The following is a 57358-nucleotide window of genomic DNA, read 5'->3' on the forward strand; positions in this document are numbered from 1 at the left end:
ATGGTGTGCGGCGGCGGCCCGCACCCATCCTGCGTCCCTTTGCGGGCCGGGTCGACGAGCCGGACCTGGTGGCTCTGCGTGAGCTGGTGCCCAGCGCGACCGCTCCGCTGAAGCTCGCCGCCGCTTACCTTCAGCAGCATCCCGAGCATGCCAACCGTTCCCTCGTGCTCGGCACGATGCTGCCACAGGCCGTGTCCGCGATCGTCCGTGACAACGGCGAGATCCTCCTCGCCATGCAGACCGGTGTCGCAAGCGACGACGCGGGCACCGACATCGCCCGGGCGTTGCTCGAGGCTCTTGACGCCGCTCCCGGAACGCCCGTCATCCCACGGCCCGCCCCGGCGGGAAGTGCGCGTGGTGATGAAGGCCGTGCCGGTCCGACCCTGACGGACCTGCTGGATCCCGCACCGTTGGACATCACCGTCCACTCCGGGTTCACCTGGTGGCTCCCGCCGTCCGAGGACGGTAGCGGCCCAGCCCAGGACGTCGCGGCCCTGCTGGAGCGGGCGAACGCGGCCGTGGTCCCGACGGCCCGGCTGACCTCGGTGGACGCGGCCTACTGGTGCCGTTCGGGCGAGCGGGCGCATCTGCGCTGGGTCCAGCCGTACGACGAGGAACCGTTGCTCGACGCCCTTGCCCGTCTCGCGCTGGCTGCCGGTCTTACTGTGGGTGACGGATCTCGCTTTGTCGGCTCGTTCCGGGTGGACGGCCTGGTCGTCCCGGTGTGGGATCTGGCGCCGGACGCCGACGCGGCAAGCTGTGAGAAAGCGGCTGTGGCACTGCGTGACCGACTGGAGAGCGCAGTCGCCGACCGTACCCCGCTCACCCCTGCGGAGCGCCGGATGCGTGCCGGCGTGGTCGGCCGGACTCTCACCCTGCGCTGATGCCAACCGACCCACCCGAACCCCGAGTGCGGGAAGAGCATGATCGCGCCGCCTTTGGCCCGGTGATCCGGGGATTTGGGCCTCCGGCGGCGCGAAAAGAACATGATCGCGCCGCCTTTGGCCAGCGGGGGGCAGCCGGCGAGACGTTCGACGTGGTCGTCGTCGGTGCCGGTCCGGCGGGAGCCAGCGCCGCCCGCGCGGCGGCCTGGGCTGGCGCCACCGTGTGCCTGCTCGAACGCGCCGAGCTACCCAGGTACAAGACCTGTGGAGGCGGCCTGGTCGGCCTGTCGGTCGATCATGCTGGCATTGACCTGTCCCGGCTGACCCGCACGAGCATCGACCAGCTCACGGTCTCCCTGGACGGCCGGCTGACGTGTACCCGCAGGCGGCCCGGTCGGCCGATGATGTCCATGGTGATGCGCTCGGAGTTCGACCAGGCGCTGGTCGAGTCGGCCCGCGCCGCCGGTGCGGGCGTCCGGACCGGTGTTCACGTCACCGGGATACGCGAACATGATGTCGCGGACGGTCCCGTCGCAGTTGCGGTACGCGGTGGTCCGGACGTCCTCGCGCGGGTCGTCGTCGGCGCTGACGGCACGTCCGGGCGGGTCGGCGCCTACGTCGGGGTCCGCCTCGATCAGGTGGACGTCGGCCTGGAGGGCGAGTTCCCGGTCAGCGTCCCCGTGGCGCGTCGCTGGGCCGGTCGGGCGCTGCTCGACCTGGGCCCGGTACCCGGTTCGTACGCCTGGCTGTTCCCGAAGGGCGACGTCCTGACCGTCGGCGTGATCGGTTCACGGGACGACGGCGGCGCACTGCGCGCCTACTATGCTGACCTGGTGCGCAGGCTCGGCTTGGACGCCGTCACGCCGCTGCACGACTCGGGGCATCTGACGCGCGTGCGGGCCGCGGACTCGCCGCTGCGCCGTGGCCGGGTGCTGGTCGCGGGGGACGCGGCGGGCCTGCTCGACCCGTGGACGCGGGAGGGGATCTCGTTCGCGCTGCGTTCGGGACGTCTGGCCGGGGAGGCGGCCGCGCGCGCCGCCGCCGGCGAGCTGCGTGCGCTGGATGACTATCCCCGGCGTGTGGAGGCGGTCCTGGGGCCCGAGATGGACGCCGGTCGTGAGGTGCAGGCGGTCTTCGTCCGCCGTCCCGGCCTGCTGCATGCGTTCCTGGCCGCCGTGCCGGGTGGCTTCGGCCTGTTCGGGCGGATCATGGAGGGCCGTTCCACGGTGGCCAACCAGTTACGCCGACCCGGCGTCCGTGCGGTGACGGCGGCCCTCACCCGCTGAGCGCCCCGGGCGCGGAAAGATCATTATTGCGCTCTCTTCGGCCTTCCAGGCCGAACTGTTCGGCAACCGCACCGGCGATTTCCAGAAAAGCCTGTCTGGTCGGCTTTCGCATTTCTTCCAGGGCGATGCTTCCACCGACCGCCAGATGCGGGTCGTAAGGTACTCGGACGACCCGCCGGGTGCGGGCGGCGAAATGTTGTTCGAGGGTTTCCAGGCCGACCGACTCGCGGTTCGCTGGGAAGGTCGAGATAACCGTCACCGCATTCCGGACCTGCGCGGCGTATCCGTGCGCCTCCAGCCAGTCCAATGTGGCGCTGGCGGAGGAACCGCCGTCCGCGCTGGAACTGCTGACAATCACCAGGGTGTCGGCGAGTTCCAGGATGGCGGGCATGGTGCTGTGCAGCATTCCGGTGCCGCAGTCGGTCAGTAGGATCGAATAGTACCGCTGCAGGATGTCGTCGACGGCGATGTAGTCGGTGTCCGCGAACGCCCGGGAAATCTCCGGGGCGTTCGCGGACGCGAGCACCTCCAGGCGGCTGCCGGCCTGTGATAGATACTTGCGCACATCCACGTAACGACGCAGCGAGTCGGCGTTGTCGAGCAGGTCCCGGACGGTGTTCTCAGACGTTCGCGGTACCTTGGCGCCGAGCGTCCCACGGTCGGGATTTGCGTCGATTGCCACGATCCGGTCCCCTCGCAGGCTCGCCAGTGTCGAGCCCAGCCCTACGGTGGTGGTCGTCTTGCCGACACCGCCCTTCAGGGACATGACCGCGATCCGGTGGCAGTCATTCAGGGGTGTGCTGATGTGCTCGACCAGCCGGCGATGACGGGCCTCATCGGCAGAGGGTCCCAGCTTGATTGTTCTGCCGGAAACCTTGAAGAGAATCCTGCGCCAGCCCCGGGACGCGATGTCCGGCCGGGTCGGGAGCAGTGCGCTGGTCATGAGACGGCTGGACATGCCACCGATCGGTATCTCGGCGGCCGTTTCATGGGGGTCTCCCGGACCTGCCGGATCGGCTTCTGGACCTCGGGCGCGCGGATCATTGTCGTGCAGCTTTTGGCTGTTTTTTCCTGAAGGGCTTCCGGCTGCGCGAAAATCATTGTCGCGCAGCCTTTGGCCGGTCGACCCCGGCCGGAGGCTGGGCGGTGGTGCCGGATACTCGGTGCTCGGATAGGAACTGTCGGGATACGGAAAGGCTGTTCCGGAAATGCCGGCGAAGGGCATGCCGAGCTGCTGTTCGTTGCGGTAGCCCTCGTCACCCCGGAACGACGGATCCTCGCCGGGCACCGGTGTGAACGGCGCGGTGGACGGGTCCGCTGGCTGCTCGGCTGGTGAAGGCAGCGGCGATGCGGGCGCCGGGTACTGTGTGGAGACCGGTGTATGCGGCAGGTGTGCCTGTTCGCGCTGTCCTTGCTCCTGGTGGTTCTGTTCCCGGTGGCCTTGGCTGGCGTGGCCTTGGCTGGCGTGGTTCTGGCCGGCGTGGTTCTGGCCGGCGTCCGGCGGCTCGAGGGGGCGTCGAGCGTCACCCGGACGCTCCTCGTGCCGGAACGGAACAGCGGGCGTCCGACGATCGGCCGGTGGCGGCGGTGCGCTGATGAAACCGCCAGGGAATATCTCACGGTCGAACAGCGGATTGTAGGCCGATGATTCGGTCCAGGGCCGCCCGTTCATACCCGGTGCGTTCATACCCGGCGCATTCGGGGTCGGTGTGTTGCCGGAACCGGAACCGCCCGTGCCGGCATCCTGTGTCAACCCGCTTACGGACGTGTCAGGTGTGTCCGAAGGCGGTAAGGACGGTGAGGACGGCGGCGGAGGAGATGGCGACGGCACCGGCTGCGGGTTGCCGCCGACGTCCGATGCCCACGGGTTGGTCAGTGGGTTGAAGGATGGGCGGGGCCACGAGCCGGCGGTGTCGTGACCGGAATCCCGGAGCCTGACGTTGTTCGTCGCGACGTTGTTTGCCACGACGTTGTCCGCCTCGGTGTACCTGTCCACCACGGCGAAACCAACGGCGACATCGTCCGGCGCCGGTGTGCCGGGAGAGCGCCAGGACGAGGGCGACGGGTCGTAGGCCGCCTGTGGCCATGAACTGGTGAGCGGGTCGAAACCGCGTCCACCACCGTGTGGTGAGACGGGCGGAGACGCTACCTGCGGAGGTGGAACCGACGGCGGGCCGGCAGGTCCGCCGAGCGGGCCGCCGTTCACGCCGGTGCGGGGTGGCGTGAGGACGTCCACCGGCTGCGGATCCGCCGGACCGTTGACCCGTCGCACGGGTTCCTGCTGGAGCCGCAGGGCATATGAGGTCTCGTTGTTCGACTCGACCGGATCCGGCGGAAGGTAGGAGCGGGACGATGACGGTGACATCGATTGTCACTCCCCCGAATCGGTTCGCGTCCAAAGTGCGCTACGTCCACGTCCCACTACATTGACATACCAGCCGGTTCGATCATCCGATCGGGTCGGACGTACGTCCGACCGACCGCAATCCCGTGGCACGCACGGGGAGGGAGCACGTCCGGTCGATCTCTCACCGCCCGCACCGACCGATATCCGCCGGAGCCGGCTCAGGATCGCATGTCGGTCTGTACCCTGCCGTCACCGGTACCGGTGTTGTCGCTGATGACGGTGTTGTCACCGGTATTCCGGTTAGGTCCGAGAAATAACGGTCCGTCCGTGTTCAGCGCGGCTGCTGTCGCCGCCGCCAGCACCCAGCGGGTCGGCTGGCCCAGCCGGGTGGCGGCCTGCTGGACGTCGTCCCACTCGGGTTGCGCGGTGACGATCCGGCCGTCGGCAAGCATGCCGATCTTCACGGCGACGGTTTCGCCGCCCACGTCCACACTGCGATAGGCACGGTCGAGGGCCCGCTTGCGCACTACCGTCTCGCGCAGGCCGAGAGTGGGGGTGTGCAGGAAGACCAGCCGCCGGACGGCATCGGCATGTGGCTGCTGGACGAGCACCGACAGCGTGTGCGCCGGACGGCCCTTCTTCATCAGCATCGGCGTCAGCCAGGCGTCGCGGGCACCCGCTGCCAGTAGCGTCGCCATGATCTTCGGCCAGGCGCGCGGGTCGAGGTCGTCGACGTTGGTCTCGATGAGTAGCTCGTCGACCGCGGCGGGGAGGTCCGGGGCGAGGGCATCCGGTGCGGGGACGTCCGCGGTGAGGGCATCCGGTGCGGAGAAGTCCGAGGTGGGGATGTCCGAGGTGGGGAGGATCGCGGTGGGGATCTCCGTGGTGTGGGTGCCCGGCGCTTGGGAAACGCGGGAAAAGGGTATGCCAGTGCCGGTCGTCGAGATCGACGCCGACAGGTCCGGGATCGGGGCGGAACCCACGACCAACCGGACGACGTTGGGCCGGCCCGGGGTGTCGCGCCGGCCGGCGCCGACACCGATCGCGTGCACCCGCATCGGCGGGAGCGGACCGAAGGCGTCCGCGTGGGTCGCCACGAGCGCCGCCCCGGTCGGTGTGCACAACTCCACGTCCACCGGTCCCCCGTAACCCGGCAGCCCGGCGGCTCGCAGCAGCTCCAGGACGGCAGGGCCGGGTATCGGCAGGACACCGTGCTCCGTGCGGGCCGACCCGCCACCGAGCGCCACCGCGGACACGACGAGCCGGTCGAGGTCGAGCGCGGCGATCCCGGCACAGACGCCGACCACGTCGGCGAGCGCGTCGAGCGCCCCGACCTCATGGAAGTGCACGTCGTCCGCAGGGATACCGTGGACGATCGCCTCGGCCTCGGCCAGTGCAGCGAAGGTGGCCACGGCCTGTTCGCGGACCGTGTCGGTGAGCGGCGCCTGGGTCAGCAGCCGGCGGACGTCCGGCCAGGTGCGGCGGACGTGTCCGTCCCTCCGTCCACCGACATGACCGCTATGGCTGATATTACTGCCATGCCTGCCGCGCCCGGTATGAGGAGCAGCCTTGGCGCCCTTGTTCCCGCCTTCGCCGTCGGCCTCGCTGATGTCGCTACTGGTGATGACGTGGACGCGGGTGGCTGCCAGACCGGCCCGGGATGTGGCGCTGACGTCCAGCCGGATGGGAAGCCCCAGCGCGTCGACAGCCTCGCCGATGACGTCGGCGGGCCGGCCCACTCCGGCGAGCGCGCCGATCAGGGCGCCGAGCAGCATGTCCCCGCTCGCTCCGCTGGACAGGTCGAGCCACCCGAGCCGTACCTGCCCGGGAACGGGGACGGGCCCGGTCGGTTGGACGGAGCGGGAGTCGGCGGAAGGCGGTCTGGTGTCGGTCATCAGCAGGTCGGACCCGAGGCAGGTCGGGCTCGAGCGGAAAGCTCGAGCCACACGAAGTGGACAGCAGGCGGCAAGAACACAGGCGGCAAGAACAGAAGGACAGAAGGTAGGACGGGAGACAGTACGCGAGAAGGATAGAGCCGTGAGGCCGGCATGTGACGACGGCGGGTTGCGTTCGAGAACCCTGACCCACCGTCACCTTGTGTCTGGACGCCGCCGGTGGCCGACGTCTTGTGCCTTGTTGTGTCTCGGGTCCGCGCTGCCGCGGGCGCGCCGGCGTCCGTGGCCGTCGGCGTCGGCGTCTCCTTGCTGACCTCCCCTGGTTGTCGGCGTCCACGGACATCGACGTTGGTGGGCGCCTGCGCCAGCGGTTGCCGGGCATCGACGAGAGCGCACCGACGAGAGCGCAGACGCGGACGTGGACCGGTGAGTACCCGCCGGTCCGCGCGCCGGAAGCGGGAGCGAAACGCGCGAGAATCCTCGGCGGTGGGTTTTGACCGTCCGAGGGTGGTGAGGGATGACAGTATGACGAACCCAATCCAGGTACAGAAGTTCCTCGGCGGTGTGGACTATCCGGCGGATCGGGAGAAGATCCTCTCCGTCGCCCGGTCACACGGCGTCGACCAGCGCATCATCCAGCTGCTGGAGAAGATCCCGGACCGCGTGTACGAGGGTCCGAACGCGATTTCCAAGGAGATCGGCGTGAATTGAGTGCCGGTCAGGTAACCATGCCTGGCCTGGCGAACGGTGGCATGCGTCGATGAGCGCTGGCTATCGAGAAGATCGGTGCGAGTTTGTCGATGTGTACGCTAATGTGGCCGAAAAGCGTGGACGGCAACAAATTCGTTTGGATCATGGCCAGTGCGGGTGCTTGCGGACGGGATCCGCACTACTTGACCGGCGCGCTAAAGGCCCGAAGGCAGTGTGGCCACCGCGCGCAGGACGTCCTGCGGCGTTATCGAGGCGAGGCCCGGGTCGGTGGTGGCCGCGGCGGGATAGCCCCGCCGCCCGGACCACAATGCGACGTGCTGGCCGCGGCCTGGCGGCGGCCCCCACTGGGCCGGTGACACCGGCCCGAACAGCAGGACGGACGGTGTTCCGTAGGCGGTCGCGAGGTGACCGATCCCGGTGTCGGCCGCGAGCAGGAGTGACCCGGAGGCCACCAGCGCGCACAGTGCGGGCAGGTCGGTCGCCCCGGCGAGCACGGCCGAGGGTGGCAGTCCGGCGTCCCGCGCTACCGCCGCCGCCAGATCCGTCTCGGCCGGACTTCCCGTCACGACCACCCGGTGGCCGGCGGCTGCGAGCGTGCGCGCCACCTGCGCCCACCGCGGCGCCGGCCACCGGCGGACCGGTTTCGCGCCGCCCGGGTGCACGATCGTCGCGCCGGTCACAACCGGGGGAACATCCGGCCGCGCCAGGGTCAGATCATCCGGATCGCACTCGACCCCGTGGGCCTCGAGCAGCCGGCACCACCGCGCGACCTCGTGTTCCTCCGCAACCTCGTGTTCCTCGGGTGCACTCCGGTGTTCCTCCGGGGCATGGTGTTTGTTCCCGGCCCGACGTTCGTCCCTGTCCCAGGACACCTCGCCCGGCAGGTCGAAGGCCCACAGGTCGTCCGGTGCCGTCGCGCGCAGCACCATCGTCGACGCCGGTCCCCGCCCGTGCAGGTTCACCGCCAGCGCCGGCCGGTGGACGGCTACCGGACCCAGCTGTGGCGTGTCAACAACACCGTCGACCGTCCCGGACAGCAACGCCACCGGTTCCAGCCAGCGCGGTGTGGCCAGCAGGATCTGCGCGTCCGGCCGGGCACGGCGCAGGCCGCGCAGGGCGGGCAGGCTGGTCAGCAGGTCGCCGAGGCCGAGCGCGCGCAGCGCGACGACCGTCCCGGCCGGGACACGGTCACCGAGGACATGGTTGGAGCGGGCGCGGCCACCCGGCGTGCGGTAACGGGATGCGCGGTGACGGCGACCGTTACGGGCGGTCATGGCTAAGAGGTCTCCCGTGACGAGGTGGCGACCAGTTCCCTGGCCGCCAGCCGGGCGAGCACGGCCGCCGCCGTCGGGACCGACAGGACCCGGTTCACCTCGGTGTTGTGTGGGATGTCGATGCACAATGTGCCGTCCCTGTCGAACAGTACCGCTGCCGGACCCTGCCTGGGACGGCCGGTGGCGCGCTGGCGGTAGCTCGGGGTGACAGCTGGTTCGCATGGTGGCGTGGCCATGCGTCCGGGTTTCCCCCAGGACGGCAAGGAAAACTATTATTACTCAGAGCGGTGATTTTCTAGGGCGCTGCTCGAAGCGTCGGTCAACGTCGGCCAAGCAACGCGGATCCGTTCCGAGGTCGGCCAGGGATCCGTGATCGAATATCGTCGCATTGCGCACCCGAGGGGCCGGGTGGTCGTGCTGGCAGCCACTTTCGTACTCGATTTCCTGATAGAAACAGATTGTGTGACTGTCCGACCGGTGCTCCGGACTGAAGTTGCACTCTCATGATCGATTTGTGATCGATGCGGTCACAGCGGCCAAGGATTTTCCATTCTTTCCGGCTCGTGTTGTGAGCCGTATTTATGTCGGTAAAACGTGTACGCCGGTAAAAGGGGCCAAGGAAAACGTTGCATGCCCGTCCGGTGCCGCGGCCACCGGGCCGCCGTGGGAGTCGAGTGAGACCACCCGTCGACCCGTCGACCCGTGGATCGGCGGCGAGGATGGCGGTTTCCACCTATGGCTGGCGGGCGTCGGCTCTGATTTCCGCCGTCGAACGACGGGCGACACGGGCCGCGAAGATTCCCGCGCCGAAACCGTTGTCTATGTTGCACACCACGACGCCGGGAGCACATGAAGTGAGCATCCCGAGCAACGCGGTGAGCCCGCCGAAGGACGCGCCGTAACCGACGCTGGTCGGAACGGCCACGACCGGTGTGCTGACAAGCCCGCCGATCACGCTTGGCAGGGCTCCTTCCATACCGGCGACGACGACCAGGCAGTCGGCCCCGGCCAGCCGGTCGCGGACGGCGAGGACGCGGTGCAGACCGGCGACCCCCACGTCCATGATTGTCTCAACGTCTGCCCCGGACGCGCGGGCGGTCAGCGCGGCCTCCGCAGCGATCGGAGCGTCCGATGTCCCGGCGCAGACGACGACGACCCGGCCGCGGGCCGGGGGCAGTGGGCCGATGACAACCGTGGACGCACCTTGTGGCATACCGGCCGCATGATCGGCGGAGACGGCATGGCCGACGCCAGTGGCATGGCCGGTGGCAGCGGCAGCGGTATGACCGGCGGGGGTGGCGTGGGCAGCGGCAGCGGTATGGCCGGCAGCAGCGGTATGGCCGGTGACCGTGGGAGACGCGGCAGAGGCCTCACCGGATGCCCCCGCCGGTGCTTCCGCGGACGTCGTGACCTCGCCCGGCCAGCCGGCCCGCAGCGCCGTGACGGTGGCGGCATCCGCGCGCGTGACCAGTGTCGGGCGGGTGGGGCCGGAGGTCCGCCGTAGCTCGGTGACGATACCGACCGTCTGCACCGGGGTCTTGCCGGCGGCGTAGACGACTTCCGGATCTCCGGTGCGAAGCCCACGATGGGTGTCGACGCGGGCGTATCCGAGGTCGGTCCAGCCGCCGCCGTCGCCGAGGGGGCCCGCGGCCAGGCGGGCCAAGGCGTCGTCCGGCCTGACCGTGCCGGAGGCCACGGCGTCCAGCAGGAGCCGCACATCCTCCGTGTCCATACCGCCGATCTTATGGGGCCTGTCCGCCCGCTCATGCCGGTGGCCACCAATGCCGATGGCCCACCCACGCCGTCACTGTGGGATCAGTCGCAGTCAGGCGGTGGGACGGCTGTCTGGGGCCGGGTCCGCCAATGCGATCCGTCACCGGCCCGTAGGATCGTCGAGGTGAGACGCGTGGACCCGGTAGTGGACCCGGTACCGATGGTAGATCCGGTCGGGATGGGCCTGAGCTCTCTCTCCGGGTACGGCCGAGGCCGTCGTGATGTTGCGGCATCTGTGAGCAGCTCCTTCACGGTGACTGCGCCTGCCCCGGCGGTCACACCCCACCCGAGCGGAAGGTTGTCGGCATGACACCCGGAAGGCCGTCGGCATGACATCAACGACCCGTCTGGTCTATCTGGGGCCGCCCGGCACGTTCTCCGAGGCGGCGCTGCTGACTCTTCCGATCGCCGACGGGGCTGAGCTCGACCCGCTACCGAACGTGGCGGCTGCTTTGGACGCGGTCCGCCAGGGTGACGCCGACGGGGCTCTCGTCCCGTTCGAGAACTCGGTCGAGGGCTCGGTGTCGACCACTCTGGACGAACTGGCCGCCGGTGACCTTCTACAGGTCACCGCCGAGGTTGTGCTCCTGATCCGGTTCGCCCTCCTCGCCCGGCCCGACACCGGGATCGACGCGGTCCGCACGGTTTCCAGCCATCCGCATGCCCAGCCGCAGTGCCGCCGGTGGCTTGCCAAGAACCTGCCCGACGCGCGCTGGGAACCGTCGTTCAGCAACTCCGAGGCAGCCCGCCGTGTCCAGGCCGGGGAGGTCGACGCCGCGCTTGCCGGCGCCTTCGCCGCCCCCCGCTACGGCCTGTCGGTGCTGGCCGACGAGGTTCAGGACGTCGACGGGGCGCAGACCCGTTTCGTGCTGGTCACCCGCCCGGGGCCGCCGCCGCCGCCCACGGGTTCCGATCGCACCACGGTGGTGCTCTTCGAGCGGGACGATCATCCCGGCGCGCTGCTGGAGATGCTGACCGAGTTCGCGGTCCGGGGTGTCAACCTGACCCGGCTGGAGTCCCGGCCGACCGGCGCGGGCTTAGGCCGGTACTCCTTTTCGGTCGACTGTGAGGGGCACGTAACTGAGGCGCGGGTCGGGGAGGCGCTGTCGGCTCTGCATCGCCTCTGCGCCGAGGTCCGCTTCCTGGGCAGTTACCCGAGGGCGGACGGGCGGGCCGGGGTGGTGCGGCCGAGCACATCCGACGATGCCTTCCGTGATGCCGCGGTCTGGCTGTCGGGTCTGCGCGGGCAGGCCCACGCCCTGGTTGCCGGCGGATCCGCGACCTGCCGGGAAGGGCAGCCGGGTAACCCGTAGATCTGGAGTAACGCAACGCGCCTGGATTGTCCTGTACCGGACATCTGGGGCAGGTGACTGTGCGTCACGTCTGGTTGGTTCGGAAGGCGACCGCATGTGTCGTGGTCTGTGCGTGTTCTCTCCCGCTTCTCTGTCGGGTCGCGCCGTTCCCGGCACTTTTTTGTGTTACCTTGAGTTACAGTATCGCTACCAAGAGGGTTCGCTCGGCTGTGCGAACGAGTCGCCTTACCGACAGGACGCCAGGGAGTACGTAGTCATGATTGATACTGGCGAGCTGTTCCCGCCGGTGATTCGGGAGCTCCCGGCGGCCTTGGATCTCGGTCCTGTCGGTCCTGTCGGGTCGGCGGAGCCGGTCCAGCAGGAACCCCGGGCGCGGAAGGAACATGATCCTGCCGCTTACGGCCCGCCGGCCGGTCCGGCCGGTGCATGGTCGGCGGCTGTGCACGCGGAACAACCCGTCCCGCATGTCCCGCATGCCCTGTCTGTTATGCCGATCGCCGCGATTCCAGCCGCCCGCACCCCCCTGGACGATCGTCTGGATTCCTGTGCCGTGCCGGCCTCGGCAGGCCATGCGATCCCAGCAGACCGGGTGGATGTCGAGTTCTCCGAAGACTCCCGTGCGGCCGGGTACCAGGCTGCGGCCGGACATCTTCCCGTGGCCGGGCAGCTTCCCACGGTCGGGTACCCTCCTCCGCTTGGGTCCGTGGCAGCCGTGAGCTCACCGACGTCCGACCGCAGGCAGTTCCACCTTTATGCCGGTGCCGCCATGGTGGGCGCGCTCCTACCCGACGGGCAGTCCATGGACCCAGTCGATGGCCGCGGTACGACGAGCGCACAGGCCGTGGTCGCCCACGCCGAACAGCAGCTGGCCGGACTGCTCGCTACCCACGAGCACACCCCGCCCGCCCACGTGGTTGCCCAGACGGTCCGGCTGCGGCGCTGTCTGGACCAGCTCGCCCAGCGCCCCCTGACCGCCTCCGACGCTCGCCGGCTGCGCATTGTTGCTGGTCGAGCCACTGTCCTGCATGCCGATGCCGCCTTCAAACTGGGCGATCCCGATGCGGCGCGGGCCCTGGCCGCTACCGGTTTTGCCGCCGGGGAGTGGGCCGGTGACGGTCCGTTGCAAGGGTCTGCCCGCGAGATCGGGGCGGTCGCCGAGTTCTACGGTGGTCGCCCGGATGTGGCCCTGCAGCTCGCCCGTGACGGGCTGCGGTATGTCAGTGCGGGTCCGGTGCGGGCCCGGCTGGTCTGCCAGGAGGCCCGCGCGCTGGCTGCGCTCGGTGACGTCCGGGGTGCGGCGCGGGCGCTCGACCTCGCCTACGATCTCGCTGACATGATTCCCGTGGAACAATGGGGATCTCCCGGGCCGGGTTTCGACACTTTTCACCCGGTCGAGGTCGCCTACAATGCGACCACGGCGTTGTGCCTGCTCGGACGATCCCGGGCCGCTGAGGAACACGCACAGCTCGCCATGCCGCAGCTCGATGCGATGAACGCTCCCGGTTTCCGGTCGGTGATTCGCCTTGATCTTGCACTGGCGCTGGCCCGCCAGGGTCGCCTCGAACTCGACCGGGTGTGTGCGCTGGCCACCGAGGCGATTTCGATTTCCTGGGGGCGTACGGTGGCGTCGGCGTCGAACCGGGCCGACCAGCTACTTGCGATAACCCGGACGCACGGCGAGGTCCGGGACGTCCGGGAGCTCGCCGCATACGTCCGGGGATGGCAGCGGGAGGGCGGGCGGCAGCTGGCCGGTTCGGACGAGGCTGGTGTCGGAACAAAGGCTGCCGCAGCAATGTCCACAGGAGCATCATCTGTCGCCGGTTCGCGGGAGGCTGCCGTGGAGATCGAGTGGTGAATCGTGGACGGCGCTGACCCCGCGAGACCTCCGTAGCACGACAACGGACGGTGCATATCACGTGAATCACTTGGATGGCGTGGGCATGCCGGCGGATGTGCCGGTTGCCGGTGGCGGGCGTTTCACCGTCACAAGGGCCTGGAAAGTTCTCCAGGAGATCTGCGCGGCGGTCGGGCTGGACGGCCGGGACGCGGAACTTATCAAGATTGCGGCAAATGCGGTGTTCCGGCTGCCTCGGGCCGGGGTGATCGTCCGGATATCCGGATCGCAGGCGATGGCACACCGGGCGGACAAGGTCGTCCAGGTCGCTCGCTGGCTTGCCTGCCACGACGTACCGGCCGTGCGCCTCGCGCCAGGCCTGCCAGCACCTTTGCGAATTGCCGACACCGTGGCCACTCTGTGGATCGACGCCGGCTCCGGGAGGTCGGTGAGATCGGGGGAGCCGTCGAGATCGGTCGTCGGGATCCCCTTCCCACCCGCGGGCGGGGACGAGCAGCTGCGTACCAGGGCTCGTGGGTCGGCCGGGCGTGGGGTGGGGGGCCGGGCAGCGACGGTGCGTGGGGCCACGGCAGGCGGGGCGCCGCGAACAGATGTCTCTCCGACAGCGCGCGACCTGGCCGTTGCCTTGCGCCAGCTCCACGCACTGCCGCTTCCGGACGTTCCCTTACCCCGTTTCGACCCGCTCGCCGACGTCCGTCGACGTCTTGCCGACGCCGAGGGGCTGCATGCTGCCGACCTTGCGTTTCTGAGGCGACTGGCCAGCCGGTGCGAGGCCGCGCTCGAGAGCGTGGCGTACGCTTTGCCGGCCGGGATCGTCCATGGCGACGCCCATCTGGGAAACCTCGTCAAAGCTCGTGACGGCGAGGTGCTGATATGCGATTTTGACGCCATCTGCCACGGGCCGACCGAATGGGATCTGATCCCGTTGGCTGTCGGACGGCTGCGGTTCGGCTACCCGCTGGAGCAGCACGTGGCACTTGCCTCCGCGTACGGTTTCGACGTCATGCGCTGGCCGGGCTTCGAGGTACTGCGGGCGGTGCGGGAACTGAAGCTGGTGACGAGCGTGGTACCGGTCCTCGCGAGCAACCCGCGGGTGGCCGCGCAGTTCGCCGTCCGCCTTGCGAGCCTGCGTTACCGGGACGAGACCGTCCGCTGGATGCCCTATTCCTGAGAATACCCCCGTCCCTGACGGGTGTATCAGGGATCTGATTGTCCACGGGATTTTGGCGGATCGCTGAACCCTGACATTCGTCAGAGTTCAGCGTCTTCTCGGAAATCATCGTCCTTCGCAGGGATCGCCGTCTTCTCAGGGATCCCGCCCTGCACCGGATACGAGTCCTTCGCGGTCGGGCCTTCGGGTTTGGGTCCTTTGAGGTTGTGTCGATGGATCCGGCGGCCGATGTCGTCATGTTATCGGAAAAACGCTGGTGGATGTTCCTGGGAAGTGTCGCGATTGTGTTTGTCGGCCAGACCGGCTCGAATCTGCTGGTGTACGCCGGTCTGTCACAACGGGTTGCTCCACGCCAGTTCGCGGAACCGGGTGAAGTCGGTGTCGGCTGAGGCGAGGGCTGCTCGGCTGCATGGGGATGCTGGTTGGGTGGTCCGTGATGCGGTGAGGTAGCCCGTACGGTACGGGTCCGGCGTCAGCAGGCGGGGGCTGCCGATGCCGTGGTCGCGCTGTAGACGTTCGTGTCGGGGATCCAGCCGTCGGTCGACAGGCGGTTCCAGTTGTCGCTGCCGGTGGACAGGCCGGGTGGGGGCGGGACGTACGTCGAGTGGACCCAGCAGACGGTGCGGACCAGGTCGCCGTGCCGCAGGGTCGCGATCACCGAGGCGTCCGCCCCGGCCGACGACCGAACCGCCAGCCCGTCGTTGCCGGCGGCCACGACGAACGGGCCGGTGTCCGTCCGCGGCTCTCCCGTTCCTAGCCGCGGATCGCCGATATTGCCCACGCAGGCGGGAACGACGGCGTTGAGGGTGCCGGTGTGGGTATAGGTGTCGTTGATCCATCCAGAGCTGGTGTAGTCCCACAAGCGGGACGTGGTGTTGCGTGCGGTGACGGACTGGCCGTACACCGCGCAGTAAAGGGTGACCGTGGCTCCGTCCGCGACAGCGCCCAGCCGGCCGAAGACCGGGTTGGTGGTTGGGCCGCGCCAGGTGGGCACCGTGGCGCCGGAGGTGTCGGCGTAGACCGTCACCGGGACGCCCGCACCCAGCGGCCTGCCGGTTTCCGTCGGCCTGCCGGCTGCGGTCGGCGTGGTGCCGGCTCCCGACGGTGTCCCCGGCGCGGACGGGCCCGCAGGCGGCGTCGTGGGCCGGGTCGGCGCTGGCGCGTCCGTCGAAGCCGTGGCCCCGGCCCTGGAACCGCTGGCCGTCGGGACCGTCGCGCGTACGGATATGGCGTCGTTGCCGGTGCTGCCGGTGCTGCCGGTGCTGCCGGTCTCGCGGCTGAGCGCCAGCGCCAGTCCGGCGCCTGTCACGAGCAGGATCACGGCGCAGGTGCCGGCGAGTACCAGTCGCCCGCGACGCCCACCGGGCCGGCGGTTGAACGGACCATTCCCCGTCGGTGATATCGATGTCGGTAACGGGGGAGTGGAGGGCCAGGATGCTCTCGGTGCGGCGGTCGGTATGGGCACCGGGCTGGGCGGTGGTGTGGGCGCCACCCAGCCCGCGCCGAGCAGCCTGCGGGTGGCCTCGTCGGCGTCGGTGACGCTGGTCACCTGCTGTCCGACGATGGTGGAGACGAGGTCGACCGCGCTCGGCCGGTGCGCCGGGTTCTTGTCGAGCGCTCGTAGCAGCAGGGGGACGAGGGCTTCGGTCACACCGGCGAGATCGGGGCTCTCGTTCAGGCTGCGGAATGCCGATGCGGTCGGTGTGCCGGCCGGGAACGGGTGGCGGCCGGTCGCGGCGAACACGACGCACATGGCCCACGAGAAGATGTCGGCCGCGGGGCCCGCCCGCTCACCGAGTAATTGTTCCGGCGCCATCCAGGCGACCGTTCCGATGAGGTGGCCCGTCCGCGTGTGATCCGAGCCGTCGAGGTCCCGGGCGATACCGAAGTCGATGACCTTCGGGCCGTCCCAGGCGAGCAGGATGTTGGACGGCTTGAGGTCGCGATGCACCAGACCGGCGGCGTGTACGGCGACGAGGGCGTCGGCGAGGCCGGTAGCGAGATCGACGAGCATGGATTCGCTGAGATGGCCGCGGTCGGCCACAGCAGTGCCAAGGCTGACTCCCTCGACGTAGTCGGTGGCCATCCACGGCAGTGGCGCGTCGACGTCGGCGTCGCGGACCTCCGCCACAAATGTCCCGTGGACGCGGCGCGCGGCCGAGACCTCCCGGCGGAATCGCTCCCGGAACTCCGGGTCGGCGGCAAGTTCAGGCCGGACGACCTTTACCGCCGCGGGGTGGCCGTCCGTGCCGAAGCCGAGGTAGACGGCGCCCATTCCACCAGTTCCGAGCCGTCCCTGAAGCCGGTACTGCCCGACGTTGCGGGAATCGGCGTCGGTCAGCGGCGCCAGCACGCCCGGCCCCTCCTCCAACATCCTGGTGGTCGCGGGGCATGATCGCCCGCCGATCTCCACCGTACCAAGCCAGCGGTACCGGTCGCCACGGGGCCGGAGATGGTCAGGAGACGTGGTCAGGAGACCGTCGGCCGGGATCAGGACAGAACGACTGGCTGCGCCCGGCCAGCTCCGATGGTGCGAAGAAGCGACATGGACGTGCTGTTCCGGGTCCGGCGCATGCGCGGATTTCCGTTTTCCGGACCATTTTCCGGCAATAATGGCGGGCCAGGCGAGGGGGAGTTTCGAGGAGCGTTCAGCGGACCGTCCGGTATCCGTTGTAACCCGCTTTCAAAAGCCGTTCGAAACGGCAGGCGGACACCTCGGTCGGATGGCTTCTTACGGTACGGTCAGCGCTCGGCGTGCACTCCGGGAGCGACTGGTACCGGTGCCGCGTGGCTGCCCAGCGTGTCAGGTATTCGGCGCTGGGTGATCGTACGGGTGAGCTACCGTCCGATATTTGTTCGTTTTTTGGCGGAGAGTGTCCCCGTTGCCGCGGCGAGTGGCTCGAGTCTTTTTCCTCGACTATTTTTCTTCTTTTGCCGGCATGCCTCCATTTCACCCCATGAGAAACCTGCAGAATTACAATCTGCGAAGTTGGCCGTTGGGGTTGACCGGTCGAGCATCCAGTGCGGTAGTGTCACTTCTCGTTCGGTCGGTATACGACGAGAGGAAAAATGCGATGGCACAGCAGCAGCAGCAGGAGCAGATCGAGCAGCAGCTGCGGCAGAACTGGCAGCAGATTCGGTACCGTCTGCTCGACGAATTCGGCCAGGTCGGCACCGCGGACCTCGACGCCGCTCGCGACGTCAACGACCTCGTTCAGCGGATCGCGGACAAGACCCACCACAGCGAGCGCTACGTGGAGACCCGCCTGCAGGAGCTCGTTGGTGCGGGTGCTTCCCTCGGGCAGCGCGGTGGCCAGGGCTTCGGCCAGCAGATCGGCCAGCAGCAGGGACAGGGACAGCCCTTCGGCCGGTAGTAATGCGGAAGTATCCCGGCGGTGAAAACACCGCTGTGCGCCCTGGGATCTCCGTGACATCGCTGTGTGCACGTGTCTGGGGATCTGCGTGGCGCGGCGCGTACGGTGACCGTGTTGTACTTGTGCTCGGCCACCGGGCGCGACTGCCCGGGATCTTCCTGTTGTGAATGTTCCGACCAGTCAGGTGGTCTCACCGCCAAGTATTAGGAGACCACCTGACTGGCTGGACTGAGGAGCGCGCAATCATGGTTTTTCGCGCCCAGGCTCGGGCCGCCGGTTCGGGAACCGGAGCGGCCGGCAGGAGCGCGGACATCAGGTGGTGAGGCTCAACAGCAGCGTCCGGTACTCGAGCAAGGCGTCGATCAGTCCCAGGACGACGGCGTTACGAGGCATCTGACCGAGTTCGATCAGCATTGAGTCCGTCTGTTCCAGCGTCGGCTGAGCGTCGACAGCTGCGACGAGTGTGACCAGTCTGCTCATGAGTAGACCTCCAACGACTCTCGGTCGTGAAGCGATTTCCACTCAGTCAGCACGCTGTGCGGCGGGATCGCCTCACCTGATGTACCTGCCGAAACGGCATCGCGTGGTGGGTTCACCAACATTTCCGACTCCATGCCCCTCGAGAAGGAGCCCGGCTCCTTTGTCGGGCAGCGATACGTCCAATCTTACTGTGAGAAACGTAGAACCTCGGTGTTCCCGTCGGGTTGAGCGTCCGTTACGGCAAGGTAACAAAGTTTGCGTCCTGTGGCCGGCCCGTCGGGCCGCCGCGTCGACGCGCTAATGTGTTGAATAGCCGGCTCCGCCGGCTGAGGGTGTTCCCGAGCGTATCAATCTCCCGGCGCTGTGCATCCGTCCCGGCTGCGCATGGTGCAGCCGACGTCATGGATTCAATCAACGGTACCGGCGCAACCCGCCGACGCAGGCGCTGAACCAGGCGGTACGAGCGGTTCGTCAAGTTGTGGTAGTCACGTGATGATGGGTTTGACGTTGCCGGTCACGAGGCCGGTCGTATCAGTGGCCGGTTTACTGCGGATTGCGTCGGTTGCCCTGGCGCGCGATAAGGTGGCGATGGTGTGCCGGAGCCGACCGGCCGGAGTTGACCAGGGCAAAGAAGGCATGACCGTGTTTGTTGCTGTGGCAGGGCTGCGTACCGGATCGGCGAAGCCGGCCGGAGAAGGTCTGCGGAGGCCGGAATCGAGTCCGTTGGAGCGCCCCGCCCGGTAGCCTCGGACGGGTGGTCAGTGCGGGTTTGTTCCCGGGCGGCAGATGGCGGTCGCGGCATGGTTACTGAACCGGTCGGCAATTCCGTCCAGGATGCGCTGGTAGCGCCTACGGTGGGTGAACCGGTGGATGGCGACCTCAGCCGTGAGCTCGAAGACGTGGCGCATCGCGCGTGGCCGCCGCTGCGCGAGCAGCGGGTGGGCGGCTGGGTGCTGCGGGAGTCGGCCGGCTCATCCCGGCGCGGCAACTCCGTGTGGGCCCGCGGCGACGTCGGCGACATCGCCGACGCCCTGGACACTGTCGGTCAGTTCTATGCTACTGCCGGTCTGCCGCCGACAGTCCAGATCACGCCCGTGTCCATGCCCTCGGCTATCCACGAGGTGCTGGACGCGGCCGGTTTCGACGACACCGGACCGACCGACGTCTGCATCGCCGATCTCGGGGAGATAGGCGAACGGCTGGTCGTGGGAGCCACCGGGAACGTGCCTGCCAGACCTGGCAGCTCCCGGACCGCCGCAGTCAACGGCCACCGGACGATCCTTCTCGACACCGTCGGCGACACCTGGCTGGACGTTGCCGGACAGGTGCTGGCGACTTTCGCTGGACAGCGCACCGGCACGCTTGGAGTACTGGCAAACCTGACCATGCCCGCGGCATATGTCCTGTGCATGGTGGACGGTGTGCCGATGGCTGTCGGCCGCGGGACTGTGGACGGCGACTGGTTGGGGGTCTACAGCATGGCGACCGTGCCGGCCGCGCGCGGCCGGGGAGCTGCCCGCACGGTCCTCGCCAGGCTGGCGGCCTGGGCTGTCGACGCGGGCGCGTCCCGCGCCTATCTCCAGGTCGAGCAGACGAGTACAGCGGCCCGCCGGCTGTACGCCGCGCTCGGGTTCCGCCCGGTCTACCGCTACTCCTACCGCCGGCTGCATGCCGCCGGTGTTCCCGGCACACCACCACATGAACGGCGGTGCGCCAGCCTTCAACGGCCGTGACACCAGCCGTGGCGACGTGAATGACAGCGGCGTCGACGATGCCGACCGGGTGCCCTCGGCTGGTGGCTGGCCCTCACGCTGGCTCCGCCGGGGTTAGCGTGAGGACGCATGACGTCCGTGCAGGTCAGCCGTAGTCTCCTTGAGCCGGTGGGGCGCGCCCGTGTGATGGGTGTGATCAACGCGACTCCGGACTCGTTCTCCGACGGGGGCACCTATGCGACCGCGGTCGACGCGGTCCGGGCCGGTCTCGCGATGGTTGCCGACGGCGCCGACATCGTCGACGTCGGGGGCGAGTCGACTCGACCTGGCGCGGGTAGGGTCGATCGGGCCGAGGAGCTGCGCCGTGTGCTGCCGGTGGTGACGGAGCTGGCCGCGGCAGGTGTTGCGGTGAGCGTCGACACGACCCGCTCGACGGTCGCCGAGGCCGCGTTGACCGCGGGCGCGGCAATCATCAATGACGTGTCGGGTGCTGCTGACCGCGACCTGTTGGCGATCGCCGCCGAGTGGGCGGTTCCCTACGTTCTCATGCATGCCAGAGGTGTGAGCGCGAACATGTCCGCCCGTGCGGTCTACGGTGATGTCGTGTCCGAGGTTGTCGCCGAACTCCGTGAGCGCCTCGATGTGGTGTTCGCCGCCGGGATCGCGCCCGAACGGGTGATTGTCGATCCGGGGATCGGTTTCGCGAAGAAGAGCAGGCACAACTGGACGTTGTTAGCCCACATGGACGCCATCGCTGCGTTGGGTTATCCCCTGCTGGTCGGCACGTCACGCAAGTCCTTCCTGGGGAGCCTGCTCGCGGACGCCGACGGGCGGCCCCGGCCGGCCGGTGACCGTGACGACGCGACCCAGGCGACGACCGCGCTGCTGGCGGCCGAAGGGGTGTGGGCGGTCCGGGTGCACGCGGTGCGGGCCGCGGCTGACGCCGTGCGGGTTGCCCAGGCATGGCGGGACGCCCGTGAGCAGCGGACGCGGCCGGCGGGGAGCGGACCTGCGCCGGCGCGCGGGGCGTCCGTCGGGCCGGATTCCGTCGGGCCGGATTCCGCCGGGCCGGATTCCGCCGGGCCGGATTCCGCCGGGCCGGCTTGCGGTGCACTCCGGCTCCCGCCTGCGGGTGCCGTATGACCGGTGCGTCACCGGCCGGCGGTTCACCGGCCGCGTCCCCCGCCGCGCCACCTGTGGCGTCCCCTCCCACCACGGCCGATCGGATCGCTGTGACCGGGCTGCGGGTCCGTGGTCGTCACGGCGTGCTACTGGCCGAACGTGAGCTCGGTCAGGAGTTCGTGGTGGACGCCGTGCTGTGGCTGGACACCCGGCCGGCTGCCGCAAGCGACGACGTCGCCGCCACCGTCGACTACGGGACGTTGGCACAGGCGCTGGCCGGGATCGTCGCCGGCGAACCCGTCGATCTGATCGAGACACTCGCGCACCGGCTGGCTGAGGCATGCCTGGCCGACGGCCGGGTCCTACGGACGGAGGTGACCGTACACAAGCCCGCCGCGCCGATCCCGCTGCCGTTCACCGACGTCGCGGTCACCGTCACCCGAGACCGGCCGGCATGAGCGAGGTCACGGATCCACGGCGGTCCCAGGAGACGGCCGCGCACCGGTCACCAGAGCACCAGTCGCCAGAGCACCGGTCGCCAGAGCACCAGCCATCAGAGCAGCAGCCACCAGAGCAGCAGCTGCCAGGGCGTCCGTTGCCAGGGCACCGGTCGCCAGAGGGCCTGTCGCCGGGGCAGCAGGCGCCGGGACGGCAGCCATCGGCGGTGTTGGCGCTGGGTTCGAACCTCGGTGACCGTCTTGCCAGGCTTCGCGCCGCCACGCGCCTGCTGGGGGCCGTGGTGGTGTCGTCGGTGTACGAGACCGCACCTGTCGGCGGGCCCGACCAGGACGATTATCTCAACGCGGTGGTGCTGGTCCCGGCAGCGTCACCGCGGGACCTGCTCGCCGCGGCGCGGTCGGCCGAGGACGCCGCATCCCGGGTGCGGAGCGTCCGCTGGGGCCCCCGTACCCTGGATGTTGACGTGATCGCGTGCGGTGACCTGGCCAGCGACGATCCGGACATCCTGATCCCGCATCCACGCGCTCACATGCGTGCGTTCGTCTGTGTGCCGTGGCTGGACGTCGACCCGGACGCGGTGCTGCCCGGGCATGGCCGGGTCGAGGACCTGCTGGCAGGTCTGGACGTGTCCGGGGTCCGCCGGACGCCGTGGAGCCTGTGCGGGTGAAGCCGACGCGGGTGCGGGAGCTGGTGGCGGCAGCCGTGGTGGTCGGCGTGCTGGCGTACGTGTTCCTGACCTTCACTTATCGGGACCTGCCGCGATTCCCACGGACGGCGCCGCTGTCGCTGTTCATTGTCGGGCTGGTGGAGGCACAGACCGCCTCCATCACCCGACGCCGGTTGCAGGGGCGTCCGGGCACGAGGCCGATCCTGCCGTTGACCGTTGCCCGGCTGGCGGCGCTGGCGAAGGCGAGCAGTCTGGCCGGCGCCGCGCTCGTGGGGGCGTGGGCGGCCGTGCTCGGCTACGTGCTGCCGCGCCTGGGCGAGTTCGGTACAGCCGGCGCCGACGCGGTCACCGCCGCTCTCGGGGTCTCGGCGGCGTTGGTGCTCCTCGTCAGCGGGCTCCTGCTCGAGCGTGTGTGTCGGATCCCGAAGTCCTAGGACGACCAAGATAAGGATCTCACGATCCGGCGCTTGTCAACTGGGCGCGCGCAACGCCAGCGCAACGCCGTGGTACACCGATGGGGGACATATAGCTTGGGCGCGGATCGTAAGGAGGTCAGTCGGTGGCCGACGGTGTGCGACGCTCTGACGCGGCGAATCCGCGTCGACCCGGAGTCGGGGACGGTGCGCCGGAGTCGGCGGCCTATCCCGACGCAAGACCGGCTTCCACAGGCCGCGGCGGCTACCCTTCGGCTTCCTATCAGAACCAGGATGCTGATCGCCGCCATGACGCCCGTCCGTATCAGGGCTCTGACTCCTATCGGAATCCTGACTTCCACCAGGATTCCGCTTCCTATCAGACATCTGTGGGTCCTTATCCGGTGTCCGGGGGATATCAGCCGTCCAACGGGTATCCCCCGCCGGGTCCGGGTCCGGGTCCAGGACCCGGTTCGTACCCGGACCCGCGGGCACCTGGTTCTCATCAGACACAGGGCGCACCGCCACAGGCCGGATACGGCCGGGACGAGTTGGGCCCCGGTTACGGGGCCGGGGCGGGTTACCGCGGTGAGCCTGCATCCGGCGGGTACGCTTCGCCGGCCGGCGTTTCCACCCCCGACTTCTACAGTGAGCAGACCCGTCTCGCGTCAGGGGCCAGGCAGGCTGGGCTGCCACCGGTCGATCCGGGTTTGCGCGCCGAGGAGCCTTACCGGGAGGAGCCTTACCGCCCGCCCGTACCCCGCCCGCAGGCACGGCCGGGCGGTTTTGGTGGCCATCAGCCCGCTGCGTCCAACCTCCGGCAGGGGGGCCATTATCAACCCGGTGCGCCCTACCCGCCGGATGGCGCCGGCTATCCGGCGGCTCCTTCCGGCCCTGGTGCATACCAGCCGCCGGTGGACTTCGAAGCGGGTTATCCCGGTGGTGGGGAGGCAGGCGCCGCGCGGGACGCTGCGGCAGCGGCGGCCGCGCCCCCCACGACCGTAGGTGGTTTCCCGCCGTCCCGGGCGGGCGGTCAGGGCGGGACGACCGGGCGGCGGCCACCTGCGCCACCGCTGTCCGGGCTGCCACGGGATCCGTTGCCGGTCGACGGGCCGGCAACGGACGACATGATGGCCCTCGCGGACCTGCGACTGAGGCAGGGTGGCGACCGTGCCGAGCGCCCGGACGGTGTTCCCCCGCCCAGGACCAGGCAGGCGGGTGCCGACATGTCGGCACCCGCGGCCCGTCGAGCTGGATCGCAGCGATCTGGCCACAGGGCGAGCTCGTCGGCTGCCGACCAGAGCACCGGCGAGCAGGTCAGCGCGGTCCACTCCGATCACGGCAGGCGCCGGGACGAGCGAAGCAGCCCCCGGTCGACGGACCGGTCCGCGGAGGGCACCGGAACGCGCCAGAACCGTCCGCGTGATGCCGCCGGAGTCACTCCGCTGCTGCGTCGACTGCTTTACGCGGTGGTGATTCTCGGTGTCGCCTTTGCCCTCGGAGGTGGGGCCGGGTTCGTGTGGCAGAAGATCGGTTCGAGTGGGAGTGGTGACAAAGCCGGCGCCACAGCCCGGCCGTCCACCGTGGCTGGCAGTACGGCCGGCGCCTCCGCCGGGCCCGGGGCGTCCGCGGGCCGGCCGCCGGCCGCAACAGCAGCCCCGGCGACTGTTCCAGCCGACTGGGTCGCTGTCGCCGACGCACAGCAGAAGGCGAAGTTCTCCCATCCGCCGGGTTGGAAACAACGCCGGGACAACACGGCGCTCTTCTTTGTCGAGCAGCCGGTGGGGAGCGCGACGTCCGGCGGCCTGCAGATGGTCGGCGTCGCCCGGGTTGCCGCGTCGGACCAGGCGGCTGCGCTCAACATCGTCCAGAATTCGGAATTCGCCAGTCAGCCAGGACTGACCAAGGACGGCTCCCGGGTGATGACGGACTCCAGCGGCGCGCAGGTCCAGGAGTGGGTCGGCTCGTACCTGCGCGAAGGGCAGCGGGTGACCTATGTGATGCGGACGCTACCGGCCGGGGACGTGGTCTATGTCCTGATCTCCCGGTCGTTGGCGGAGTCGGCGGACACCGCGACCGCGCTGATCGGGAGCTTGCGCGCGTCCTTCAGCCCCGCATGATCCCGCGGTTCCCGGGTCGCTACAGGTCGGGTCCGGGCGTGGATGAGCGCATCGGCGCGAGCAGCCGCCAGATCACCTCGGCGGTGTCGAACCGTTTCGGACCGGTGACGGGTGGCCAGCCGTGGGCGACGCCGGGAAGCAGGAACTCCACGATCCGCTCGCCGGACGAACACGCCGTCTCCCGTTTGATCGCCGTGTCCTTGTCGCTGCTGGTCGACGTGGAAGGGGTCCCAGTCGCACGGCCGGCCGGAGTCCGTCGTGTGCGGCTGGTGGGACCTGCGGTCTGCGGGGCGTCCCGAGAAGTGTCCTGATCCACACCGGGGCCGGTCGTATCCGTGACTTCGGCTCCGTCGAGGCCAACCGGCAGGCTGCCTGCGGTGTCCCCGATCGCAACACCATCACTGTTGGTCATCACAGTGTCCTGCGGTGGTGACGGTTCAGGGCAGCCGGCGCTGGCTCGGAAAGGCGACAGGCTTCGCCGCACCGACTGCAGGGGCGTTCCAAGAGCCTCGGACCAGGCGTCGCCGGTATAGGGAACGCGTTCGTCGAGCTGGCCGTGGATGGCCACCACGGTCACCGGTTTCGCCGGTGCGCAGTCGGCCACCTGCAGGCTGGCCGCGACCACCGCAATCCCGGCGATCTCGGCGGCATGCTCGCAGGCATAGCGATAGGCGATCATCCCGCCGTTGGAGAAACCGGTGAGGATCACCCGCTGTCGGTCGATCGGGTAGTGCTGCTCCAGATGCGAGATGAGCGCCCGTAGCCATCCGACGTCATCGACGTGTTCGGCCGCGGACTGTCCGCAGCAGGTGCCGGCGTCCCACGAGGCGTTCAGACCATCGGGGTAGGCCACGGCAAACCCCGCCCTGACCGCAAGCGCATCGAAGCCCCACTGCGACTGCGGTTCCGTGCTGGTGTTGCGCAGGCTGTGCAGCGCGACGACGAGCGGAAAAGGCCGCGGGGTCGTGGCGGCTGGCAGGGTCAGGCGTAACTGCGTTGTGCGTCCTGATCGTTCGTAGGCGTCCGGCCCGGTTGTCGCGGTAGGCAGGGCGATCGTGACAGTGGTCGGCGAGGTGGTCGGCAGGACATGGGACTCGTACACCCTCCCGCATCCTGCAGCGCATAAGGCCAGGAGGGACGTGAACGCGACGGAGCGGGCCAGCAGGCTCCGGCGGCGCGAGGACGGCGCCGCAGGCGCCACACGGGAAGACGGCACCACACGGATTTTGTCCTGTTAGCGACAGAAGCCCGTCATCGGTGCCGGCGTTGACTTCCTCGTATGGTGCGAGGTCTGCGCGTGATATCCGTTTCGCCGTCTCGACCGGCGAGAGGAATGACTCTCGCGGATGGTAAGGAGGCGGACGGTAGGGAGCTGCTCGGGAAAGTGGATGGCGAGGGGGCCGTGGGTGAAGGCCGGCCCACAGGAGGCCCCGCGGGAGACGAGGTGCCTGTGGGGAGCTCCGGGTGGGGCGGATCCCCGGCAGGTTGTGCTCCGGTGGTTGATCCGGATGCCGGGGAACCCGGGTCTGCGCCGGAACCGGGCGCTGGACCGAGACCGGCGGTGGCGTTCGGGACCGTGTCCGTGATCGTGTTCCGCCCCGGAGCCGACCCCCGCCCCGGAGCGGGACCCGCGCCGTGCTGACCTGTTCGCACCACGCCCAGGCGCGGGCGTTGCGCCGGATCCGGGGGAACGGTCCAGTCCGCTATGCCCGCTATGCCCTCAAGGTTCGGGTTCTGAAGGTCCGGCAGCGGTTGCATGACCGCGGCACGGTACTGCACAAACGCCTCCTGCGCGCGGCTCTCCAGGTTGTCGACCAGTTCGAGCTGCTCGCGGACGCGGCGTTCGCCGGCTGGTCCGGCTGCGAGAAGGTCCGACAGGCAGCGGTCGACGGCGCGACGGGCCTGCAGCCAGACGAGGAGCAGCCGGGAGCGCTCCAGGTCTGATGGCGTGTCCACCGAGATGTCTCCCCACTTCCCGCGTTCTACGCAAGTGGCCCTGTGGCCGTCGTTGGTTGCGACTCTCTGTTGTACCAGAGTGCCTTACCCACACCCGTCGCGTGCGTCAGTTCGTGGAACGGGCCCGGGTACGTTGTGGCTGATCCGGACAGGTGTCGCCCTCGCTGTGACTGTCGGTGCCGCGATCGGTGATGCCATCCGGTCCCATACACAGCTGGGACGCCATGACATCCCACGGCTGAGACGTTGCGGCATGTCATGGTTGTCGGGCGGGTCCGGTGTGACCCTCTGGTTCGTCCGTCTCCTGGTGCGGGGGGAGCGGACCCGACGCAGTATCCGGCCGCCCACTGGTGCGGCTCGCCGAGACTAGGTCGCTCACGGAGACCACCACCGGCTCCTCGGCTGCGGAGCGTGCCCGGTTGCCGCGCCACGTTGACCGGGCGGTGGTCAGCTCCTGTCCCCCGCGTTGCAGGATCTCCTCCCAACGTCGTTGCATGGGACGGATAAGTCCGCCGCCCACCCCCACGATCGTCACTCCGGTAACGGTCGCGAGCAGAGCGTAGAGCATCGGTGTTGTCACGGATGTGGCAAGGCCGATCTCGTCCAGGGCGGCCTTGCCAAAACCGATCATGATGATGGCGGCGCTGACGGTCGCCGCCGTCCCGGCGTAGGGCAGGCCGCTGAGGGCGTTCCCGACACATGCACGCGCGGCGGACGCCAGGGTTGCGCCGACCGCAAGGACGACGCACGCGAGTACGGCCTGCGCCAGCAGGAGGACGAGGTCGTGGACGAGGCTGCTCACCGGGTTGATGCCGAACACGCCGAGTGCCAGCTGGAGGAGCACCAGCAGCGCGATGGCGAACGTGATCCGCATGAGGCCGATGCGCAGGTCGGGTGCGGGACGACGGAGCACGCGGGTGAGCCCGCCCCGGTCGAGCAGGTTGTCGGCACCGGCTCGGACCAGGAGACGGTTGACGGCACTGACCAGGCCGCGGGCCGCCAGGCCACCGGCAATCATGATGAACGCGAACGCCCCGATCTTCGGCACGCTCTGGATGACGGATGCCCACGCGTCCGGGACACCCTGATCCCATCCGGCAGCCTGCGGTACCAATAGTCCTCCTCCGTCTAGAGGGCCGAAGGTGGCGCGATCATGTTTTTCGCGCCCGGGGTTCCGCACCGGATCGGTGGTCGAACGACGACTTCTGGAACATGCCGTAAGTCCCCGCAGGGGTGGCCACTAACAGAACACCTCATACACAGCGATCACGTCATGTTGCCACACGATCGCTGAAAGTAGCTTTCGTGTAGTCCGTCCATGGATGCCCGGGACAAATAGGACGCTCGGGCTCGGACGGACAGCCGGCGGGCCAGGGGCGGTTCAGGTCCGGCAGGCCCAGGTCTCAGGCCGTTACTGATTGGCGACCTTCTACTGGCTACTGGTTGGCCTACTGGCTACTGGTTGGCGACCTTCCGGACGATCTGCCTGGCGACCCGGTTCACGACAGCCTGGTCGGGCTCGTCGAACACCCGGCCGACCACGAAGGAGCTCTGGACCTGGCCGGAGAACACGAACATCAGGTCGAACGTCATCGGCACCGCCGGCCCGTCGAGGGTCATCGACACCTTCACCCTGATCAGCGCGGTGACGCCGGCCGGGGGCTTGCGTACCGACGTCGACAGGACCGTGAACGTGCTGCCGTCGGGCAGGTCGGCGGCTTCGGTGTACCCGCGCTTGAGCAGGCTGCCGACGCAGGAGGGGAAGGACGGCTCGGCGGTGATCCGGACTGCCTGCGTTATCACGTCGGCCGGATAGACTGCCGCCACCGAACCCATGAAGACCAGGTTGTCGCTCGTGGAGAAGTATGGCCCCTTGGCCGAGTCCAGCGGCTCGATCCTCGGATCGGTCCCCGGCCTCCCCATGCACGAGGCGAAGCTGGTCATCGCGGCGACGGACAGGGCCCCGCGGTTGTCCAGGGACGTGTTCGCGTTGAAGCCGGCGGTTTCCGGACCCTGGGTCAGCACGTAGTTTCCCGCATGCAGATTCGTACGGGCGGCTGCTGACGCGACCGGGGCCGCCGACTGCTCCGGATCCGTGCTACCGGCAGGCTTCCGCGACCCTCCACAGGCGCTGGCGGCAAGCGCCAGCAGAAGGCCCGCAAGGGTAAGGCCGAGCATCTGGACGCGATAGTGACGCGCTGGCCGGGACGTCTCCATGACCTTCTACCCCCTGGTTGTGGTGGAGCGTTAGGTGGGTTCCCGATTAGTCCAGTATGCACCGATTGCATGGAGTAATATTACTGTCACAGCTAACCGGTGCCGTCCCGTGCTACTGGCTGGGCAGTGCACCACCCGTGAGCGGCCCGGGTGGCCGGGGCGTGCCATCCGATGAATCGTGCCTGACCAGGCGGATGTGAGGATCCGACCGTGATGACCGACTCTTCTCCCGCCGGCACCGGCACCGGCACCCGTAGCGGCAGCGGTGCGGCGCCTTTCGTCCCGCCAGGTGCCGACCTCGCCGGGCTGGCCGCGGCAGCCGCATCCTGCCGGGGCTGTGACCTGGCGGACCTGCCCGACACCCGGACTGTCTTCGGGGAGGGAAATCCGCATGCGCGCCTGGTCCTCGTCGGAGAACAGCCGGGTGACATCGAGGACCAGCGTGGTCGGCCATTCGTCGGGCCCGCCGGCAAGCTGCTCGACCGGGCGCTTGCGGACGCCGGAATCGACCGGGCTGAAGCGTATGTCACGAACGCGGTCAAGCACTTCAGGTACCGCAGGAGTGACGGTCCACGGCGTATCCACCAGACACCGGACGCCCGGCAGATCACTGCCTGCCGGCCATGGCTGGCGGCCGAGCTGAACCGGATCAGGCCGCTGGTCGTCGTCCTGCTCGGCGCGACCGCGGGGCAGGCGCTGCTCGGACCGTCATTCCGGGTGACGAAGATGCGCGGTCGGTTACTGCCCGGGCCGCCCGGGTCGGAAGCCCAGCTGATCGCCACGCTGCATCCGAGCGCGGTGCTGCGGGTCGACCCGGTCACGCGGGACGAGGTCTACGCGGGGTTTGTCCGCGATCTCCAGCTTGCCGAACGCACCCTTGCCGGCATGTCGACCTGAAACGTTGGGCTGATTGGCTGATGCACGTCCGGTACCGGCCGGCGGGAAGCAATCCGTGATCTCGGGTCTGCCGGATCACGGACCGCCGGCACGGTCCGCCTCCCCGGGCAGGCGTCCGCGGTACTGACGGGCGCCCACCCGAGGCGGGCCCAGCGGGTCAGACGACGATCTCCACCGGCGTGCCCAGCGGCAGCAGGCGCGCGAGTCGGGTTATGGCATCGTTGCTCACCCGGATGCAGCCGTGGCTGACATCCTGACCGAGCAGGTTGGGCTGGTTGGTGCCGTGAATACCGATCACCGGCGCTCGTCCCTCGAACGATTCGAGGGTGGTCGAGAAGCCGCTGAGCCCGAACGCATAGGGCCCGTACGCCCCGGCCGGATTACGGGGCTGCAGCAGTTCGGTCAGGTAGAACTTGCCGCCGGGGGTCGGGGTGTCGCCCGTTCCGACGGCGATCGGCTCGTCGAGGACGACCGCCTGCTTGTCATAGACCCGCAACCGGTGATCCTTGCGGGCGACTACCAGACGGTAGCCGGTCTGGCTGGCCTTCACCTGGGCCGCCTTCACCCAGCCGGTGCTGCCGGCGGGCTGGACCGGCAGCAGCACCTGCCACCAGTCGGGCAGTTTCGTCACCACCAGGAAAACCCGCGGGGCGCCGGCTTCGTTCGGGTTGCCCAGATGGGAGGACGGGGTTGTGGCGATCGGCGATTTGTAGATGTCCACCTTGGGGCCCAGCGCGGTCACGATGGTGGACATCCCGTCCGGGTTGACCGATGTCGCGGCAGCGAGTTCGCTGTGGACCGGTTCCGGGATGGACGTGCTCTCGGGCGCCTTCGGCGCGGGAGCCGCCGACCCTGTGCCCCCACCACATCCGGTGAAGGCAATCAACCCGGCGAGGACGAGTAACGGAATCTTCGCGCGTCGGATGGACGGTATGGCCTTGGACAAGGAGGTGGCCTTGGACAAGGAGGCCGACACGGACGTGGATACGGGTGTGCTGCCGGAAGGCGCGGCACCAGCAGGCATACCGGTGGACGATACGGCGTATGCCGCCGCCCCTGGTGCGGGGCGACGGCACACGATCGAACCCAGAATCATCATCCTGTGTAGTAGACCTTGTCCGTGACGACAGCGTCCGCCGGTGTGGAGACCGGTACGGTGGCGGTGCCTGTGTCCGTGGCCTCGGTGGCGGGTGTAGGCGTGCCGGGGCACTCGGCCACGCCGATGGCGGGAATCGCCTTGAGCAGATTACCCGTCACCAGGTCGAACGGGGTGGCCAGGATCGCGTCCACGGCGGAGGAGACGAGGGTGATGACTCCACCGGGCGGAATCTGGCCGGTGTCACCCTTCCGCTTGGTATCGAACCAGCCGAACCCGTAGGTCTTGTCGGAGATGTTCTTCAGCTTCCACTGCGGGCCCTTCGGGCCACAGGTGTGAAGGATCGACAGTGGCTGAGCCACCAGGTCGCCCACCTTGCTCAGATCGATGAGGCCGGTGAGGTCGACCGGTAGACCCGGGACGAGAGTGAGTAGGTTGTGGAGCACGTCCGGCGACAGCTGCGAGACGTCCGGCGGAAGGTTGGTGGGAAGGTTCGGCGGAAGATTGGCGGGGAGGTTCGGTGGAAGGTTGGTGGGAAGGTTCGGCGAAAGATTGGTGGGGGTGTCCGGCTGCTCCGGCACGGACTGCTGGACCGAGTCCGTCACCTGCCCTTTCAGCTGGTCCGTCACCTGGAGGGGTTCTACCCCGCCGTTTGTCGCCCATGCAGCCGGGGCGGTTAGCCCGATCATCATTGACCCGATTGCGCAGGCTAGAGTCAGCCGCGTCCTGCCTAAACGCATTGTGTTTGCCCCCTCAAGGCCTTCGGCGTGCCGGAAGCGGGCCTGTGGCCGCTGTCACAGCAGCGTGTGCGAGGGATGCTACCAACGGATCTCGGGTACTCGCGCGCAGGGTCACGAGTTGTGATCAAAGAAGTAAATAGGTGTCCGGAAATTGTGTTTCTGTAGACTATTCGATTCGTTCGGCCGTCCGGATTATCGATTCGTCCTGGCCGTGAAGCGGCTCTTGGCGGTCTACCTCAAGGACTTCCCTAAAGAATTTCCCGCTGCATAGTGTCTCACGGTGACAGGCGCTCGATGACCCAGCGCCCGCCCGCGTGCAGGTGGCGATGTTCGCCGGTACAACTGTCTTCGCCGGTACAACTGTCTTCGTCATTACTGGTCCAGCGGTAGCGGAGCCGGTCGTGAAGCCGGTCGGGACGTCCCTGCCAGAACTCGACCGTTTCCGGGACGAGCCTTATCCCGCCCCAGAACGCGGGCACCGGGATCTGCTTCGGTTCGGGCCAGTAGGCGTCCAGTTCGGCCCGGCGCCGTTCCAGACGGTCCCGGGAGTCGATCACCTCGGACTGCCGGCTCACCCACGCCCCGAGCTGCGAGCCGCGCGGCCGGGAATGGAAATACGCCGCGGTCTCGACGGGCGACACACCTTCGAGCCTGCCGATGGCGATGATCTGTCGCTCCAGGGCGTACCAGGGGAAAACCAGCGAACCATAAGGGTTCGCGGCGGCCTCCCGTCCCTTTCGGGAACCGAGGTTGGTGAAAAGCGTGAAGCCGCGTTCGTCGAACCCTTTGAGCAGGACGGTCCGGGCGCTGGGCCGGCCTTGGGCGTCCGCGGTCGCGAACACCATCGCGTTCGGCTCGGGCAGCGCAGACCCCGGCTCGGCGGCTACTGCGGACGCCTCCGCGAACCAGCGCGCGAACTGGGCCATCCAGGTGGTGGCGAGGTCGGACTCGTCCAACCCGCCTGCGCTGTAGTGACGCCGTTGGCTTGCGGGATCGGGAACCGGCAGCCGAGCGTGGTTCGGGTAGGCGGACACACGACCGATCGTGTCACCTTCCTACGGCCATCCAAGCGCAGGCTCCTAGACTATTGATCATTAGACCGCGAATCCTCGGAACGCCGGAACACGAGTGATCTTGATGACTGCGAGTGACCGGCGCCACGCCGGGAGGGGCCGTCCTGGCTGGCGAAGCCCGGTCTGCTGGGTAAGTTCGACCGCGCTCGCCGTAGGGGCGGCAGGTGGCGTCCTGCCGGGCTATGGCACCGCTTCCGATGACAGGGCAGGATGCAGGCAGGCAATTGCGCACGATGATACAACCAGCTCACATCAGTTATCGGCTGGCGTTTGGCCTGTCGGGACCCCGCAGCGCTGCCAACGCGACCGGCCGTAGGAGACAGGAAGCGGAGCCCCGGACTTCGATGGCTGAGAAGACAAGTGACTTCAAGCCCGGCCTCGAGGGCGTGATCGCTTTCGAGACCGAGATCGCCGAGCCGGACAGAGAAGGCAGCGCGCTACGATATCGCGGCGTCGACATCGAGGATCTCGTCGGCAAGGTTGATTACGGCCACGTGTGGGGGTTGCTCGTCGACTCCTCGTTCGAGCCCGGTCTGCCGCCGGCGGAACCGTTCCCGCTGCCGGTGCACTCCGGCGACATCCGGGTGGACGTGCAGAGCGCGCTGGCGATGCTGGCTCCCTACTGGGGGTTCGGCCAGCTCATCGACATCTCCGACGCCCAGGCGCGCGACGACCTTGCCCGGGCGTCGGTGGTGGCGCTGTCCTTCGTCGCGCAGGCGGCCCGCGGCCTCGGTCAGCCCGCCGTCCCGCAGAAGGAGGTCGACCGGGCCCGCACGATCACCGAGCGTTTCATGATCCGATGGCGGGGTGAACCGGACCCCAAGCATGTCCAGGCGGTGGACGCCTACTGGGTGTCCGCTGCTGAACACGGCATGAACGCATCCACGTTCACCGCCCGGGTGGTGGCCTCCACCGGCGCGGACGCGGCAGCCGCCCTGTCCTCCGCGGTGGGGGCGCTGTCCGGTCCGCTGCACGGTGGCGCTCCGTCCCGGGTGCTTGCGATGCTGGACGAGGTGGAGGCCACCGGCGACCCGGCCGGATATGTCCGCCGTGCGCTGGATCGCAAGGAACGGCTGATGGGCTTCGGCCACCGTGTGTACCGCGCGGAGGATCCCCGCGCCCGGGTGCTCCGTCGTACGGCGCGTGATCTCGGCTCGAACCGTTACGAGGCGGCCGAGGCGCTGGAGGCGGCTGCCATCGAAGAACTCACGAACCGGTACCCCGACCGGCCGCTGCGGACGAATGTCGAGTTCTGGTCCGCGGTTGTGCTGGACTATGCCGGGGTACCGCCACACATGTTCACGTCCATGTTCACCTGCGCACGTACTGCTGGATGGAGCGCCCACATCCTGGAACAGAAGCGCACCGGACGCCTCATCCGCCCGTCCGCCCGCTACGTCGGCCCGGCCCCCCGGCCGCTCGGAGATGTCCATGTCTGACCAGATCGTCATCCCCGGACATCTGCGTCCGGTCGACGGACGTTTCGGCTGCGGACCGTCCAAGGTCCGCCCCGAAGCGGTGGCCCAGCTTGCCGCCACCGGCACGTCGCTGCTCGGGACGTCGCACCGGCAGAAGCCGGTGCGCGCTCTGGTCGGGCGCATCCGCGCGGGACTGGCCGAACTGTTCTCGCTGCCCGACGGCTACGAGGTGGTGCTCGGCATCGGTGGGGCCACGGCCTTCTGGGACGCGGCCGCCTTCAACCTCGTCCGCGAACGCTCCCAGCACCTGGTGTTCGGGGAGTTCGGCGGCAAGTTCGCCGACACGACAAGGGGCGCGCCGTTCCTGGCCGAGCCGTCGGTCGTCTCCTCGGCACCGGGCAGCCACCCCGAATGGGCACCCGAGCCGGGTGTCGACGTGTACGCGACGCCGCACAACGAGACGTCCACGGGTGTGGCGAAGCCGGTTCGCCGTCCGGTCGGGGCGGACGCGGGCGCGCTGCACCTGGTCGACGCGACGTCGGGCGCGGGTGGTCTGCCTGTCGACCTGTCGCAGGTCGACGCCTATTACTTTGCGCCGCAGAAGAACTTCGCCTCCGACGGCGGCCTGTGGGTGGCGCTGCTGTCCCCCGCGGCGCTGGAGAGGCTGGCCCAGATCGCCGCGTCCGATCGGTGGATCCCGCCGTTCCTGGACCTCACCACCGCCCGGGACAACAGCTCCAAGGACCAGACGTACAACACCCCCGCGGTCGCCACGTTGTTCCTGTTCGCCGACCAGGTCGAGTGGATGCTCGCCCGCGGCGGCCTGGACTGGTGCGTGCGCCGCACGGCCGAGTCCTCGTCGATCCTCTACACCTGGGCGGAGAAGGCGATCTACGCGACGCCGTTCGTCGCCGACCCGGCACAGCGCTCCCAGGTCGTCGTCACGATCGACTTCGAGGGTGTGGACGCGGCCGTGGTCGCAAGCGCTCTGCGCGCGAACGGCATCGTGGACGTGGAGCCGTACCGCAAGCTCGGCCGTAACCAGTTGCGGGTGGCCTGCTTCCCGGCGGTCGAGCCGTCCGACGTCGAGGCGCTCACCGGCGCCGTCGACTACGTGGTCGAACGCCTGTAGCCCACGCAGCCCGCCTTTTCCTCCGGAGGGCCCGCGTTTTCGGCGTTGGTCCTGGAGTGCTCCGCGGAACACTCCAGGACGGCACTTCACCTCCCGCCGGGACCGGGGTGTTGACGATTTCTACCGGTTCTACCGGCGTGGGCGTGTCGGAGCGGCCTGGGCGGCCAGCGCCGCGATCGAGTCGGAGCCGCCGACGAGGTCGGGCGAGCGGTCTTCGCTCAGCGTGTACGCACGCTCGTCGTGGCCGACGTAGAGCTGGCGCGGTCGGGCGATCTTCTGTTCCGGGTCGAGCAGGCCCTCCTCCCACTGGGCGAGCCAGCCCGGCATCCGCCCGACCGCGAACAGCACCGGGAACATCTCCACCGGGAAACCCATCGCCTGGTAGATGATGCCGGTGTAGAAGTCGATGTTCGGGTAGAGCTTCCGCTTGATGAAGTATTCGTCCTCGAGGGCGATCCGCTCCAGTTCCAGGGCCAGATCGAGCAGCGGATTCGTCCCGGTGACCTTGAACACCTCGTCGGCCACCTGACGGATCACGCGGGCGCGTGGGTCGTAGTTCTTGTACACCCGGTGCCCGAAGCCCATCAGCTTCTTCTTGCCTTCTTTGACCTTTTCGATGAAGGCGGGAATGTTCTCCACCGACCCGATGTCGGTGAGCATCCGCAGTACCTGCTCGTTGGCACCGCCGTGCAGCGGGCCGTACAGTGCGGAGATCGCCGCGGCGGCTGCCGAGAAGGGGTCGGCCTGGGAGCTTCCGACTGCGCGCATCGCGTTCGTCGAGCAGTTCTGCTCATGGTCGGCGTGCAGAATGAACAGGACGTCGAGGGCGTGCTCGAGGTTCGGATCCGGCTCGTACTTGAGCTCGGTGGCCTTCCGCATCATGTTCAGGAAGTTGCCGGCATAGGACAGGTCGTTGTCCGGGTAGACGTACGGCAGCCCGATCGAGTGCCGGTAGGAGAAGGCCGCCAAAGTCGTGATCTTCGCGATCAGGCGGACGATCTGCAGCCGCCGCAGTCCGGGATCGGATATCTCCTTGGCGTCCGGGTAGAAGGTCGACAGCGCGCCGACGCTCGACAGCAGCATGCCCATCGGGTGTGCGTCGTGGTGGAACCCGTCGATGAACTTCTTGATCGACTCGTGGACGAGAGTGTGATGTGTGATTTCGCTCTTCCACACCGCCAGCTCCGAGGTCGTGGGCAATTCCCCGGCGAGCAGCAGGTAGGCGACTTCCAGGAAGCTGCTCTTGTCCGCCAGTTCCGTGATCGGAAAGCCGCGGTAGCGCAGGATGCCGGCATCGCCGTCGATAAAGGTGATCGCGCTACGGCAGCTCGCCGTGTTCGTGAAAGCCGGATCGTAGGTCATCAGGCCGAAGTCGCCCTCGTCGACCTTTATCGACCGCAGGGCGTTGGCGCGGATCGCGCCGTTCTCGACCGGGATCTCATAGGTCCGGCCGGTGCGGTTGTCGGTGATGGTCAGAGTACTGACCTGCTCGGTCACGCCGGTCTCCTCTCGCTGTAGCGATCACGTCGGTGTGGTTCATGCCGGGGCCGTGGCGTCGGGGTGTGGACCGCTTGGGCCAGTTCGGCGGTAGGCAACGGTTGTCCCCAAGTCTCGCGGTTGTGGCCACCACACGCCCGTGATCGCTGCCTTCCGCCCGGAATGTCCTACAAAACCCTTTATGTACGGTTCGGTGACGACGCTCCGCGTCTTTATCTCCGGGCACTGTTCGTCGGGGATTCGGTGATGCCCGAGTGGACGCCGGTTGCGTGGACGTCCCTTGCGGGGGACGTCTTCTGCGGGGACACCGCCTGCGGTGGGTGTAGCTCGCGGTGGGCATAGTGGGCCATGGGCCGTGCGGGTACACCGGTTGCCAATGACGGGAGATTGTTCTGTGATCCATGCGCATCTTGGCCGCACCGGAGTGCGGGTGTCCCGGCTGTGCCTGGGCGTGATGAATTTCGGCCCGCTGGTGACCGAGGACGTCTCCAGCGCAGTCATGGACCGGGCGCTGGACGCCGGCATCAACTTCTTTGACACCTCGAATACCCATGGACGGCCCGCCGGCGCCACCGAGAACGCCGACGCGGGCGCCGCCGAGCACGTTGTCGGCGGTTGGCTATCGAGGAGCCGCGGGCGCCGGGATCGGATTGTTCTGGCGACCGGGGTCCACGGGTCCCCGGGTCCGGGTCCGGGCGAGGGGAAGCTGTCCGGGCCCGAGATCCGGCGGTGTTGCGACGAGTCGCTGCGCCGGCTGCGTACCGATCACATCGATCTTCTCCAGATACGCCATGTGGCCCGTGACGCCCCGTGGGAGGAGATCTGGCAGGCCATGGACGTGCTGGTTGCCCAGGGAAAGATCGTTTATGTCGGCTCGTCCGGCCTGGCCGGCTGGGAGATCGCCGCGGGCAACGAGGCCGCGATGCGGCGGCGTTCGCTCGGCCTTGTCAGCGAACAGTGCGACTACAGCGTGCTGGAACGTGCGGTCGAGTCGGAGGTGCTACCGGTCTGCGAGTCCTACGGCGTGGGCGTGATCGGGCGGAGCCCACTGATGGACGCTCTGCTCGACGGCGCGCCGGGTGAGCGGCGCGTGGGCCGGTCCGCGGCAACATCGCCGTCCGTGCACGAACCGTGGCGGCAACGGCTGGAGCAGCGGCTGGAGAAATACCGCCCGCGGTTCGAGGCGTTCGCGGCACTCTGCGAGTCGATCGGTGAACGGCCCGCGGACGTGGCATTCGCCTGGGCGTTGGCCCAGCCGGCGCTGACCGCGGCGACCATCGGCCCGCGGACCGTCGAGCAGCTCACCGGGTCGCTGCGGGCGCTGGAGATCGTTCTCGGTGAGAAGGAACTGGCCGCGCTGGACGAGATCGTTCCCGGGCCCGCCGGACCCACCGGCACCGCGAAAGAAGCATGATCGCGATTCTTGTCGGCCTTCCAACATCCGCTAGCCTTCCAGCGGCCAGGTGGCCGTCGTCTCGTACGGGGGGCCCGCAACAGGGCCGCTGCGCATGAGGGTGAACCCGGTCGCCGTCCACGGCCGGGCGGTGATCCCGGCGAGGCCGTCGACCAACGGTGCCAGATCGGGCTCACCTGTCTGCGGCGGTGAACCGGTGTGACGGCCCTTTGGGCGGGACGACCTGCGGGTCGCGAGCGTGAGGTGTCCCCTCCACACCCGGGAGTCGAGGCCGATCACCCCGGCGTTCCGGGCTGCCCGTGCCACCGCGCGGGCCAGCGGCGCCAGCGGTGGCTCGTCGACCGCCGCGAACAACACTCGAGTCCCGAACCGTCCCCCACCGGCGATAACCACGGGTACCGGCGGATACTCGGAGGCCACCTGCGCCAGCTGCTGGGCGAGTTCGGGCCGGACGGTCGCGGGCACCTCACCGAGGAAGGCGAGCGTGATGTGCCAGCTTTCCGGCGGAGCCCACCGCACGGCCACCGCCAGCCGTGGTTGGTCGGCCCGCAGCCGCTGGACAGCACCGACAAGCGGCTCGACGACATCCTTCGGCGGGAGCAACGCCACGAACATCCGAGCCATGTCCTGCAGATTCTGCATGATAAGCGACCTCTGATTATCGATCCCCACTCCACCATTGAAGGGAATGATGATAATAAGTCGGACAAAAAGATCTCGACCTGTTCGCCTCGGGAGTTTGAGACGGAGTAGTTACGGATAATGCTCCGGGCCCCCGCGGCGGAGGGCACTATCGGTATGTGACAACGGTTCCCGAGTTGGTGGCCCCACGTGACCCGGCAGGCGCACGCGAATGGCGGGAGCGCCGCCGCGACACCCGACGGCTTCTGCCTGACCTGCCCGGCGCGATGGCTTTGGTGACGGATGGCAGCGATCGCACGACCGCACCGGTCCTGCGGGACGCGGGCGTGGACGTGGTCGGCCTGCTCGCGCCCGAACCGCTGGAATCGCTGGCCTGGGCGGCGGAAGCCGAAGCGCCGCGCGCCTATGCGGATCTGGTCGCGATGCTGTCCGACGAGATCGAGGCCGTGTGCATCGAGATGGCGCCACCCGGATCCGACGTGATCGCCCGAAGGTCCGTCGAAGCCGGCCTGCACGTGCTGCTGTCCCGTCCGATGACCGCTGACCCGGACGCATTGCGGGCTGTCGCCGACCTGGCGGAGGAGTCCGACCTCGCGCATGTCGTCGCCATGGATGGCCGGGCCTGGCCGGCGGCCTGGCACGTGCAGGCGTCAATGGCGTCGCTCGGCCGGATTACCCAGGTGACCATGCTCGCGGCTCCGGCGGGACAGTCCGGTCGAGCCGAGATCATCGATCTGGTCGTCCGCTGGTGCGGGGAGGTGCTCGCCGTCTGCGCCAATCCCGACGCCATGCCCGCGGCCAGGCTCACAGCCGACGCACCTGTCACCCTTGCGTTGCTGTCGGCCAGCGGTGCCACGGCGCTGGTCAACGAGCGGCCCGACGGCCGTCTGGAGACGACCACGATCACCATCTGCGGTACCGGGGGACGGATGGTCGTGCAGGGTCGCCGCGTCCTGCGTCAGGACGCGGACGGCACGCGCGACCTGCTGATGCGGGAGGTCCCGGGCATGCGACCCGGTCTGATCGAGGCGACCTACGACGTCGTCCGAGTCACCGAGCTCAACGACCCCGCCCTGGTCCGTGGCGCGACCTTCCACGACCTTCTCACCATCGCCCGGCTGCTGGCGGCCGCCGACGCGTCCGAGGAAAGCGGTCGCTGGGTGGAGTTGTAGGGCCTATCCGGTGTTCCGGTATGGACGGTGTCCCGTTGACGACTCGGACGGCCCCGCTTTCACGAACCGGCAAGTGTGTCCAGGATGGGCGCAGCCCGCTCGAGCGCGGCCATCTCGTCCGGGCTCAGCGACGCCAACCGCTCGGCGAGCCACTCGTCGCGGCGCCGGCGATCGGCTTCCAGCAGGTCGATGCCTGCTTCGGTGATCCCCGCGATGACCTGCCGGCCGTCGGAGGGATGCGCGCTGCGGGCAACCAGACCTGCTTCGGCGAGGTGGGCGATCACCCGCGTCATCGACGGCGGCTGTACCCGTTCGTGTGCGGCAAGCTCACCAAGGGTCATCGAACCGTGCCGTTTCAGGGTGGCGAGGGTTGCGATCTGGGTGGGCGTCAGAGTGTTCGACCGCTCCTGGCGCATACGCCGCGACAGGCGCATCACGGACAGGCGAAGAACCGATGCGAGCTGGGCCTCGGTCACGCCGTCCATCGGGTCAAGGTACTTCTTAGCCTCGCTCATTACCAAGAAAACTACGTGTTCCCAGTGGTATTCGCAGGTCGCCGACTGGCGGGGCGGCCCATGCTCCCGGTGCCGGGACCGGCCAGGACCAGCACGCCGAACCCACGGCCGACGCCGCGTCGCAGGTTCTCCATCATGATTCCTCCTGTGTGGTCATAGTGACCTTGAGTATCGTGGCCTCGGGTCACTATGAGGAGCCTTTGGTGCGGGAGCTCGTTGTACCCGTCGCGCTCCCGCACCTGTTTTCGTCGGCTGTCCCTCGCTCAGCCTGTTGTGCCGACCATGGGGACGTGCCTCTCGGGCCCTTGCCGCGGTGGAGGCGAGCGGCGAGGGCCCGAGGCATGATCCTGCGGGACTGGCGCGTCGAGGACATCGACCCGTGCTCACCGACAACCGGCATCCGGACATGTCCCGTTACACCGGCGACGGCTCGTCGTAGAGCTGAGATGCTCGTAGAGCTGAGGTGTCGGTCAGGCCTGGCGACTGGTCGGAACGGGACGATAGCGATAGCCGACCCGGCGGATGGTCTCGATGCGGTCCCGATGGTCGGGTCCCAGCTTGCGCCGCAGCCGGGTGATGTGAACGTCCACGGTCCGACCGGCCGCCCGGGGGTCGTCGTCGAGGTTGTAGCCCCAGACCGAGCGCAGGAGCGCCGTGCGGGAGTGCACCAGTGCCGGGTGGCGTATGAGGAAGTCGAGCAGTTCGAATTCGAGGTAGGTCAGGTCGAGCAGCTGTCCGTCGACGAACGCGCTCCAGGTGGGACGGTCGATCCACACACCGTGTTCGGGGCGTTGCGGTGGAATGGCTGGTGGGGTGATCGGCGAGGCGATCGGGGGGTGGACGGTCGGCGGCTGCCACGAAGCACTGCGCCCGAGTAGCACCACGTCGCGGTCCGACTGCTGCCGGATGGGGTTGGCGACCGTTGCGGGGACGGCTGTCAGGGTGTCCAGACGGCCTCTCTGCGTGACCGTAAGACGGGCCTGCTCAAGTTGGGACGGCTGCCGGGAGGAACTCGGTTGTGGCGCGGTCATGTGAATGGGCTCCTTCGAGCTTCCTGGACGCCTCCCGGACCTGTCGGACCGGCTCCCGGACCTCCCGGATCGGCGAAGTAGATCCGGGAGGAACCCCGGATCCGGCAGGAACCGCGGGCGCGAGAAGATATGTTGTGCCGTTTTCGGCCAGCTGGACCACGTGAATTCTGGCGGACGGTATCCGTGACCGGAAGAATTTTGGTGGAGGCGGGTTGGTGCACGTTGGTTTTGTCTCTACCGTGCGACGGAACCCGGACAGTGCTGGTCGAAGTCGTGTTCACGACGGGGAGGCCAGAAAGCCTCGAGAAGGAGCGCGGCGTGTAGCGGACCCGCAGTGCGTGGTCTCGGCTCCACGTGATAATTCACACCCAAAGGATAACAGAGCTGCAAAGCTTCGTGGAGGTCACGTTTCGCTGCCCCGGTGCCGGGGTTTCCCATCGCGGGGCGACGGATGTGGTTGTTGTGCCGCTCGTCGTATCCGGCGATCCCCCCGGGATCGCCGGATACGGGCGTGGGCCGCCTGATCGGCGCCACGCCCGCCTTCCCGCTTATTTTACACTCGGTTCATACTTGTTTCATGTTCAGTTCACGCTCGCGCCGTTGGCCGCCAGCGCCGCGGGTACCGGCGAGATCGCGGTGCGCTTCGCGGCCTCCCCCCGCTCCCGCCGGGCGACCTCCTCGCGGACCAGCGGGATGAGGTAGCGGCCGTAGTCGATGGCGTCGTCGTAGGGGTCGTAACCGCGGATCAGCAGCGTTGTCACGCCGATGTCGACATAGTCGAGCAACGCCTGCGCGACCGTCTCCGGGGTCCCGACCAGAGCCGTCGAGTTGCCCGCGGCGCCGGTGGCAGCGGCCAGCGGTGTCCACAGGGCCCGATCGTGCAGCTCACCGGCGGCAGCCGCGGCCAGCAGCCGCTGCGACCCGATGTTCGCCGGTGTGGCGTCGGGGCTGAACGCCCTGCGGAACTGGCTGAAGATGCTGTTGGGCGCGGTCAGATTCGCGCGCGTGTCCGCGAGGATCCTGTGTGCCCGTTCCCAGGCAAGGTCCTCGGTCGGGCCGAGGATCGGCCGGAACGACACGCTGATCCCCGGCTTGGGCCGACCGGCCTGCTCGGCGGCCTGGTTCACCGCCGCGATCTGCTCGGCGGTCTCGGCCAGCGGCTCGCCCCACAGAGCGAACACGTCCGCCTGCTTGCCGCCGACCCGGTAGGCCGCCTGCGAGGACCCGCCGAAGTACAGGGGGATGTGCGGCTGCTGGATCGGACGCACAGTGGCCAGGTGGTCCTGCAGCTTGTAGTACCGCCCCTCGTGGCTGAACGGTTCGGTGGACGTCCACGCCTTGCGGACGATGTCGAGGTACTCGTCGGTGCGGTCGTAGCGTTCGTCCTTGGTCAGGTAGTCGCCGTCACGCCGCTGTTCGGCGTCGCTGCCGCCGGTGATGATGTGGATGGCGATCCGGCCGGCGGAGAAGTGGTCGAGGGTGGCGAAATAGCGGGCCGCGACCGTCGGGAAGACCACCCCCGGCCGGTGCGCGATCAGGTACCCCAGGCGCTCGGTGCTGGCCGCGGCATAGGCCGCGACCTGGATGTTGTCGGGTGAGGCGGAACTGTAGCCGATCAATACCCGGTCGAAGTCGGCATCCTCGTGGATGCGCGCGAACCGGCGGACATAGCCGGGGTCGATGACCGCTCCGGAGCGCGTGTGCGTTTCCGACCCTTCGCTGGTGGCGATCAGTCCGATGAACTCGACAGGCATGGCAATACTCCTCGTGAGCATGGTGCGCAGGGTTGGGGATGGATCGCAGCCGCGCGGGATTAGTGAGCTGTCAGGACGAGCGGTCAGGAACAGCCCTCGACATCCGAGCCGCTGGTCAGGACCGGCCCGGCCCACTCCAGGCCTTCGAGGTTGATCACGATTCCCTCCTGGGTGCTCCGGGAGATCACGACGATGGCCTCGATGCTCGGGTCGGGGTTTTCCTCGCGGTGCGGGACCCACGGCGGCACAAAGATGAAGTCACCGGGGGAGGTCCGCACGCGGATCTCACGACCGGGGCCGGGCTCTTTCACTCCTTCGACGTTCTGGTCGAGGAAGATGAACTCCGGATGGCCGCTGACCACGTAGATGGCGGTTTCGGACTCGCCGTGGTGGTGGTTCCCGGACGCTGTGTACGGGGCGACGTGCACCTGCCCCATCCACAGCTTGGACGATCCGACGGTCTTGCCGCTGACGGCGGAGAACCGGCGCATCCCCGTGGTCTGCGCGGTGTCGGGATCGAGGTCGGGCTGGGCGATCCGGTGCAGGCGGCGGTGGAACGGATCGACGTCGCCGTATGCGGGTACCTGGGAGCCGTATGCGGGTAGCTGGGAGGAGGTCATGAAAGGATCTTCCGTCTGGGCGGTGGTTCCCGGGTATCCGCTGCCGGGTCGGGCTCGACGGTCTGTGCCGTACGCTCGACACCCTGTACAGGATGATCGACGTCTTGTGCAGGTTGACCGCCAGCAGCTTCGGGCCCAGCCGCCCCGGACGGGGCATGCCCGACCCCGAGCCAGCCGAGCAGTTCGGCGCGCAACGCGACGAACTGCGGATCGCTGACGTTGCGGGGCCTGGCAAGGGTGATGTCCGCACTGTGGGCGATCACCCCGTCCTTCATGACCAGGACGCGGTCGGCGAGCAGCAGAGCTTCCTCGACGTCGTGGGTGACCAGGAGGATCGCCGGGTTGTGGCGTTGCCACAGCTGCTCGACCAGCCCCTGCACTCTGATCCGGGTGAGCGCGTCGAGGGCTCCGAACGGTTCGTCGAGCAGCATGAGCTCGGGGTCGCGGACAAGGGCCCGGGCAAGTGACGCCCGCTGCGCCTCACCGCCGGACAGTGTCCTGGGCCAGGCGTCGGCCCGGCGGGCAAGGCCCACCTCCTCCAGCGCCGCGACCGCCCTGGCCTTGTCGGGTCGGCCGGGAAGACCGAGGACGACGTTGCGCCAGACGCGTTTCCAGGGCAGCAGGCGCGGCGCCTGGAAGGCCACGGCCCGCCGTGACGCCACCCGCACCTGCCCGCTGATCTCGGTGTCGAGGTCGGCGAGGATGCGCAGCAGCGTGCTCTTCCCACAGCCACTCGCGCCGAGCAGCGCGACGAACTGGCCGACCGGTACGTCCAGATCAAGGTCGTTGATGACGATGTTGGCACCGAACGCGCGGCGCAGGTTGCGGACCCCGACGGCAAGCGGGGTGCCCTCCGGGGCCGTGACGGTGGCGGCCGCCGGCGCGTTCGCGGGCGTCCTGTCCCCTTCGGAGGTTCCCGGCGTGCCGGCATGGTCCGGTTGCTCATCCGCCGTGTCGACCGGCGGGTGCGCCGGGGATGCTCCGGGCACATCCGGGCCCAGCAGGGTGGTCACGCTCCGCTGAATGCTGGTCGCCACGACAGCAGCACCCTTTCGAGAAGTCGGACGATGGCGTCGACGGTGAGTCCGAGGAAGGCGTAGACGACCAGGCAGACGACGATGATGTCGGTTCGCTGGAACTCCTGGGCGTCGTTCATGAGTTGCCCCAGGCCCCGGTTGGCGTTGATCTGCTCGGCGAAGATGAGCGCGAGCCACGAGATGGCCAGGGAGAAGCGGACACCGACCAGAACGTTCGGCAGCGCGCCCGGCAGGATGACGTGCCGGATCAGCCCCAGGCGGGTCAGCCCGACCGTGCGGGCGGCTTCGACGAGGTCGGAGTCGACGTTGCGGATACCGGCGTAGGTGTTGATGTAGAGCGGGAAGGCGACACCGAAGGCGACCAGGGCGATCTTCGGTGTCTCGCCGATACCGAACCAGATGATGAACAGTGGGATGAGACCCACGAACGGCACGGTCCGGATCATCTGTACCGACGCGTCGATGAGGTCCTCGCCAAGCCGGAACAGCCCCGCGATCAGCGCCAGGAAGATACCGACGGACCCGCCGAGCAGCACGCCGCTGCCGGCGCGACGCAGCGATACCGCGATCGCCTTCGGCAGCTCGCCGCTGCTGACGAGGTCTGCGAAGGTGGTGACGACGGTCCATGGTGAGGCGAGCAGTTCGGTGGACGCGCTGCCGCTCCAGCTCGCGATCTGCCACAGCAGCAGCAGGAGCAGCGGGCCCACCGGTCGCCGGATCCAGCGTGGCACGCCGCGCCGCCTGGCGGTCGACGGAATGACCGTTATCAGCGTGGGGGCGCTGCGGGCGGGCGTGACGCTCGTCGCCGTCTGCGTGCTCTGTCCGTCGGTGTCGGCAGCCAGGTCGGGCACGCGCGTCGTCGTGTCGCCCCCGGCAGTAAGTGTCTGTATCGTCACAAATTCTCCGCTTTGGATGCATTTCTGGCACTGCCGGAGGTCCGCCGTACATAAGGCCGACGGTGACGCGGTCAGCGCGCCGCCGCAGGCATTACAGGGTCAGTGGTAGTGGCCGCCGGCGTCGCGGGGTCAGGTGGCCGCACGTAGCTGGAGGTGGCTGGATTGCTGTTCACCTGCGCCACCGGCCCACAAAGTGACTAGCAGTCAGCCGTAAGGACGGCATGTGTCGCGGAGGATCTGCTGGCAGATATGGCATGTTTGCCGCGCATCCGGAAAACAGATCACTTTACGTGATCGGAAATTCTTGGAGCAGGCGTGCTGCGGCGCTCTTGGATCACCTGCTGGGTGGGGTCATGTCCTGGGCCAGGGGGCCGGACAGGCGGCAGACTTCACCCGAAGAAGGTCGATGTGACCCCGAGTAACCAGAAGCGCCGGCTTAAACATGAAATCAACGGAAGCATGACGCTCCTACCTGCGTCAATGGACCAACTTATGTGACGCATATCACTTTTCCACTCCTTGACTGAACAAGCGAAAAATACGCAGAGTGCTGTTTTGTGCCTGCTGAGACCGTTCTGACGCGACGTCGTTGCGTGGATTACGGTCGGGCCTGGAGCAGTCGCTGTCGATGATGGCCTTGCTGGCGCCGTCGTTGCGAATCCGTTCGGTGCATGGCTGCTTTCTCACGGTAGTGTAAATTTCTGTAATCAGAATTTTCGCTGGGTTGTCAGACGTTTTTGTTGCCCGGCCGGTTTCTGTTTGTCGCTCAGCCGGTTTCCATCGGCGGGCGGCCACCTGACCCGTCTCCCTCCACAATCACATCCACATTCGCGGACGGAAGAAGTCCGCGTATCGGAGTTGCCTGATGCCACGCCTGTTCACCCGTCCAAGACCTCGCCTGATCGCTGGCATCGTCGCGCTCGCGGCCCTGTCGTTGGCCGTTGCCTGTGGCGGGGGATCCGATTCCTCCGACGCGAACGACGCGAAATCGCCGGCGGCGGGTGCCACGCCGGACCTGTCCGGCGTGACCCTTCGGGTTGCAGACCAGGTCGGCCAGCTCAAGGCAGTGGTCGAGGCGTCCGGCGTGCTCAAGGGCGCTCCGTACAAGGTCGAATGGTCGGACTTCTCCGCCGCCGCCCCACTGCTGCAGGCGCTGCGGGCGAACGCCGCCGACATCGGCAGTGCCGGCGACGCTCCCGTCCTCGCCTCGATCGGTTCCGGTGCACCGCTGAAGATTGTCGGTGCGACTCGTAACTCCGTGAAGAGTGTCGCACTCCTGGTCCACAAGGACTCGCCCGTCCAGAGTGTGGCGGAGCTGAAGGGCAAGACCGTCTCAGCGACCACGAAGGGCAGCGTCGGACACTTCCTGCTGCTCGGCGCGCTCAAGGAGGCCGGGCTCACCCCGAACGACGTGCAGATCTCGTTCCTGTCGCCGCAGGCGGCGGGTGCTGCCTTCGATTCCAACCAGATCGCCGCCTGGGCCACCTGGGATCCCTACATCGCGCTGTCGGAGGCGAAGGGCGCTCGTGTCATCCGGGACGGTGCCGGGATCAGCGCCGGGCTCGGGTTCACCGTCGGTTCGGAGCAGGCTTTCGGGGATCCGGCGAAGCGCGCGGCCATCGCCGACTTCCTGATCCGTCAGGGCAAGGCATACGAGTGGTCGAACACCAACAAGGAGGCATTCACCAAGTTGTTCGCCTCCCTGACGAAGCTGCCCGAGCCGGTGGCGGCGACGGTGGTCGGCCGCCGGAACGTAGCCGTTGTCCCGATCGACGACACGGTCGTCAAGGACCTGCAGAGCACTTCGGACGTCTACACCGAGGCCGGCGTTCTCGACAAGAAGCTCGATGTGGCCTCGTTCCTGGTCCGATCGCTGAGCGGTTGACTGCAGCTGTGGAACAGACTGGAAGAGGCTGAATCCCGTCAACCATCCGCGTCCACTACCGGCCGAAGGAGCAGCGATCATGTTTTTCGCGCTGCCGGAGGCCCAGGCCCCTTGCTCACTCAGAGCCCAGTCGGAGGCTGGTTATGCCGCAGCCCTTCCCGCGCATCATCGTCCTGAGTGGAAACCCCCGCCCAGCTTCGCGGACGCTTGCGGTCGCCCGCGCGGTTGCCGGCCGGATCCGGGACGGCCTGGTCGCTGATCCCGTGTTCGATGCGGGGGCGCCCACGGATCCCGTTGACATCGACCTCGCCCTGCTGGCACGGGACCTGTTCGCCGACGCCGATGCAGCTGTCGCCACCGCGTTGGAGTCCGTACGCGAGGCAGGCGTGCTCGTCGTGGCGACGCCGGTGTACAAGGCCAGCTACACAGGTCTGCTCAAGGCGTTCCTCGATCAGCTCCCATCGGGTGGGCTGGCCGGTGTGGTCGCCGTACCGGTGATCGTGTCAGGTGCGCCGGCGCACCTGGGTGTTGCCGAGCTTCATCTGCGTCCACTGCTGGGTGAACTCGGCGCGACCGTTGCCGTCCCAGCGTTCTCGATCCTCGAAGCCCAGTTGCCGGATCTCGACGAACAGGTCGCCGGCTGGTCCGCGGCGAACAACAGGCTGGTCCAGGCGGCCGTCGCGGCGCTGGCAGCACGGGCATCGGCCACTGCGGCGCCGGCTGCTTTGGTGTCGGCCACCGGATCGGAGCGTGCGCGTTGAGTCGCCCGGCCCGGCCCGCGTCCGCCACCGCTCGTCGTGCGCCGGAGGCCCAGGTTCCAGGATCATCGGATGGTCACGGCATTGCTGATGCCCTGGTGGTCCGGCTTGTCGGCGCTGCTCCTGCCGGCACCGACGATGCTGCTGAGCGCGGAGTCGACCCGGATGTCTACCGCCAGGTCTTCCGCCGGCACGCGGCAGGAGTGACGGTGGTGACCCTGGAAGGAGTATCCGGCCCGGTTGGTTTCACCGCGACGTCGGTAGCCTCGCTGTCGCTTGAACCGCCGCTGATCTCGCTGTCCGTGGCGTCGACGTCCTCAAGCTGGCCGGCGTTGCTCGTCGCGGACACGGTGGTCGTACATCTGCTCTCCGACCGCCAGCGCGACACGGCTCACCGCTTCGCCACCAAGGGGGTCGACCGGTTCGCTCCGCCGACCCGCTGGACGCGGCTGCCGACCGGTGAACCGTTGCTGGTCGATGCGGAGGCCTGGGTTCGGGCACGGCTTGAGCACCGCGTTGCCACTGGTGACCACCGTCTGCTGGTAGCCCGGGTCCTGCAGGCGCACACCGGTGATGACGTGACGCCGCTGATTTATCACGACGGCCGCTACGGGACCTTCACCGAAAGTGATACAGAATGAGCGCAGAATTCCGCCCGAACATGGTTTCATAAATCCTTTGATCCGAATAACGTGGAGGTGAAAAGGTGCGCCTGAAAATAGTCGAGCGAATGTCGCCGGGACGACGCAGATCCCGGTTTCGCGCGTTTTCCGTACTGCTTGTGGCCCTGGTTGCGACAGCTGGCCTGGCTGCCTGCGGCGGGGATTCGGACAAGCCCACCGCCACCACGTCCGCGGGGGTCGCCGGCACACCGGACCTCGGCGGCGTCATCCTGCGTGTCGGAGAGACCGGGTATCAGCGGCAGCGGCTCTATCTTGAATCCGCCGGCTTGTCCAACACGCCGTACAAGGTCGAATACGTTACGTTTGACAGCGGGAGTCTGCAGCTTCAGGCGATGGCTGCCGGGAACCTGGACCTCGCCAGTGCAAGCGAGATTCCGCCCATCTTCGCCAGCCAGTCCGCGGGCGGCGGCAACTTCAAGGTCATCGCGGTGCTGCAGGGCAACACTCTCCTGCAGGAACTCCTCGTTCCCAAGGGTTCTCCGGTGAAGTCGGTGGCCGATCTGAAGGGAAAGAAGATCGGCTATGTCGCCAGCACGACCGCCCACTACTTCCTGTTCAAGCTGCTGGAGCAGGCGGGTCTCGGCTGGAACGACGTCGAGCCGGTCAAGCTGACCGTCCCCAACGGCGTGACCGCTCTGCTGTCAGGCAACATCGACGCACTTGCGACATACGGCACCGCCGTCATCACCGCGAAGCAGGCCGGCGCGACGACGCTGGGCAGCGGCGAGAAGATCCTGTCCGGTAACTTCAACTACGCCGCCACACCGAAGGCGATAGCCGACCCGGCCCTGCACGCGGCCATCACCGACTTCCTCGGTCGCCAGCAGAAAGCATACGCGTGGGCCCGGGCGCATCCCGACGACTGGGCGAAGGTCACCGCCGAGCAGACGAAGCAACCTCTGGCGCAGGCTCTGGAGGTCTTCAGAACCGGGGAGGAGCAGCGGCCCTTCAAGCTCCTCCCGACCTCCCCGGCGGCCATCGCCTCCGAGCAGGACGTCGCGGACGTCTTCGTCAAGGCGGAACTGCTGAAATCCAAGGTGGACGTGGCCGATTACTGGAGTACGGCATTCAACGTCGAGATCGAGAAAATCGGCGCCTGACCGACGGCGTTGTCGGCCGCGGCCACCCGGGTTTTGTCCACTGGCAGCCACATCTCCCGGAAAGAGTGACCCATGTCGATCCAGAGCGCTCCACCGTCAGTTGCGCCATCGCGTCAGTCGCGTCAGTCGCGTCAGTCGCGTCAGGAGCTGCTGGTCGAGCTGGCTGCCGAGTTCGCCGAGACCGCGGCCGAACACGACCGGTCGGGGATTTTCCCGGTGGCGAATCTCGACCGGCTGCGCCAGGCCGGGCTGGTCGGGCTCACGGTCCCCGTTGCCTACGGCGGGGTGGAGGCAGGCCTGTCCGACGTGGTCGAGGTGCTCGGGACGATAGCCCGAGGCGACCCGTCGACCGCGCTGGTCCTTGCCATGACCTACCTCATCCATGCACATTACGGACGTTCCGGAGAATGGCCCGAGGAGGCATACGCGCCCGTTGCGCGTTCCACCGTCGAAGAGGGTGCGATGGTCAACGGGCTGCGGGTGGAACCCGACCTCGGCACCCCCGCGCGTGGCGGTATACCGGCGACGACAGGACGCTGGACCGGGGACGGCTGGGAGCTCACCGGCCACAAGATCTATTCGACGGGCGCGCCGGTGCTGCGTTGGATGCTGGTGTGGGGAGCCACCGATCCCGCCAGCGATCCGGTGGGGGATGCCGCTTCCCAGGAGCAGCCGGAGTCCTCCCAGGAGCAGCCGAAGTCGCGCGAGCCGCGGGTCGGCACCTTCCTGGTGCCGGCGGACGCCCCGGGCATCGAGATCATCCGTACCTGGGACCACTTCGGTATGCGCGCAACCGAAAGCCATGACGTGGTCTTCAACCGGGTGCGCCTGGACGCTGGAGCGGGGATCGCGCTGACTCCCGTGTCGACGCTGAAGGACCCGGCTGCGGCCGGATCCAACATCGCATCATGGAACGGCCTGGCCATTTCGGCGATCTATCTGGGTGTCGCCGAGGCTGCCCGCGACTGGCTGATCAGCTTTCTGCACGAGCGGGTACCGTCCAACCTCGGCAAGCCGTTGGCGAGCCTGCCGCGGTTCCAGGCCGCTGTCGGGGAGATCGACGTCACGCTGACCACGATCCGGATGCTCGTTGAGACGACCGCGCGTGAGGTCGACGCAGGGAAAGCGGTTCTCGCTTCCAGCGGTAGCGCCGTGAAGTCGGTCGTCACGAACGCCGCGATCAACGTGGTGGGCCAGGCGGTTGCCCTGATCGGCAATCCCGGCCTGACACGCGCGAACCCACTGGAGCGTCACTACCGAAACGTGCTCTGCGGCCGGGTGCACACCCCGCAGGATGACGCCATTCACGCCGCGGCCGGCCGCGCCCTGCTGGCTCGCTAGCGCGTCGGCCGGGTGACCAGGCGTGGCCTGGTCAACGGTGGCATGCGTTGACGGGCGCCGGCCACCGAGAAGATCATCGCGAGTTTGTCGCTGTTTTTGGTGCTCATAGTTTTTGGCGCGCGGCCGGGGGCCGGAAGTCAACCGCGGTGTCGCTGGTCGGCGGATGGAGTTCCGTGTACAGCTCGTGGGCGCCGTCGGAGCGTGTCGCCTCGTAGAACAGCCGGGTTCCGCCGTCGGTGAGCTCGACGACGCTCAGGTAGCGCACACCTCCGGCGCCGTGGGGTGACACCGCGGCCGGTTCGTCGCCCACCGCGTGGAACCGGTCGTTCAGGGTGAGCCCGACGGCAATCCCGGTACGTTCCTCCCAGTTCTCCTCGGCCGATGCGCGGCCGTCATAGTAGGCGATCGGCTGCCGGTCGTCGCAGAGGACCGAGGAGATCCGGACCCCGCGGCGGTCCCAGGCGCCGGGACGCGGTGCGAGCGCGGTGCCCCGCCAGGTCCAGGTCAGGCCGTCCGGGCTGGTCGCGTGGCGGGTCTCCATCCGGTCCGTGGCGTCCGGGTCGTCCAGGAAGTGGCACGAGGCCCACAGGTGCCAGCCCTCGTCCGTCCGGACCAGCACCGGGTCCTTGACCGCGGTGTGGGCGTCCCCGGGAAGGACGGTGCGACGGTCGGCCGGGTCGAAGCCGCTCGGGGAATCCGCCTCCAGGAGGTCGACCCACCAGTGCGGACTGTTCGGCGTGGCGCAGCTGACGTAGAGCCGCCACCGGCCTTCGGGCGTGACGACGAGCGCAGGGCGCTCCAGGGACTCCGCGCCGAAGGGTTCCCGGTCGATCGTGGTTATCGTTTCGAACCGCTCACCATCGGTCGACCTGGCGATGACGACGGCGTATCCACGGCCATGTCCGAGCGGACGGCGTAACCGGTAGGCCAGATAGAAGATTCCATCGACGAGAATCGCGCTCGGCGCTCCCGCCCAGTACCCGGGACCGCCGCCGGGCGGTGGCACAACGGTCACGGCAGTATCCCACAGGGGAAGCGGCGGTTTGGGCGTACGCAGAGCTTCCTTCGTCACCACCGGCCCAACTGTAGCGACCCGGTGAACAGCGGCGGGGCGCAGGCTCCCGGCGGGCGCAGACCGCGGCGCAGTCACAGCAGACGGCATCCGTATGCTCCGCCCCGGACGGGCGAGCCCGGGTAGCGTCATGAGGGTGAGCGCGACGGGCGAGCGCCGGCAGCTGGAACCGCTCCCGTACGACGGTGTGCTGTCGGTGACGGTGGGGACGGTCCTGTGGTTCGTTGGCCTGGTCGTGATGCTGCCGTTCTGGGATGATCTGCGCGATGCCGGTCACCTGTGGTTGATCGCTACCGCCGCCGTCGGTTCGGTGCTCGGTCTGGCCGGCATCTGGTCCACGACCCGCCGCCGCAACCGCCTGCGCCAGCGGGTTCCCCCCGCCCATGATTCCCAGGCATGATGTGATCTGCAGTGGTCGCTACGCATCGTAAGTAGTTTATGACACGGGCTGCGAGCATCGCTGTGGCCCGAAGGTACGATCGGTGACATTGGTCATTTTCCGGCTACATGCCGGCGGCGCGCTTCCTCGCGGAGTTCCATGGCTGAGCTCAGCAGAACAGGCGGTGTTCCGCCGAGCGGTGGACCTGTTCGTTGAGGGGCTTGCGGCGGGCGAGTTCCATCCGAGGTTGCGGGCTCCTGTCATGCATGTTTGCCGCCCATCCTCTCGGCGGCCGGGGGCGCGCTGGGTCAGGAGTCGTCGAGGTCGGCCTCGGCCTGGAGCTGGCCTTCACCAGCGGGGTCGCGCAGCGCCTCGGCGATGGCGTGCCGACGGTCCCAGGTACCGGCATGCCAGGCCAGGGCCCTTGCCAGCGCGTTCGTTCCGGCGGCGGCATCGACGTGAATCTCCCCGCTGATGCCACCGATCACCCGCCACGGGACGGGTGTGGGCCGACCATCGACGTCGGCCACGAGCAGGCGGGTGTGGGAAAGGTACGGCGTCCCGTCCGGTGCCGTGAGTTCCTCGGGGGCTTGAGGGGCGTCCCCTTCGTCGGGCCTGACGACGGCGTCACGGTCGTCGGAAGCGATGATGACGTCACGGTCATCGCGAGCGATGACGATGTCGCAGTCGCCCAGTGTCGAAAGCAGTGGTACGCCGAGTACATGTGATGCCTCGGCTGCCCGGTCCAGCGGCATCCGCAACGCTCCGCGGCCCGCACCGAGCAGCGGCAGGAGGTCCGGCGCGTCCACGATCACGGCGTCGGACGTCCGTACCACTCCGTCCGGAGTACGGACGGTGAACGGGGGGTCGATACCGGCTGGTCCGTTGCCGTTGCCGTTGCCGTTGGTGTCGGTGCGGGGGAGGGCGGCAACGGCATCCACCGCGGCCATGTAAAGGGCACGGGCCGCCGGCCACGGCACGTCCCGGTCGGCGTCGCCGAGCCGGTCCAGCAGGTCGAGGACCGCGTCCGGATCGCTTAGGACGTCGGAGAGCGTGAGCCGGCAACCGAGCCGGCGCAGCAGGTCGACGTCGACTCCGGGCAGCGTGGCGGCCGGCGCGAACAGTCCGTCGAGCAGCGGGTCGGCGCCGGGCAGGGCAAGCTCCGGCGGTGGCAGCACAGTCGCGGATCCGGCGACCGGAAGCAGCGCGTTGCGCGAGAGCCACCAGCGCGTGTACGACACGCCGGCGTGCGTGGGCGAACCGGCACCGGAACCCCGGCCCCAACCGGGATGACCGGTATCCCGGAACCGGTCGGAGCGCATGATCACATCTCGCAGGGGTGGCCGGGCCAGTTCCGCGAGCGCGGCAGGCCACCGCGACGGGTCGACGAGCTCGAGATCGCGAACGGCGGTGAAGGTCCGCAGGGTGGGCGGCGCGCTCAGGTCGGCTCCTGCCAGGGCCGGATCGGACTCGGCCGGGTCGTCGGCGGCGAGTTCCTCCACCCAGGTGTCGCTGTCGTCCAGGTCGAGCAGGACCGGTTCGTCCGGATCGAGCCGGACGTCGGTGGCGCTGAGCACGGCAAAGGTCCGCAGTACCCCGACCGCTTCGAGTACCTGTACCGGCCATGCCCGCGTGAAGTCGTCGGCCAGGACGCGGAACGGCGCATCCGCCGCGAGTACCCGGTCGAGCGGGCCGCCGGCGATCAGGAGCTCGCCGGTGGGGGTGAAGTCGCCGTCGCTGTCGGGAAGCAGCAGGTCGGTGAGCCAGGGCAGCTCACCGGCGACGCTCCCGCCACCGGTGTCACCGATGCCCGCGTCCCGGACAAGTGCCAGGACGGCGTTGGCCAGCGCGAGTGCGGCGTCGGGATCCGCGTCCGCGTCGGCGTCCATGATCGCGTCGCGGACGGATCCGTCGCGCAGGACACCGGTGGGGGTTCCCTCGACCGCACCCAAAGTACGCAGAGCATCACGAGCGGCACCGGCGCAGGCGTCCGGATGCACCACCCGCAGCGGTAGACCCGAGGTCACCAGCGCGACGACGTCCAGCTCGGGGGTGGGAAGCAGCACCCCACGTGGGCCGGTGACCATCCGGACGCCCAGCTCCCGAGAGTCTCCGGCGGCGCCGGTCGCGTCCGCGGCGGTGGACCCGCCGGCGGAGGCCAGCGGGACGGGCAGCGCACCGAGGGCGTCCCGGTCGGGAGCATTTGCCAGCGCTGCGTAGACGTGTGCCCACCATGCCGGTGGCCTGCGCAGCTCGGTGAGGATCTCGACGACCCCGGCGGTGTCGAGACGGCGTACCCCCAGGGCCTCCAGGGCCGGACGCCAGCGGCGGGCGGTATAGGCCGCGGGCAGCAGGCCGTCGACAGCACCGCCTGTGTCGTCGACACGGTTGCCCGTGCGGTCGTCATCATCGGCAAGCGGATCGTCACCGGTGAGCGGGAGGGTGTCGGTGAGACCAGCGGGTGGGACGGCGTCGACGAGCGCAGCGGTGTCGGCGGACTTCAGGGCTGGGGCGGCACTGTCCGTCGCAGCCGCGAGCAGCGCGGTGATCGGATCGGTTGCGGGGCCGAGGTCGCAGACGACGCAGTCGACGCCACGGCGGCCGCCAGGCAGCATCGGCGCGTCCGGCAGAAGCCGGGCAAGGGCTTCCCGGAGCCTGGCATCGACTCCGCCTACCGGCAGCCCGGTAGGGACGAGTTCGAGCGAGGCCGTCGGCGCCAGCGCCAGCGGGGCGCCCAACGCTGCCTGGGCCTGCGCTTGTGCCGGCGGGGCGCCCCAGGCTGCCTCCACCTGCGCCCGCAGGGCGTCCGATGCCGTCAGCGCCTGCGCTTGCGCCGGCCGGGGGTCCGATGCCGGCAGCTGGCTGCCGCCCAGGTCGACGGCGAGGTCGACGACCGCCTCGGCGAGTCGGTCCACCAGCCAGTCCCGCAGTGGGCCGGCGATCGTGTGCCGGCGGGACGGCTCGAGGGGCAGACCCACGCTGACCAGCACCGGCAACGACAGCTGCTCGTCGGTCGGTTGTGGCGCTCGGACGAGCTTCGGGACGTCTTCGGGCCAGCCGCCCTCGCGCACGAAGGCCCGCGCCTCGAACCCGGTGCGGACTCGCTCCTCCACCGGCCGGTCGGCAAGCAGGTCGGGCGGGATCATCCCGCGCCGGACCCGGCCGAGCCAGCGCTTGCCGCCGAGCACGGCGATCTCCACACCTTCCGGCACTGGATCTGTCCAGGCGCAGGTCAAGGTCTGCCGTACTCCGTCGATCACGATGATGACCTCGGTGAGCCCGGGCATGACCAGCGGAAGCGTCGGGTCGAGACCCTCAAGGAGAGCGCGGGCCAGCGACGTCGCGTCGACGTCGCGCAGCGGCAGCCGGACGACGGTGTCGTAACCGTCCGGCGGTGGCACCGCGTCGACCACGGGGGAGGGCAGCCGGAGCACCGGGACGGCGCCGTCTCGGCGCGCCAGCTCGGCATCGAGGGCCGGCACGCCGAGCGCGCCGATCGCGTCGATCGTTTCCTGCTTCGACCAGCGGACCCCGCGGCTACCGGCCGGCATGCCCGCAGTCACCTGGACGTCCCGTGACACGATCGACGGGGTGTCGCTGACAGCCAGGACGGCGGCGAAGCCGACCCCGAAGCGACCGAGGGCCGCTGTGTCGCGTTTGGCTGAGGCGCGCAGCGTCGACAGCGATTCGACCCCCGGTACGGACAGCGCCATCCCGGTATTGGCGATCTCCAGCATGCCGCCACGGCTGCCGCGACCGTCACCGCCGCGATCGTCGTCGTCGGGGTCGCGGTCGCTGGTCAGCGTCATGAGAACCCGACACCCGACACCTGCGGCATGGGCCGCGTCCACGGCGTTCTGGAGCAGCTCCACGACGAGGCGGTCGCGGTAGGCGCCGCGGGCGGCGTCCTCTTCGGCGTTCGCGTCCTCGCGGAAACGGGCGGGGGATGCGGCCCAGGCGTCCAGCACCCGGCGACGGACGGCGGCCGTTCCGAACGGGTCGTCCAGGGCTTCGCCGTCGGCGGCGTCCACAATCACGTTCCCGTACGGCTGCGTGTCCATCAGCCCATCCTCCTCTTCGACGGCCCCTGTCAGTGCCCCGGGGACTCGGGGCCTCCCAGTGGCGCGGAAAAAATGTGCTCACGCAACCTTCGGCCCGCTGCTGGTCCGAGGAGCTG

Annotated in this window: 49 protein-coding genes; 26 read left to right on the forward strand and 23 right to left on the reverse strand. The window is 68.6% G+C overall.

The features are described from left to right. Together CV1CTNOD_RS00635 and CV1CTNOD_RS00640 are read left to right on the forward strand one after the other, a co-directional pair. On the forward strand, window positions 1-884 hold an 884-nt coding region (locus CV1CTNOD_RS00635), incomplete at its 5' end, for a DUF5926 family protein (protein WP_242606245.1). Then, entirely contained in the window at window positions 884-2170 is a 1287-nt protein-coding gene (locus tag CV1CTNOD_RS00640; protein WP_131784271.1) for a geranylgeranyl reductase family protein, read from the forward strand. The genes CV1CTNOD_RS00635 and CV1CTNOD_RS00640, both read left to right, overlap by 1 nt. Here CV1CTNOD_RS00640 and CV1CTNOD_RS00645 read toward each other — a convergent pair. Then, entirely contained in the window at window positions 2160-4535 is a 2376-nt protein-coding gene (locus CV1CTNOD_RS00645) for an AAA family ATPase (RefSeq protein WP_242606246.1), read from the reverse strand. The two genes, CV1CTNOD_RS00640 and CV1CTNOD_RS00645, sit on opposite strands and share 11 nt — an antisense overlap. 200 nt (window positions 4536-4735) lie before the next feature. After that, window positions 4736-6412, reverse strand: a complete 1677-nt coding sequence (larC, locus tag CV1CTNOD_RS00650; RefSeq protein ID WP_131784272.1) for a nickel pincer cofactor biosynthesis protein LarC — start codon at window positions 6410-6412, stop codon at window positions 4736-4738. Window positions 6413-6937: 525 nt separating this feature from the next. On the opposite strand from larC, the gene CV1CTNOD_RS00655 reads away from it, so the two are divergent. Further along, window positions 6938-7123, forward strand: a complete 186-nt coding sequence (locus CV1CTNOD_RS00655) for a DUF2795 domain-containing protein (protein ID WP_131784273.1) — start codon at window positions 6938-6940, stop codon at window positions 7121-7123. Window positions 7124-7317: 194 nt separating this feature from the next. On the opposite strand, the gene CV1CTNOD_RS00660 is transcribed toward CV1CTNOD_RS00655, so the two are convergent. The 3 genes from CV1CTNOD_RS00660 to larB all read right to left on the reverse strand — a co-directional run bounded on the left by CV1CTNOD_RS00660 (window position 7318) and on the right by larB (window position 10129). Beyond that, window positions 7318-8397, reverse strand: a complete 1080-nt coding sequence (locus CV1CTNOD_RS00660) for a glycosyltransferase family 9 protein (RefSeq protein ID WP_131784274.1) — start codon at window positions 8395-8397, stop codon at window positions 7318-7320. A 2-nt stretch (window positions 8398-8399) separates the two neighbouring features. Beyond that, window positions 8400-8633 carry a hypothetical protein gene (locus CV1CTNOD_RS00665; RefSeq protein WP_131784275.1) on the reverse strand — a complete coding sequence of 78 codons (234 nt, stop codon included), beginning with the start codon at window positions 8631-8633 and terminating at the stop codon, window positions 8400-8402. A gap of 497 nt (window positions 8634-9130) precedes the next feature. After that, complete coding sequence (gene larB / locus CV1CTNOD_RS00670) at window positions 9131-10129, reverse strand: nickel pincer cofactor biosynthesis protein LarB (protein ID WP_131784276.1); 999 nt, start codon at window positions 10127-10129, stop codon at window positions 9131-9133. 370 nt (window positions 10130-10499) lie between these two features. Here larB and pheA point away from each other — a divergent pair, with 370 nt between their 5' ends. From pheA to CV1CTNOD_RS24260, 4 genes are all read left to right on the forward strand, one after another. Beyond that, on the forward strand, window positions 10500-11483 hold the full coding sequence (gene pheA / locus CV1CTNOD_RS00675) for a prephenate dehydratase (protein ID WP_131784277.1): 984 nt from the start codon (window positions 10500-10502) through the stop codon (window positions 11481-11483). A gap of 256 nt (window positions 11484-11739) precedes the next feature. Next, a complete protein-coding gene (locus CV1CTNOD_RS00680) occupies window positions 11740-13338 on the forward strand; it encodes a hypothetical protein (RefSeq protein ID WP_131784278.1) in 1599 nt (532 codons plus the stop codon). A 61-nt stretch (window positions 13339-13399) separates the two neighbouring features. Next, window positions 13400-14509 (forward strand): phosphotransferase family protein, encoded by a 1110-nt coding sequence (locus tag CV1CTNOD_RS00685; protein ID WP_242606247.1) that lies wholly within the window; start codon window positions 13400-13402, stop codon window positions 14507-14509. 212 nt (window positions 14510-14721) lie between these two features. Further along, window positions 14722-14898, forward strand: a complete 177-nt coding sequence (locus CV1CTNOD_RS24260; protein WP_165485245.1) for a hypothetical protein — start codon at window positions 14722-14724, stop codon at window positions 14896-14898. An 83-nt stretch (window positions 14899-14981) separates the two neighbouring features. Here the strand turns inward: CV1CTNOD_RS24260 and CV1CTNOD_RS00690 are convergent, their stop codons facing one another. Next, window positions 14982-16862: a serine/threonine-protein kinase gene (locus CV1CTNOD_RS00690; RefSeq protein WP_131784279.1), complete on the reverse strand. Its 1881-nt coding sequence runs from the start codon at window positions 16860-16862 to the stop codon at window positions 14982-14984. 721 nt (window positions 16863-17583) lie between these two features. Between CV1CTNOD_RS00690 and CV1CTNOD_RS26055 the strand changes: the two genes are divergently transcribed. After that, window positions 17584-17883 carry a hypothetical protein gene (locus CV1CTNOD_RS26055; protein ID WP_131784280.1) on the forward strand — a complete coding sequence of 100 codons (300 nt, stop codon included), beginning with the start codon at window positions 17584-17586 and terminating at the stop codon, window positions 17881-17883. Window positions 17884-18195: 312 nt separating this feature from the next. Here CV1CTNOD_RS26055 and CV1CTNOD_RS24270 read toward each other — a convergent pair whose 3' ends face one another. Next, the gene (locus CV1CTNOD_RS24270; protein ID WP_165485247.1) at window positions 18196-18363 is read right to left on the reverse strand and encodes a hypothetical protein; all 168 of its coding nucleotides are present in this window, start codon (window positions 18361-18363) and stop codon (window positions 18196-18198) included. A gap of 800 nt (window positions 18364-19163) precedes the next feature. On the opposite strand from CV1CTNOD_RS24270, the gene CV1CTNOD_RS00700 reads away from it, so the two are divergent. From CV1CTNOD_RS00700 to CV1CTNOD_RS00725, 6 genes are all read left to right on the forward strand, one after another. Continuing rightward, window positions 19164-20096, forward strand: coding sequence for a GNAT family N-acetyltransferase (locus CV1CTNOD_RS00700; protein WP_131784281.1), 933 nt, complete (start codon window positions 19164-19166; stop codon window positions 20094-20096). Window positions 20097-20204: 108 nt separating this feature from the next. Further along, window positions 20205-21218 carry a dihydropteroate synthase gene (gene folP, locus CV1CTNOD_RS00705; RefSeq protein ID WP_131784282.1) on the forward strand — a complete coding sequence of 338 codons (1014 nt, stop codon included), beginning with the start codon at window positions 20205-20207 and terminating at the stop codon, window positions 21216-21218. Then, window positions 21215-21655 carry a dihydroneopterin aldolase gene (gene folB / locus CV1CTNOD_RS00710; protein WP_131784283.1) on the forward strand — a complete coding sequence of 147 codons (441 nt, stop codon included), beginning with the start codon at window positions 21215-21217 and terminating at the stop codon, window positions 21653-21655. Before folP ends, folB begins: the two co-directional genes overlap by 4 nt. 206 nt (window positions 21656-21861) lie before the next feature. Beyond that, the gene (gene folK / locus CV1CTNOD_RS00715; protein WP_131784284.1) at window positions 21862-22323 is read left to right on the forward strand and encodes a 2-amino-4-hydroxy-6-hydroxymethyldihydropteridine diphosphokinase; all 462 of its coding nucleotides are present in this window, start codon (window positions 21862-21864) and stop codon (window positions 22321-22323) included. After that, entirely contained in the window at window positions 22320-22757 is a 438-nt protein-coding gene (locus CV1CTNOD_RS00720; RefSeq protein WP_131784285.1) for a DUF3180 domain-containing protein, read from the forward strand. The genes folK and CV1CTNOD_RS00720 overlap by 4 nt, the downstream gene beginning before the upstream one ends. Window positions 22758-23650: 893 nt before the next feature. Next, entirely contained in the window at window positions 23651-24856 is a 1206-nt protein-coding gene (locus CV1CTNOD_RS00725; protein WP_131784286.1) for a hypothetical protein, read from the forward strand. A 19-nt stretch (window positions 24857-24875) separates the two neighbouring features. Here CV1CTNOD_RS00725 and CV1CTNOD_RS00730 read toward each other — a convergent pair whose 3' ends face one another. Continuing rightward, a complete protein-coding gene (locus CV1CTNOD_RS00730; RefSeq protein ID WP_242606248.1) occupies window positions 24876-25958 on the reverse strand; it encodes an alpha/beta hydrolase family esterase in 1083 nt (360 codons plus the stop codon). Between the two features lie 533 nt (window positions 25959-26491). Here CV1CTNOD_RS00730 and CV1CTNOD_RS25190 point away from each other — a divergent pair. Then, complete coding sequence (locus tag CV1CTNOD_RS25190) at window positions 26492-26800, forward strand: hypothetical protein (protein WP_207386079.1); 309 nt, start codon at window positions 26492-26494, stop codon at window positions 26798-26800. A gap of 268 nt (window positions 26801-27068) precedes the next feature. Here CV1CTNOD_RS25190 and CV1CTNOD_RS00740 read toward each other — a convergent pair whose 3' ends face one another. Continuing rightward, window positions 27069-27992: a mechanosensitive ion channel family protein gene (locus CV1CTNOD_RS00740; protein ID WP_278043843.1), complete on the reverse strand. Its 924-nt coding sequence runs from the start codon at window positions 27990-27992 to the stop codon at window positions 27069-27071. Window positions 27993-28267: 275 nt separating this feature from the next. After that, window positions 28268-29029 carry a hypothetical protein gene (locus tag CV1CTNOD_RS00745; RefSeq protein WP_131784289.1) on the reverse strand — a complete coding sequence of 254 codons (762 nt, stop codon included), beginning with the start codon at window positions 29027-29029 and terminating at the stop codon, window positions 28268-28270. 213 nt (window positions 29030-29242) lie between these two features. Here CV1CTNOD_RS00745 and CV1CTNOD_RS00750 point away from each other — a divergent pair, with 213 nt between their 5' ends. After that, complete coding sequence (locus CV1CTNOD_RS00750) at window positions 29243-29926, forward strand: UdgX family uracil-DNA binding protein (RefSeq protein ID WP_131784290.1); 684 nt, start codon at window positions 29243-29245, stop codon at window positions 29924-29926. Window positions 29927-30083: 157 nt separating this feature from the next. On the opposite strand, the gene CV1CTNOD_RS00755 is transcribed toward CV1CTNOD_RS00750, so the two are convergent. The 3 genes from CV1CTNOD_RS00755 to pdxH all read right to left on the reverse strand — a co-directional run bounded on the left by CV1CTNOD_RS00755 (window position 30084) and on the right by pdxH (window position 32805). Further along, window positions 30084-30872, reverse strand: coding sequence for a L,D-transpeptidase (locus CV1CTNOD_RS00755; RefSeq protein ID WP_242606249.1), 789 nt, complete (start codon window positions 30870-30872; stop codon window positions 30084-30086). 149 nt (window positions 30873-31021) lie between these two features. Then, entirely contained in the window at window positions 31022-31651 is a 630-nt protein-coding gene (locus CV1CTNOD_RS00760; RefSeq protein WP_131784292.1) for a hypothetical protein, read from the reverse strand. Between the two features lie 386 nt (window positions 31652-32037). Continuing rightward, window positions 32038-32805 carry a pyridoxamine 5'-phosphate oxidase gene (pdxH, locus tag CV1CTNOD_RS00765; RefSeq protein WP_131784293.1) on the reverse strand — a complete coding sequence of 256 codons (768 nt, stop codon included), beginning with the start codon at window positions 32803-32805 and terminating at the stop codon, window positions 32038-32040. A 374-nt stretch (window positions 32806-33179) separates the two neighbouring features. On the opposite strand from pdxH, the gene CV1CTNOD_RS00770 reads away from it, so the two are divergent. Together CV1CTNOD_RS00770 and serC are read left to right on the forward strand one after the other, a co-directional pair. Further along, a complete protein-coding gene (locus CV1CTNOD_RS00770) occupies window positions 33180-34274 on the forward strand; it encodes a citrate synthase 2 (protein ID WP_131769244.1) in 1095 nt (364 codons plus the stop codon). Next, complete coding sequence (gene serC / locus CV1CTNOD_RS00775; protein WP_207386081.1) at window positions 34267-35385, forward strand: phosphoserine transaminase; 1119 nt, start codon at window positions 34267-34269, stop codon at window positions 35383-35385. Before CV1CTNOD_RS00770 ends, serC begins: the two co-directional genes overlap by 8 nt. A gap of 129 nt (window positions 35386-35514) precedes the next feature. Here serC and CV1CTNOD_RS00780 read toward each other — a convergent pair whose 3' ends face one another. After that, window positions 35515-36882, reverse strand: coding sequence for a citrate synthase (locus CV1CTNOD_RS00780; protein WP_131784295.1), 1368 nt, complete (start codon window positions 36880-36882; stop codon window positions 35515-35517). Between the two features lie 394 nt (window positions 36883-37276). Between CV1CTNOD_RS00780 and CV1CTNOD_RS00785 the strand changes: the two genes are divergently transcribed. Beyond that, window positions 37277-38296, forward strand: coding sequence for an aldo/keto reductase (locus tag CV1CTNOD_RS00785; RefSeq protein ID WP_131784296.1), 1020 nt, complete (start codon window positions 37277-37279; stop codon window positions 38294-38296). A gap of 30 nt (window positions 38297-38326) precedes the next feature. On the opposite strand, the gene thpR is transcribed toward CV1CTNOD_RS00785, so the two are convergent. After that, entirely contained in the window at window positions 38327-38938 is a 612-nt protein-coding gene (gene thpR, locus CV1CTNOD_RS00790; RefSeq protein WP_131784297.1) for an RNA 2',3'-cyclic phosphodiesterase, read from the reverse strand. Window positions 38939-39096: 158 nt separating this feature from the next. Here thpR and CV1CTNOD_RS00795 point away from each other — a divergent pair, with 158 nt between their 5' ends. Beyond that, entirely contained in the window at window positions 39097-40110 is a 1014-nt protein-coding gene (locus tag CV1CTNOD_RS00795) for a Gfo/Idh/MocA family oxidoreductase (protein ID WP_131784298.1), read from the forward strand. 59 nt (window positions 40111-40169) lie between these two features. Here CV1CTNOD_RS00795 and CV1CTNOD_RS00800 read toward each other — a convergent pair whose 3' ends face one another. The 6 genes from CV1CTNOD_RS00800 to CV1CTNOD_RS00825 all read right to left on the reverse strand — a co-directional run bounded on the left by CV1CTNOD_RS00800 (window position 40170) and on the right by CV1CTNOD_RS00825 (window position 45918). Then, a complete protein-coding gene (locus CV1CTNOD_RS00800; RefSeq protein WP_242606251.1) occupies window positions 40170-40625 on the reverse strand; it encodes a MarR family transcriptional regulator in 456 nt (151 codons plus the stop codon). A 470-nt stretch (window positions 40626-41095) separates the two neighbouring features. Continuing rightward, window positions 41096-41656: a winged helix-turn-helix domain-containing protein gene (locus tag CV1CTNOD_RS26060; protein ID WP_131784299.1), complete on the reverse strand. Its 561-nt coding sequence runs from the start codon at window positions 41654-41656 to the stop codon at window positions 41096-41098. 581 nt (window positions 41657-42237) lie between these two features. Further along, window positions 42238-43410, reverse strand: coding sequence for an LLM class flavin-dependent oxidoreductase (locus CV1CTNOD_RS00810; RefSeq protein WP_131784300.1), 1173 nt, complete (start codon window positions 43408-43410; stop codon window positions 42238-42240). A gap of 83 nt (window positions 43411-43493) precedes the next feature. After that, the gene (locus tag CV1CTNOD_RS00815) at window positions 43494-44030 is read right to left on the reverse strand and encodes a cupin domain-containing protein (protein WP_131784301.1); all 537 of its coding nucleotides are present in this window, start codon (window positions 44028-44030) and stop codon (window positions 43494-43496) included. After that, window positions 44027-45067 (reverse strand): ABC transporter ATP-binding protein, encoded by a 1041-nt coding sequence (locus CV1CTNOD_RS00820; RefSeq protein ID WP_242606252.1) that lies wholly within the window; start codon window positions 45065-45067, stop codon window positions 44027-44029. The genes CV1CTNOD_RS00815 and CV1CTNOD_RS00820 overlap by 4 nt, the downstream gene beginning before the upstream one ends. After that, complete coding sequence (locus CV1CTNOD_RS00825; RefSeq protein WP_131784320.1) at window positions 45040-45918, reverse strand: ABC transporter permease subunit; 879 nt, start codon at window positions 45916-45918, stop codon at window positions 45040-45042. Before CV1CTNOD_RS00825 ends, CV1CTNOD_RS00820 begins: the two co-directional genes overlap by 28 nt. A 910-nt stretch (window positions 45919-46828) precedes the next feature. Between CV1CTNOD_RS00825 and CV1CTNOD_RS00835 the strand changes: the two genes are divergently transcribed. The 5 genes from CV1CTNOD_RS00835 to CV1CTNOD_RS00855 all read left to right on the forward strand — a co-directional run bounded on the left by CV1CTNOD_RS00835 (window position 46829) and on the right by CV1CTNOD_RS00855 (window position 51730). Next, entirely contained in the window at window positions 46829-47848 is a 1020-nt protein-coding gene (locus CV1CTNOD_RS00835; protein ID WP_131784303.1) for an ABC transporter substrate-binding protein, read from the forward strand. A 143-nt stretch (window positions 47849-47991) separates the two neighbouring features. After that, complete coding sequence (locus CV1CTNOD_RS00840) at window positions 47992-48609, forward strand: NADPH-dependent FMN reductase (RefSeq protein ID WP_131784304.1); 618 nt, start codon at window positions 47992-47994, stop codon at window positions 48607-48609. Further along, window positions 48606-49247, forward strand: a complete 642-nt coding sequence (locus tag CV1CTNOD_RS00845) for a flavin reductase family protein (protein WP_131784305.1) — start codon at window positions 48606-48608, stop codon at window positions 49245-49247. The genes CV1CTNOD_RS00840 and CV1CTNOD_RS00845 overlap by 4 nt, the downstream gene beginning before the upstream one ends. A 65-nt stretch (window positions 49248-49312) precedes the next feature. Continuing rightward, the gene (locus CV1CTNOD_RS00850; protein WP_207386083.1) at window positions 49313-50389 is read left to right on the forward strand and encodes an ABC transporter substrate-binding protein; all 1077 of its coding nucleotides are present in this window, start codon (window positions 49313-49315) and stop codon (window positions 50387-50389) included. A gap of 72 nt (window positions 50390-50461) precedes the next feature. Further along, window positions 50462-51730 (forward strand): acyl-CoA dehydrogenase family protein, encoded by a 1269-nt coding sequence (locus tag CV1CTNOD_RS00855; RefSeq protein WP_131784306.1) that lies wholly within the window; start codon window positions 50462-50464, stop codon window positions 51728-51730. A gap of 103 nt (window positions 51731-51833) precedes the next feature. Here the strand turns inward: CV1CTNOD_RS00855 and CV1CTNOD_RS00860 are convergent, their stop codons facing one another. Next, the gene (locus tag CV1CTNOD_RS00860) at window positions 51834-52805 is read right to left on the reverse strand and encodes a hypothetical protein (protein ID WP_207386084.1); all 972 of its coding nucleotides are present in this window, start codon (window positions 52803-52805) and stop codon (window positions 51834-51836) included. A 127-nt stretch (window positions 52806-52932) separates the two neighbouring features. Between CV1CTNOD_RS00860 and CV1CTNOD_RS00865 the strand changes: the two genes are divergently transcribed. After that, window positions 52933-53202, forward strand: a complete 270-nt coding sequence (locus CV1CTNOD_RS00865; protein ID WP_165485248.1) for a DUF2530 domain-containing protein — start codon at window positions 52933-52935, stop codon at window positions 53200-53202. A 287-nt stretch (window positions 53203-53489) separates the two neighbouring features. Here CV1CTNOD_RS00865 and CV1CTNOD_RS00870 read toward each other — a convergent pair whose 3' ends face one another. Beyond that, entirely contained in the window at window positions 53490-57242 is a 3753-nt protein-coding gene (locus tag CV1CTNOD_RS00870) for a sacsin N-terminal ATP-binding-like domain-containing protein (RefSeq protein WP_131784308.1), read from the reverse strand. Window positions 57243-57358: the final 116 nt, after the last annotated feature.

Origin of the sequence: Protofrankia symbiont of Coriaria ruscifolia, assembly GCF_900634745.1 — a bacterium.
GTDB classification, from domain to species: domain Bacteria; phylum Actinomycetota; class Actinomycetes; order Frankiales; family Frankiaceae; genus Protofrankia; species Protofrankia californiensis.

Bases quoted from the DNA above. Each gene is read 5' to 3' on its own strand.
- CV1CTNOD_RS00840 (WP_131784304.1), top strand. From the start codon at position 47,992: ATGCCGCAGCCCTTCCCGCGCATCATCGTCCTGAGTGGAAACCCCCGC.
- CV1CTNOD_RS00640 (WP_131784271.1), top strand. From the start codon at position 884: ATGCCAACCGACCCACCCGAACCCCGAGTGCGGGAAGAGCATGATCGC.
- serC (WP_207386081.1), top strand. From the start codon at position 34,267: ATGTCTGACCAGATCGTCATCCCCGGACATCTGCGTCCGGTCGACGGA.
- CV1CTNOD_RS24260 (WP_165485245.1), top strand. From the start codon at position 14,722: ATGGATCCGGCGGCCGATGTCGTCATGTTATCGGAAAAACGCTGGTGG.
- pheA (WP_131784277.1), top strand. From the start codon at position 10,500: ATGACATCAACGACCCGTCTGGTCTATCTGGGGCCGCCCGGCACGTTC.
- CV1CTNOD_RS00645 (WP_242606246.1), bottom strand. From the start codon at position 4,535: ATGTCACCGTCATCGTCCCGCTCCTACCTTCCGCCGGATCCGGTCGAG.
- folB (WP_131784283.1), top strand. From the start codon at position 21,215: ATGACCGGTGCGTCACCGGCCGGCGGTTCACCGGCCGCGTCCCCCGCC.
- CV1CTNOD_RS00700 (WP_131784281.1), top strand. From the start codon at position 19,164: ATGGTTACTGAACCGGTCGGCAATTCCGTCCAGGATGCGCTGGTAGCG.
- CV1CTNOD_RS00810 (WP_131784300.1), bottom strand. From the start codon at position 43,410: ATGCCTGTCGAGTTCATCGGACTGATCGCCACCAGCGAAGGGTCGGAA.
- CV1CTNOD_RS00665 (WP_131784275.1), bottom strand. From the start codon at position 8,633: ATGGCCACGCCACCATGCGAACCAGCTGTCACCCCGAGCTACCGCCAG.
- CV1CTNOD_RS00835 (WP_131784303.1), top strand. From the start codon at position 46,829: ATGCCACGCCTGTTCACCCGTCCAAGACCTCGCCTGATCGCTGGCATC.
- larC (WP_131784272.1), bottom strand. From the start codon at position 6,412: ATGACCGACACCAGACCGCCTTCCGCCGACTCCCGCTCCGTCCAACCG.
- CV1CTNOD_RS24270 (WP_165485247.1), bottom strand. From the start codon at position 18,363: ATGAGCAGACTGGTCACACTCGTCGCAGCTGTCGACGCTCAGCCGACG.
- CV1CTNOD_RS00770 (WP_131769244.1), top strand. From the start codon at position 33,180: ATGGCTGAGAAGACAAGTGACTTCAAGCCCGGCCTCGAGGGCGTGATC.
- CV1CTNOD_RS00855 (WP_131784306.1), top strand. From the start codon at position 50,462: ATGTCGATCCAGAGCGCTCCACCGTCAGTTGCGCCATCGCGTCAGTCG.
- CV1CTNOD_RS00815 (WP_131784301.1), bottom strand. From the start codon at position 44,030: ATGACCTCCTCCCAGCTACCCGCATACGGCTCCCAGGTACCCGCATAC.
- folP (WP_131784282.1), top strand. From the start codon at position 20,205: ATGACGTCCGTGCAGGTCAGCCGTAGTCTCCTTGAGCCGGTGGGGCGC.
- CV1CTNOD_RS00660 (WP_131784274.1), bottom strand. From the start codon at position 8,397: ATGACCGCCCGTAACGGTCGCCGTCACCGCGCATCCCGTTACCGCACG.
- larB (WP_131784276.1), bottom strand. From the start codon at position 10,129: ATGGACACGGAGGATGTGCGGCTCCTGCTGGACGCCGTGGCCTCCGGC.
- CV1CTNOD_RS00655 (WP_131784273.1), top strand. From the start codon at position 6,938: ATGACGAACCCAATCCAGGTACAGAAGTTCCTCGGCGGTGTGGACTAT.
- CV1CTNOD_RS00680 (WP_131784278.1), top strand. From the start codon at position 11,740: ATGATTGATACTGGCGAGCTGTTCCCGCCGGTGATTCGGGAGCTCCCG.
- thpR (WP_131784297.1), bottom strand. From the start codon at position 38,938: ATGCAGAATCTGCAGGACATGGCTCGGATGTTCGTGGCGTTGCTCCCG.
- CV1CTNOD_RS26060 (WP_131784299.1), bottom strand. From the start codon at position 41,656: ATGACCGCGCCACAACCGAGTTCCTCCCGGCAGCCGTCCCAACTTGAG.
- CV1CTNOD_RS00750 (WP_131784290.1), top strand. From the start codon at position 29,243: ATGACCGACTCTTCTCCCGCCGGCACCGGCACCGGCACCCGTAGCGGC.
- CV1CTNOD_RS00870 (WP_131784308.1), bottom strand. From the start codon at position 57,242: ATGGACACGCAGCCGTACGGGAACGTGATTGTGGACGCCGCCGACGGC.
- CV1CTNOD_RS26055 (WP_131784280.1), top strand. From the start codon at position 17,584: ATGGCACAGCAGCAGCAGCAGGAGCAGATCGAGCAGCAGCTGCGGCAG.
- CV1CTNOD_RS00745 (WP_131784289.1), bottom strand. From the start codon at position 29,029: ATGGAGACGTCCCGGCCAGCGCGTCACTATCGCGTCCAGATGCTCGGC.
- CV1CTNOD_RS00800 (WP_242606251.1), bottom strand. From the start codon at position 40,625: ATGAGCGAGGCTAAGAAGTACCTTGACCCGATGGACGGCGTGACCGAG.
- CV1CTNOD_RS00865 (WP_165485248.1), top strand. From the start codon at position 52,933: ATGAGGGTGAGCGCGACGGGCGAGCGCCGGCAGCTGGAACCGCTCCCG.